General features: G+C 65.6%; 45 protein-coding genes and 1 pseudogene (1 of these 46 running past the window's edge). 27 read left to right on the forward strand and 19 right to left on the reverse strand.

The features are described from left to right. Together AC5Y3P_RS00005 and AC5Y3P_RS00010 are read left to right on the forward strand one after the other, a co-directional pair. A pseudogene (locus AC5Y3P_RS00005) lies at positions 1 to 8,949 on the forward strand (amino acid adenylation domain-containing protein); the annotation flags it as partial. Positions 8,950 to 9,075: 126 nt separating this feature from the next. After that, positions 9,076 to 10,422 carry a hypothetical protein gene (locus tag AC5Y3P_RS00010; RefSeq protein WP_500043841.1) on the forward strand — a complete coding sequence of 449 codons (1,347 nt, stop codon included), beginning with the start codon at positions 9,076 to 9,078 and terminating at the stop codon, positions 10,420 to 10,422. A 204-nt stretch (positions 10,423 to 10,626) separates the two neighbouring features. On the opposite strand, the gene AC5Y3P_RS00015 is transcribed toward AC5Y3P_RS00010, so the two are convergent. Then, a complete protein-coding gene (locus AC5Y3P_RS00015; protein ID WP_500043842.1) occupies positions 10,627 to 11,985 on the reverse strand; it encodes a condensation domain-containing protein in 1,359 nt (452 codons plus the stop codon). A 245-nt stretch (positions 11,986 to 12,230) separates the two neighbouring features. On the opposite strand from AC5Y3P_RS00015, the gene AC5Y3P_RS00020 reads away from it, so the two are divergent. Continuing rightward, positions 12,231 to 12,905, forward strand: a complete 675-nt coding sequence (locus tag AC5Y3P_RS00020) for a methyltransferase family protein (protein ID WP_500043843.1) — start codon at positions 12,231 to 12,233, stop codon at positions 12,903 to 12,905. A gap of 46 nt (positions 12,906 to 12,951) precedes the next feature. Here AC5Y3P_RS00020 and AC5Y3P_RS00025 read toward each other — a convergent pair whose 3' ends face one another. Further along, positions 12,952 to 13,923: a hypothetical protein gene (locus AC5Y3P_RS00025; RefSeq protein ID WP_500043844.1), complete on the reverse strand. Its 972-nt coding sequence runs from the start codon at positions 13,921 to 13,923 to the stop codon at positions 12,952 to 12,954. A gap of 234 nt (positions 13,924 to 14,157) precedes the next feature. Here AC5Y3P_RS00025 and AC5Y3P_RS00030 point away from each other — a divergent pair, with 234 nt between their 5' ends. Beyond that, positions 14,158 to 14,337: a hypothetical protein gene (locus AC5Y3P_RS00030; protein WP_500043845.1), complete on the forward strand. Its 180-nt coding sequence runs from the start codon at positions 14,158 to 14,160 to the stop codon at positions 14,335 to 14,337. Between the two features lie 19 nt (positions 14,338 to 14,356). On the opposite strand, the gene AC5Y3P_RS00035 is transcribed toward AC5Y3P_RS00030, so the two are convergent. Further along, positions 14,357 to 15,163 (reverse strand): GAP family protein, encoded by an 807-nt coding sequence (locus tag AC5Y3P_RS00035; protein WP_500043846.1) that lies wholly within the window; start codon positions 15,161 to 15,163, stop codon positions 14,357 to 14,359. Between the two features lie 559 nt (positions 15,164 to 15,722). Between AC5Y3P_RS00035 and AC5Y3P_RS00040 the strand changes: the two genes are divergently transcribed. From AC5Y3P_RS00040 to AC5Y3P_RS00055, 4 genes are read left to right on the forward strand one after another with little or no spacing between them, the layout of a single operon-like run. Continuing rightward, positions 15,723 to 16,133, forward strand: coding sequence for an MmpS family transport accessory protein (locus AC5Y3P_RS00040; protein ID WP_500044246.1), 411 nt, complete (start codon positions 15,723 to 15,725; stop codon positions 16,131 to 16,133). After that, complete coding sequence (locus tag AC5Y3P_RS00045; RefSeq protein ID WP_500043847.1) at positions 16,130 to 19,012, forward strand: MMPL/RND family transporter; 2,883 nt, start codon at positions 16,130 to 16,132, stop codon at positions 19,010 to 19,012. The genes AC5Y3P_RS00040 and AC5Y3P_RS00045 overlap by 4 nt, the downstream gene beginning before the upstream one ends. 28 nt (positions 19,013 to 19,040) lie before the next feature. Next, positions 19,041 to 21,890 (forward strand): MMPL/RND family transporter, encoded by a 2,850-nt coding sequence (locus AC5Y3P_RS00050; protein ID WP_500043848.1) that lies wholly within the window; start codon positions 19,041 to 19,043, stop codon positions 21,888 to 21,890. A 35-nt stretch (positions 21,891 to 21,925) separates the two neighbouring features. After that, positions 21,926 to 22,264 (forward strand): hemophore-related protein, encoded by a 339-nt coding sequence (locus tag AC5Y3P_RS00055; protein WP_500043849.1) that lies wholly within the window; start codon positions 21,926 to 21,928, stop codon positions 22,262 to 22,264. 10 nt (positions 22,265 to 22,274) lie between these two features. On the opposite strand, the gene AC5Y3P_RS00060 is transcribed toward AC5Y3P_RS00055, so the two are convergent. Beyond that, entirely contained in the window at positions 22,275 to 23,237 is a 963-nt protein-coding gene (locus AC5Y3P_RS00060; protein ID WP_500043850.1) for an IclR family transcriptional regulator, read from the reverse strand. Positions 23,238 to 23,358: 121 nt separating this feature from the next. Here AC5Y3P_RS00060 and AC5Y3P_RS00065 point away from each other — a divergent pair, with 121 nt between their 5' ends. The 3 genes from AC5Y3P_RS00065 to AC5Y3P_RS00075 are packed head-to-tail and all read left to right on the forward strand — an operon-like array spanning position 23,359 to position 26,419. After that, entirely contained in the window at positions 23,359 to 24,486 is a 1,128-nt protein-coding gene (locus tag AC5Y3P_RS00065) for a hypothetical protein (protein WP_500043851.1), read from the forward strand. A 2-nt stretch (positions 24,487 to 24,488) separates the two neighbouring features. Beyond that, the gene (locus AC5Y3P_RS00070; RefSeq protein ID WP_500043852.1) at positions 24,489 to 25,277 is read left to right on the forward strand and encodes an SDR family oxidoreductase; all 789 of its coding nucleotides are present in this window, start codon (positions 24,489 to 24,491) and stop codon (positions 25,275 to 25,277) included. Then, a complete protein-coding gene (locus tag AC5Y3P_RS00075; RefSeq protein ID WP_500043853.1) occupies positions 25,274 to 26,419 on the forward strand; it encodes a sulfotransferase family protein in 1,146 nt (381 codons plus the stop codon). The genes AC5Y3P_RS00070 and AC5Y3P_RS00075 overlap by 4 nt, the downstream gene beginning before the upstream one ends. Before the next feature lie 5 nt (positions 26,420 to 26,424). Here the strand turns inward: AC5Y3P_RS00075 and AC5Y3P_RS00080 are convergent, their stop codons facing one another. The 5 genes from AC5Y3P_RS00080 to AC5Y3P_RS00100 form a co-directional block, all read right to left on the reverse strand. Further along, positions 26,425 to 27,108: an MBL fold metallo-hydrolase gene (locus AC5Y3P_RS00080; RefSeq protein WP_500043854.1), complete on the reverse strand. Its 684-nt coding sequence runs from the start codon at positions 27,106 to 27,108 to the stop codon at positions 26,425 to 26,427. Between the two features lie 24 nt (positions 27,109 to 27,132). Beyond that, on the reverse strand, positions 27,133 to 27,600 hold the full coding sequence (locus AC5Y3P_RS00085) for a hypothetical protein (protein WP_500043855.1): 468 nt from the start codon (positions 27,598 to 27,600) through the stop codon (positions 27,133 to 27,135). Then, entirely contained in the window at positions 27,597 to 28,754 is a 1,158-nt protein-coding gene (locus tag AC5Y3P_RS00090; protein WP_500043856.1) for a 3-ketosteroid-9-alpha-monooxygenase, oxygenase component, read from the reverse strand. The genes AC5Y3P_RS00085 and AC5Y3P_RS00090 overlap by 4 nt, the downstream gene beginning before the upstream one ends. A 116-nt stretch (positions 28,755 to 28,870) precedes the next feature. Then, complete coding sequence (locus AC5Y3P_RS00095; protein WP_500043857.1) at positions 28,871 to 29,554, reverse strand: hypothetical protein; 684 nt, start codon at positions 29,552 to 29,554, stop codon at positions 28,871 to 28,873. A gap of 103 nt (positions 29,555 to 29,657) precedes the next feature. Continuing rightward, positions 29,658 to 30,680: a pirin family protein gene (locus AC5Y3P_RS00100; protein WP_500043858.1), complete on the reverse strand. Its 1,023-nt coding sequence runs from the start codon at positions 30,678 to 30,680 to the stop codon at positions 29,658 to 29,660. 78 nt (positions 30,681 to 30,758) lie between these two features. Here AC5Y3P_RS00100 and AC5Y3P_RS00105 point away from each other — a divergent pair, with 78 nt between their 5' ends. Next, positions 30,759 to 31,121, forward strand: coding sequence for a winged helix-turn-helix transcriptional regulator (locus AC5Y3P_RS00105; RefSeq protein WP_500043859.1), 363 nt, complete (start codon positions 30,759 to 30,761; stop codon positions 31,119 to 31,121). Positions 31,122 to 31,150: 29 nt separating this feature from the next. On the opposite strand, the gene AC5Y3P_RS00110 is transcribed toward AC5Y3P_RS00105, so the two are convergent. Genes AC5Y3P_RS00110 through AC5Y3P_RS00120 form a run of 3 tightly spaced genes read right to left on the reverse strand, consistent with a single transcriptional unit; the run spans position 31,151 to position 34,392 of the window. Continuing rightward, on the reverse strand, positions 31,151 to 32,329 hold the full coding sequence (locus AC5Y3P_RS00110) for a thiolase family protein (protein WP_500043860.1): 1,179 nt from the start codon (positions 32,327 to 32,329) through the stop codon (positions 31,151 to 31,153). Beyond that, positions 32,329 to 33,390, reverse strand: coding sequence for a thiolase family protein (locus AC5Y3P_RS00115; RefSeq protein WP_500043861.1), 1,062 nt, complete (start codon positions 33,388 to 33,390; stop codon positions 32,329 to 32,331). The genes AC5Y3P_RS00110 and AC5Y3P_RS00115 overlap by 1 nt, the downstream gene beginning before the upstream one ends. A 9-nt stretch (positions 33,391 to 33,399) precedes the next feature. Beyond that, positions 33,400 to 34,392 (reverse strand): Zn-ribbon domain-containing OB-fold protein, encoded by a 993-nt coding sequence (locus AC5Y3P_RS00120; protein WP_500043862.1) that lies wholly within the window; start codon positions 34,390 to 34,392, stop codon positions 33,400 to 33,402. A gap of 84 nt (positions 34,393 to 34,476) precedes the next feature. On the opposite strand from AC5Y3P_RS00120, the gene AC5Y3P_RS00125 reads away from it, so the two are divergent. From AC5Y3P_RS00125 to AC5Y3P_RS00135, 3 genes are read left to right on the forward strand one after another with little or no spacing between them, the layout of a single operon-like run. Then, on the forward strand, positions 34,477 to 35,517 hold the full coding sequence (locus tag AC5Y3P_RS00125) for an LLM class F420-dependent oxidoreductase (RefSeq protein ID WP_500043863.1): 1,041 nt from the start codon (positions 34,477 to 34,479) through the stop codon (positions 35,515 to 35,517). Positions 35,518 to 35,568: 51 nt separating this feature from the next. Further along, a complete protein-coding gene (locus AC5Y3P_RS00130; protein WP_500043864.1) occupies positions 35,569 to 36,300 on the forward strand; it encodes an acetoacetate decarboxylase family protein in 732 nt (243 codons plus the stop codon). Between the two features lie 18 nt (positions 36,301 to 36,318). Beyond that, positions 36,319 to 37,515, forward strand: coding sequence for a cytochrome P450 (locus tag AC5Y3P_RS00135; RefSeq protein ID WP_500043865.1), 1,197 nt, complete (start codon positions 36,319 to 36,321; stop codon positions 37,513 to 37,515). A gap of 92 nt (positions 37,516 to 37,607) precedes the next feature. Here AC5Y3P_RS00135 and AC5Y3P_RS00140 read toward each other — a convergent pair whose 3' ends face one another. Further along, positions 37,608 to 38,480 carry a putative endonuclease domain-containing protein gene (locus AC5Y3P_RS00140; protein ID WP_500043866.1) on the reverse strand — a complete coding sequence of 291 codons (873 nt, stop codon included), beginning with the start codon at positions 38,478 to 38,480 and terminating at the stop codon, positions 37,608 to 37,610. Between the two features lie 232 nt (positions 38,481 to 38,712). Continuing rightward, positions 38,713 to 39,444 carry a crotonase/enoyl-CoA hydratase family protein gene (locus AC5Y3P_RS00145; protein ID WP_500044247.1) on the reverse strand — a complete coding sequence of 244 codons (732 nt, stop codon included), beginning with the start codon at positions 39,442 to 39,444 and terminating at the stop codon, positions 38,713 to 38,715. 135 nt (positions 39,445 to 39,579) lie between these two features. Between AC5Y3P_RS00145 and AC5Y3P_RS00150 the strand changes: the two genes are divergently transcribed. Then, complete coding sequence (locus AC5Y3P_RS00150; protein WP_500043867.1) at positions 39,580 to 41,232, forward strand: acyl-CoA synthetase; 1,653 nt, start codon at positions 39,580 to 39,582, stop codon at positions 41,230 to 41,232. Between the two features lie 11 nt (positions 41,233 to 41,243). Next, the gene (locus AC5Y3P_RS00155; RefSeq protein ID WP_500043868.1) at positions 41,244 to 42,362 is read left to right on the forward strand and encodes an NAD(P)H-dependent flavin oxidoreductase; all 1,119 of its coding nucleotides are present in this window, start codon (positions 41,244 to 41,246) and stop codon (positions 42,360 to 42,362) included. 18 nt (positions 42,363 to 42,380) lie between these two features. Here the strand turns inward: AC5Y3P_RS00155 and AC5Y3P_RS00160 are convergent, their stop codons facing one another. Both AC5Y3P_RS00160 and AC5Y3P_RS00165 read right to left on the reverse strand, forming a co-directional pair. Further along, positions 42,381 to 43,271 (reverse strand): dihydrodipicolinate synthase family protein, encoded by an 891-nt coding sequence (locus tag AC5Y3P_RS00160; protein WP_500043869.1) that lies wholly within the window; start codon positions 43,269 to 43,271, stop codon positions 42,381 to 42,383. A 53-nt stretch (positions 43,272 to 43,324) separates the two neighbouring features. After that, positions 43,325 to 44,110 (reverse strand): aldolase, encoded by a 786-nt coding sequence (locus AC5Y3P_RS00165; protein ID WP_500043870.1) that lies wholly within the window; start codon positions 44,108 to 44,110, stop codon positions 43,325 to 43,327. A gap of 108 nt (positions 44,111 to 44,218) precedes the next feature. Between AC5Y3P_RS00165 and AC5Y3P_RS00170 the strand changes: the two genes are divergently transcribed. Together AC5Y3P_RS00170 and AC5Y3P_RS00175 are read left to right on the forward strand one after the other, a co-directional pair. Beyond that, positions 44,219 to 44,746: a helix-turn-helix domain-containing protein gene (locus AC5Y3P_RS00170; protein WP_500043871.1), complete on the forward strand. Its 528-nt coding sequence runs from the start codon at positions 44,219 to 44,221 to the stop codon at positions 44,744 to 44,746. Positions 44,747 to 44,841: 95 nt separating this feature from the next. Further along, complete coding sequence (locus AC5Y3P_RS00175; protein WP_500043872.1) at positions 44,842 to 46,404, forward strand: acetolactate synthase large subunit; 1,563 nt, start codon at positions 44,842 to 44,844, stop codon at positions 46,402 to 46,404. 7 nt (positions 46,405 to 46,411) lie between these two features. Here the strand turns inward: AC5Y3P_RS00175 and fadD17 are convergent, their stop codons facing one another. Genes fadD17 through AC5Y3P_RS00190 form a run of 3 tightly spaced genes read right to left on the reverse strand, consistent with a single transcriptional unit; the run spans position 46,412 to position 50,256 of the window. Next, complete coding sequence (gene fadD17 / locus AC5Y3P_RS00180) at positions 46,412 to 47,956, reverse strand: long-chain-fatty-acid--CoA ligase FadD17 (protein ID WP_500044248.1); 1,545 nt, start codon at positions 47,954 to 47,956, stop codon at positions 46,412 to 46,414. Then, complete coding sequence (locus tag AC5Y3P_RS00185) at positions 47,953 to 49,062, reverse strand: acyl-CoA dehydrogenase family protein (RefSeq protein WP_500043873.1); 1,110 nt, start codon at positions 49,060 to 49,062, stop codon at positions 47,953 to 47,955. Before AC5Y3P_RS00185 ends, fadD17 begins: the two co-directional genes overlap by 4 nt. 15 nt (positions 49,063 to 49,077) lie before the next feature. Further along, a complete protein-coding gene (locus tag AC5Y3P_RS00190) occupies positions 49,078 to 50,256 on the reverse strand; it encodes an acyl-CoA dehydrogenase family protein (protein ID WP_500043874.1) in 1,179 nt (392 codons plus the stop codon). Positions 50,257 to 50,435: 179 nt separating this feature from the next. Between AC5Y3P_RS00190 and AC5Y3P_RS00195 the strand changes: the two genes are divergently transcribed. The 8 genes from AC5Y3P_RS00195 to AC5Y3P_RS00230 form a co-directional block, all read left to right on the forward strand. Then, positions 50,436 to 50,627: a ferredoxin gene (locus AC5Y3P_RS00195; protein ID WP_500043875.1), complete on the forward strand. Its 192-nt coding sequence runs from the start codon at positions 50,436 to 50,438 to the stop codon at positions 50,625 to 50,627. A 12-nt stretch (positions 50,628 to 50,639) separates the two neighbouring features. After that, positions 50,640 to 51,563, forward strand: coding sequence for a 3-oxoacyl-ACP reductase (locus AC5Y3P_RS00200; protein WP_500043876.1), 924 nt, complete (start codon positions 50,640 to 50,642; stop codon positions 51,561 to 51,563). 280 nt (positions 51,564 to 51,843) lie between these two features. Then, entirely contained in the window at positions 51,844 to 52,608 is a 765-nt protein-coding gene (locus AC5Y3P_RS00205; protein ID WP_500043877.1) for an MlaE family ABC transporter permease, read from the forward strand. Positions 52,609 to 52,612: 4 nt separating this feature from the next. Next, the gene (locus AC5Y3P_RS00210) at positions 52,613 to 53,467 is read left to right on the forward strand and encodes an MlaE family ABC transporter permease (protein ID WP_500043878.1); all 855 of its coding nucleotides are present in this window, start codon (positions 52,613 to 52,615) and stop codon (positions 53,465 to 53,467) included. Positions 53,468 to 53,473: 6 nt separating this feature from the next. Continuing rightward, on the forward strand, positions 53,474 to 54,673 hold the full coding sequence (locus AC5Y3P_RS00215; protein ID WP_500043879.1) for an MCE family protein: 1,200 nt from the start codon (positions 53,474 to 53,476) through the stop codon (positions 54,671 to 54,673). Continuing rightward, positions 54,673 to 55,713, forward strand: coding sequence for an MCE family protein (locus AC5Y3P_RS00220; RefSeq protein ID WP_500043880.1), 1,041 nt, complete (start codon positions 54,673 to 54,675; stop codon positions 55,711 to 55,713). The genes AC5Y3P_RS00215 and AC5Y3P_RS00220 overlap by 1 nt, the downstream gene beginning before the upstream one ends. Further along, positions 55,709 to 56,758 carry an MCE family protein gene (locus tag AC5Y3P_RS00225; RefSeq protein ID WP_500044249.1) on the forward strand — a complete coding sequence of 350 codons (1,050 nt, stop codon included), beginning with the start codon at positions 55,709 to 55,711 and terminating at the stop codon, positions 56,756 to 56,758. The genes AC5Y3P_RS00220 and AC5Y3P_RS00225 overlap by 5 nt, the downstream gene beginning before the upstream one ends. Beyond that, positions 56,755 to 57,671, forward strand: partial view of an MCE family protein gene (locus tag AC5Y3P_RS00230; RefSeq protein ID WP_500043881.1) — the 5' portion only. The gene runs 499 nt beyond the window's last position; the window shows 917 of its 1,416 coding nt (coding positions 1-917); its start codon is at positions 56,755 to 56,757; its stop codon lies off the right edge, out of view. The genes AC5Y3P_RS00225 and AC5Y3P_RS00230 overlap by 4 nt, the downstream gene beginning before the upstream one ends.

A 57,671-nucleotide genomic window follows, 5' to 3' on the forward strand; every position in this document is an offset into this window, starting at 1 on the left:
GGCCGCAGCGATGCACCAAAGCGACACCGGCACACATCTCATCGCCTATGTCGGGTTGGAGCACACCAGCAACGCCGATCACGACGCCGAGGTCGTCGACCAATGGCAACAGATGTACGACGAGCTGTACGACGAGGATCTCGAAGTTGCCGACTTCGGCAGTGATTTCCGGGGCTGGAACAGCAGTTACACCGGCGAACCGATCCCGCTCGAGCAGATGCAGGAGTGGCGGGCAACCACTGTCGACCGGATTCTCGCCCTGCAGCCGCGACGGGTGCTCGAGATCGGTGTCGGTTCGGGACTGATGCTGTCCCAAGTTGCGCCACGATCCGACGAGTACTGGGGCACGGATTTCTCTGCTCCTACGATTGCGACCTTGCAGGCGGCGACCGCGGAGCGGCCGTGGGGGAGTTGGGTTCACCTGTCGACCCAGCCCGCCCATCTCACCGACGGGTTGCCACCGGCGTACTTCGACACCATCATCATCAACTCGGTAGTGCAGTACTTCCCGAATGCCGACTATCTGGCCGAGGTAATCGAGAAGGCCATGGGCTTGTTGGCTCCGGGCGGAGCGCTGTTCATCGGAGACGTGCGCAATCACAGCCTGCAGGACGCCTTCCAAACCGGTATCGCACAGGCCCGCGACACTTCCGGTGATACCGACGAGGTTCGGCAGCGAATCCAGCGTGCGGTACTCGGTGAGCCCGAATTGCTGTTGGCCCCGGAGTTCTTCACCACCTGGGCGGCCGAGCATGCCGCCGCGGCAGGCGCTGGAATCTACGTCAAACGCGGTGAGGCCGACAACGAACTCACCCGTTACCGCTACGACGTCGTCATCCACAAGGCGCCCGGCGCGGTCTCCTCGCTGGCCGATGTGTCGCGCTGGATGTGGGATCAGTGTGCGGGTCTGAGCGGGTTGCATACGGAGTTGGTCATCCAGCGGCCGGAGGTCGTGCGGGTCAGCGCCATCCCACGGGCAAGCGTGATCGTCGACGTCGCGGTCGAGCAGGCCCTGGCCGCTGGTGTATCCCTGGATCAGGCACAGGCCGATGCCGATGAGGTAGCGATCACCGGAACGGCCACGCCGGAACAGCTGTACCGCCTCGCCGAGGAGATCGGGTATCGGTGTGCGGTCACCTGGGGAGCCCAGGCCGGCACCATCGACGCGGTGTTCATCGCCCCCGGAAGTGACTGGGACCGACCGATACTGACGGATTTGTATCTGCCTGCCGGCGCGGTCCAGCAACGCAGCGCATATGCCAACGATCCCGACACCAATTCGAAGGTCAACGAGGTGCGCCAGTGGTTGGCCGCGCGGTTGCCCGAGTACATGGTGCCGACTCAGATCCTGGTGCTCGCGGAGTTCCCGTTGACTTCCTCGGGCAAGATCGATCGCAAGGCACTGCCGCAACCGGTGTTCACCGCGGCGGCCTTCCGGGCGCCGCAGACCCCGACCGAGAAGACCGTCGCCGAGGTGTTCGCCGAGGTACTGGGACTCGATCGGATCGGCCTGGACGACGACTTCTTCGCTCTCGGAGGGGATTCCTTGAGTGCGACGCGGGTTGCCGCGCGGTTGCAATCGGCCCTGGCCCGGGAAGTGCCGGTCCGGTACCTGTTCGACGTACCAACCACCGGGGCGCTCGCGGATTATCTCGACAGCAACGAGGCCGAGTCGACTCGTCCGCCCCTGAAGGCTCAATCCCGCCCGGACGTGTTGCCGTTGTCCTACGCGCAGCAACGGTTGTGGTTCCTCACTCAGTTGCACGGTGCGTCACCGGTCTACAACATGGCGGTCGGTTTACGGCTGACCGGGAGTTTGGACGCCGACGCGCTGGGCGCGGCGCTGACCGACGTGGTCGGCCGACACGAGAGCCTGCGCACCTTGTTCGATGCGCCTGGTGGGACCCCGCAACAGATCGTATTGCCGCCGGGTCAGGCTCGTCCGGGCTGGGACGTCGTCGACGCCGTTGGCTGGTCGGCGGATCGACTGGAGGAATCCGTCGGTGAAGTCGCCCGGCAACCGTTCGACCTGACAGCTGAAATCCCGCTGCGTGCACGCCTTTTCCGGATATCTCCAGATGAGCACGTGCTGGTTGCGGTGGTGCACCACATCGCTGCTGATGGCTGGTCGGTGACTCCCCTGGTAGCAGATCTGGGCGCGGCGTATGCCGCCCGCAGCAACGGCCAGAACCCCCAGTGGACGCCGTTGCCGGTGCAATACGCCGATTACGCGCTATGGCAGCGCGAGCATCTCGGTGACCTCGGCGACCCCGACAGCCGCATCTCGGCGCAGCTAGGTTACTGGCAGGAGGCCCTGGCAGGCCTGCCGGAGCGACTGCAACTGCCCACCGACCGGCCGTACCCGGCGGTTGCCGACTACCAAGGCGCCAGTATCGCCGTCGAGTGGCCGGCCGATCTGCAACATCGCATCCGCGCGCTGGCTGCCGAGCACAATGCGACCAGTTTCATGGTGGTGCAGGCCGCGTTGGCGGTGTTGTTGTCGAAGTTGAGTGGCAGTGCGGATGTGGCAGTGGGCATCACGATCGCCGGCCGCGGTGACCCCGCGCTCGATCACCTGGTGGGATTCTTCGTCAACACCTTGGTGCTACGGGTCGATTTGCACGGGGACCCCACCGTTGCAGAGCTCCTGGAGCAGGTGCGTCAGCGTGGGCTGGCTGCCTACGAGCATCAGGACGTGCCGTTCGAGGTGTTGGTGGATCGGCTCAAGCCCACTCGAAGCCTGAGCCACCATCCGTTGGTGCAAGTCCTGCTGGCGTGGCAGAACCTGCCCTGGCAACACACCAGTGATCCCGCGGCCGGACTGAAGTTGGGCGAAGCGCAAGTGACGCCAATCCCCGCGCACACCAATACCGCCCGGGTGGATCTGACTTTCGCGCTCGGCGAGAAGTTCGGTGCGAACGGCGACCCCGCAGGTATCACCGGGACGGTGGAGTTCCGTACCGACGTGTTCGAACCGAAGTCCGCCGAGCGGTTGGTGGAGCGCCTGCGGCGGGTCTTGGTGGCGCTGACTGCTGATGTGGAGGGGGGGTCATGACCGCTGATCTGACTCGGCGCCTGTCGTCGATGGATTTTCTGGATGATGACGAGCACGATCAATTGGATCAGTGGGGCCATCGGGGAGTGCTGTCCGAGCCGGTGTCGGGTGGGGCCTCGATTCCGGTGGTGTTTGCGGCGCAGGTCAACCGCACGCCGGATGCGGTGGCGGTGTCGTTCGACGGTCGGTCGTTGTCGTATCGGGAGTTGGATGAGGCTTCGGATCGGTTGGCGGGGGTGCTGGTTGGTCGTGGGGCGGGTCCGGGTTCGTGTGTGGCTGTGTTGTTGGAGCGGTCGGTTGATCCGGTTGTGGCGATTCTCGCGGTGTTGAAGTCGGGGGCGGCGTATTTGCCGATTGATCCGGCTCATCCGGATGCGCGGATTGAGTTCATGGTGGGTGATGCTGCTCCGGTGGTGGCGGTGTCGTCGGCGGGGTTGGCGGGGCGTTTGCCGCGGGGTTTGGGGGTTGTCGATGTCGATGATCTCGGTGCGGTTTCTGGGGTGGGGGTGGTGTCGTCGGTTCCGGGTGCTGATGATGTGGCGTATTTGATCTATACGTCGGGGACTACGGGTGTGCCGAAGGGGGTGGCGATCAGTCACCGGAATGTGGTTGGCCTGTTGGAGACTTTGGATGCTGATCTGGGGTTGGCGGGTCAGGTGTGGACGCAGTGTCATTCGTTGGCGTTCGACTATTCGGTGTGGGAGATCTGGGGGGCGTTGCTTTTTGGTGGTCGTGTGGTGGTGGTGCCGGAGTTGGTGACGCGGGCGCCGCGGGAGTTGTTGGCGTTGTTGGTGGCTGAGGGTGTGACGGTGCTCAGTCAGACGCCGTCGGCGTTTTATGCGTTGCAGTCTGCGGATGCTGCTGATGTTGAGTTGGGTCGGCAGTTGAAGCTCGAGACGGTGGTCTTTGGTGGGGAGGCGCTCGAGCCGCAGCGGTTGGGGTCGTGGTTGCAGTCTCATTCGGGGACTCCGCGGTTGATCAATATGTATGGGATTACCGAGACGACGGTGCATGCGTCGTTCCGGGAGATCGTGGTTGGTGATGTCGATAGCGGTGTGAGTCCGATTGGTGTGCCGTTGGGTCATCTTGGGTTCTTCGTGTTGGATCAGTTCTTGCAGCGGGCGCCGGTGGGTGTGGTTGGTGAGTTGTATGTGGTGGGCGCTGGTTTGGGGTATGGGTATTGGCGTCGGGGTGGGTTGAGTGCGTCGCGGTTCGTGGCGTGTCCGTTCGGTGGGTCCGGGGCGCGGATGTATCGGACTGGGGATTTGGCGTCGTGGGGTGCTGATGGGCAGTTGCGGTATGCGGGGCGTGCTGATGAGCAGGTCAAGATTCGTGGGTATCGGATCGAGTTGGGGGAGATTCAGGCTGTTTTGGCTGATGTGGCTGGGGTTGATCAGGCCGAGGTGATTGCCCGTGAGGATCGTCCGGGGGATAAGCGGCTGGTCGGGTATGTCACTGAGTCGTCTTCTGGCAGTGTTGATCCGGTTGCGGTTCGGGCGGTGTTGGGGCAGCGGTTGCCGGTTTACATGGTGCCTGCGGCGGTGGTGGTGCTCGAGGCGATGCCGTTGACGGTGAACGGCAAGTTGGACAAGCGGGCGTTGCCGGTGCCGGAGTATGCCGATCGGGATGGTTATCGTGCTCCGGGTAGTCCTGCTGAGGAGATCGTGGCCGGGGTTTATGGGCAGGTGTTGGGTTTGGGGCGGGTCGGGGTTGATGATTCGTTCTTCGATCTCGGTGGTGATTCGTTGTCGGCGACGCGGGCGGTCGCGGCGATCAATGTTGCTTTGGATGCTGATCTGACGGTGCGTACGTTGTTCGACGCTCCGACGGTGGCTGAGTTGGCGGGGCGGATCGGTACCGGTGGTGCTGGGTTGGCGCCGTTGGTCAAACAGCAGCGGCCGGCGGTGGTGCCGTTGTCGTACGCCCAACAACGCTTGTGGTTCTTGGACCAGTTGCATGGGCCCTCACCGATCTACAACATGCCGACGGCGTTTCGGATCAGTGGGGCGTTGGATACCGTTGCGTTGCGGGCCGCGTTGGCTGATGTCATCGACCGTCATGAAAGCCTGCGCACGGTGTTCCCCTCGGTCGAGGGGATACCCCGCCAACTGGTCAAACCCGCCGACCAAGCCGACTTCGGCTGGCAAGAAATCGACGCCAGTGGCTGGCCGACGGATCGCCTGGAGGAATCCGTCAATGCGGCGATCTGTTACAACTTCGACTTGGCAGCCGAAATTCCGGTGCATGCACAGCTTTTCCAGCTCGCACTGGACGAGCACGTGCTGGTGGTGGTGATACACCACATCGCCGGCGACGGCGCATCGATTGGCCCGTTGGTACGTGACCTCGGGGTCGCCTACGAAGCGCGTTGTTCGGGCACCCCGCCGCAGTGGTCGCCGTTGCCGGTGCAGTACGCCGACTACACGCTGTGGCAACGCGAACAATTGGGCGACCTCGCCGACGCGGACGCTCGGATATCCTCGCAGGCCGCGTACTGGGAGCAAGCTTTGGCGGGGTTGGCTGATCACCTCGAGTTGCCGACGGATCGGTCGTATCCGGTGGTGGCTGATTATCAGGGTGCGACGGTGGAGGTGGTGTGGCCTGCGCAGTTGCAGCAGGATGTGGCGCGGGTTGCCCGTGAGCACAATGCGACCAGTTTCATGGTGGTGCAGGCCGCGTTGGCGGTGTTGTTGTCGAAGTTGAGTGGCAGTGCGGATGTGGCGGTGGGGTTCCCGATCGCCGGGCGCAATGATCCGGCGTTGGATGAGTTGGTCGGGTTCTTCGTCAACACGTTGGTGTTGCGGGTGGATCTGGTCGGTGATCCGACGGTCGCCGAGTTGTTCGGGCAGGTGCGTCAGCGCAGCCTGGCTGCCTACGAGCATCAGGACGTGCCGTTCGAGGTCGTCGTCGATCGGCTCAATCCGACCCGCAGCCTGACCCACCACCCCCTGATCCAGGTCATGCTCGCCTGGCAAAACTCCACCGGGGGCGCCGTTGCGGGTGCGGCATCGGGTGATCTGCAGGCCGCGCCGTTGGTGACCGAAACCCACACAGCCCGGATGGATCTGGTATTCGGCCTGGGCGAGAAATTCGAAGCAGCGGGTGAGCCGGACGGGATCGTCGGTTCGGTGGAGTTCCGTACCGATGTGTTCGACCGGAGCACAGTCGAGACGCTGGTTGGACGGTTGCGGCGGGTGTTGGAGGCGTTGGTTGCCGATCCTGGGCAGCGGGTGTCCTCGGTGGAGGTGTTGGATGTCGCCGAGCGAGCGCGACTCGATCAGGTCGGCCACCGGGCGGCGTTGACCCGCCCTGCAGCACCGAGCGCCGCCTCGATTCCGGTGGTGTTCGCCGCGCAGGTCAACCGCACGCCGGATGCGGTAGCCGTGTCGTTCGCCGGCCGATCGATGTCGTATCGCGAACTCGATGAAGCCGCCAATCGGTTGGCGCACCTACTCGTCGACCGGGGCGCCGGCCCAGGTGAATGTGTTGCCCTGCTGCTCAATCGCTCGGCGCAGGCGATCGTGGCGATTCTCGCGGTGTTGAAGTCGGGAGCTGCGTATCTGCCGATCGACCCGGCCCATCCCGATGCCCGGATCGCGGTCGTCGTCGCGGATGCCGCGCCGGTCGCGGCGCTGAGCACCGGCGGTCTGGCGGCGCGGTTGTACGGCTGCGGAGTCGAGACCATCGATGTCGCGGACCCGCGCATCGACACCCAGCCGAACACCGCGTTGCCGGTGCCCACCGCAGGCGATATCGCCTACCTGATCTACACGTCCGGCACCACCGGGACGCCAAAGGGAGTAGCGGTACCGCACAGCAACGTCACCCAATTGCTCGGGTCGCTCGACGTCGGGTTACCACCTGCCGGGGTCTGGACCCAGTGGCATTCGTATGCGTTCGACGTGTCGGTGTGGGAAATCTTCGGTGCGCTATTGGGCGGCGGGCGACTCGTGGTGGTGCCGGACGCGGTGGCGGGCTCACCGGATGACCTGCACGCGTTGTTGATCGCCGAACACGTCACGGTCTTGAACCAGACGCCGTCAGCCGCGGCAGCACTCTCGCCCGGCGGTTTGGCGTCGACCGCACTGGTGGTGGCCGGTGAGGCCTGCCCCACCGAGTTGGTGGACCGGTGGGCGCCGGGCCGGGTGATGATCAACGGGTACGGCCCGACGGAGACCTGGTACACGTCATTCAGTGCGCCGCTGACGGCAGGATCGAGTGTGGTGCCGATCGGCACACCGGTGCCCGGCGCAGCATTCTTCGTGTTGGACCAGTGGTTGCGACCAGTGCCGGCCGGAGTCGTCGGGGAGTTGTATGTCGCGGGCGCCGGACTGGCCAGCGGGTACCTGCGTCGGGGCGGATTGACCGCGTCGCGATTCGTGGCGTGTCCGTTCGGAGCGCCGGCCGGACGCATGTACCGCACCGGCGACCTCGTCTCCTGGGCGGCCGACGGACAATTGCATTATCTGGGTCGGGCGGATGAGCAGGTCAAGATCCGCGGCTATCGGATCGAGCTGGGCGAGGTTCAGTCCGCCCTGGCCGATCTGGAGGGTGTCGACCAAGCGATCGTCATCGCCCGTGAAGATCGTCCGGGGGATAAGCGGCTCGTCGGGTATGTCACTGAATCGTCTTCTGGCAGTGTTGATCCGGTTGCGGTTCGGGCGGTGTTGGGGCAGCGGTTGCCGGTTTACATGGTGCCTGCGGCGGTGGTGGTGCTCGAGGCGATGCCGTTGACGGTCAACGGCAAGCTGGACAAGCGGGCGCTGCCGCAACCGGAATACGCATCGGACGGGCAGTACCGCGCGCCGGAAACGCCGAGCGAAAAGACCCTGGCCGATATCTACGCCCAGGTTCTGGGTTTGGAGCAGGTCGGGGTCGACGATTCGTTCTTCGACCTGGGTGGTGACTCCCTGTCTGCGATGCGGGTAATCGCCGCGGCCAACGCCAGCCTGGATACCGACCTGGCGGTGCGCGTCATGTTCGATGCACCGACGGTGCGGAGCCTGGCCAAGCAGGTGGGTAGAGCTGAAAGCTCGCAGGAAGTGGTGCCGATCGAGATCCTCAAACAGGGCAGCGGTGTTCCGCTCTGTTGTGTCCATGATGGTTTCGGGCTGAGCTGGTCATATCGGGCGTTGCACCAATATCTGGATGGCCCGATCATCGGAATCAATCAAGCGCCACGTCCGGGCGAGCGTGAAGTTCTGTCGATCCAGGCGATGGCGGCGAACTATGCCGACAGACTCCAGGAACTTTATCCGACCGGACCTTATCGGATCCTCGGATGGTCTTTCGGTGGCGTCGTGGCGCATGCGCTCGCTGTGGAGCTTCAGCGACGAGGATGTGAAGTCCAGCGCCTGCTATTGCTCGATGCCTTGTTGAATCCCAACAAATTCCGAAAAGGGGTCGCCAAGGTAATTGCGAGAAATCGGAGGGCCGTCGAGGGGTGGGTTCTGGAATACCTGCTCCGAATAAACAAGGCCAAGGTCCCGGTGCATTGGATGCCGCTGACCTACTCCCGGGTCGCGGATATCATCGAACGACGCGGTGCCACTCCGCCATCCACGAAATTGGTGGAATTCATGGTGCGAAGCGTGAGTGCGGGCCAACTGCTTCTGCTCGAGTATGTGCCAGAGGTGTTCGATGGCGATATCGCGATGTTCTCCGCCGCTCGCCACCGGTGCGACGGCGCTGGGAGTGCAGGGCTGAAATCGTGGTGGGTACACCGCGGCAATCAGAGTGCGGCCAGTTCGCTGCTGCAGACTTGGCGACCATACGCCTCTGGCGAGATTGCGGTGGTTCCGGTGGACTGCACACACTTCGAGATGTTCACCCCCGACTCTCTGAGTGAATACGTAACCCAGCTCAAGTCCCTGTTGGAAGCGACCGAAGAATAGGTGCCAGGGGGTGAGTTATTGCGGTTACATGACCAGATCTCGGCTCCGGTTGGCGAACTCGGAACCGGCGCGATAAACAACCACTAACAGAGGACAAGAGAATCCATGTCCGATACCGTTTCGACCATGAGCAACGTTCTCGATCCGCTCGACCAGACGATGTTCGACGTCGCGCGGGCGACCGGAGCGAGCAGTCAACTGCAGTGTGTCTGGATCTATGACCGCGCAATCGATATCGACGGTTTGCGGCAGTTCCACAAGCATCTTCAGCAGGGTCGATTATCGCGGCTCGTCGAACGATCACCATTACCGTTCGGCCGGCACCGCTGGGTAGCGGCCGAAAGTTCGTCGGACCTCGAGATCGTCGAATCACCGCTTCCGCGTGCGGAATTCGAAACTTGGCTCAACGAGAAACTGAGCATCCCGCTTGATGTCGAGCGCGGCCCCGGGTGGCGCCTTGCGGTTCTCCCGTTCACCGATGGCGGCACCGGTGTCACCCTGGTGCTTTCCCGCCTGCTCACCGACGGCATGGGCCTGTGCGAGGCGCTCGCCGAGGCGGCCTCGGGCCGCGACGACTCGGTCAGCTGGCCCGCGGCCCGATCGCGCGGGCGATGGCAAGCCCTCGGCGAAGACGCCCGCCAAACCGTGCGCGACATCCCGGCGGTCGGCCGCGCCGTCGCCGCCACGATCCGGATGGCCCGACGCAATCGCAGCGCTACCGGTGCCGCTGCGCCGGCCGCCGCGACCCAGCCGCTGGCCACCGTGCCGCCGGCCGGCTCCGATCACCTCGTATCACACGCGATGGCAACGGTCTTCGTCGATGCGAAGGAGTGGGACGCCCGCGCACACGCCCTCGGCGGCACCAGCAACACCCTGCTGGTCGGATTGGCCGCCCGACTCGCCGAGCGAGCGGGACGGGTCGGCCCCGACGGCACGGTCGTGGTGATGATGCCGGTCAACGAACGGGACGCCGGCGATACCCGCGCCAACGCGATCGGAGATGTCGGCGTCACGGTCGACCCGGCGCTCGCCAGCACGGACCTGCGGCCAATCCGGTCCGCCGTCAAGCAAACACTGACCCGCCACCAGCAAGAACCCAATGAGGCAATGACGGTAAACGCCCTCGTTCCGTTGCTGCCTCGGCGACTGCTGCTGGCCGGCCGAACTGCGGCCACCAACTTCTCGTCCAACCTCGTCGGTTCGTCCAACCTGCGCGAGGTCAACCCGGCCGTCGGCCGGCCGGACGGAACCGACGCCGCCTACTTTGCGTTGAAAATTCTGCACACCGGCGTGACCGAGGCGAGGATGCAGCGGTTCGGCGGACTGGAATCCGTGCTGTCCGGTATCGCGAACGGACATGTCTTCGTCTCCGCGATCTCGTATCGACCAGGCAGACCCAACTCCAACGACCGTTTACGAGAAGAGCTTTCGAACACGCTGAGTGACTTCTCGCTCATCTGCACGCATCTCTGAGCGCCGTTGCGGCCATCGCCGCCTGACCCGGTGATGCCGCTTTCCGCCGACCGCCGGTTGGCCGCGGTGTCGGTTCCGACCCGCACCAACCCCGGACTCGTCAACGCTCGTGCCGAGACCGCTCCGAGTGCGGTCACAGATGGCTCGTCAACCTCGCGCAGGTTCGGGGCATGCACACTCGTCGGCGCGGGGGCCCGAGAGCCCTCAAAGGTGCGTGCAGATGAGCGAGAAGTCACTCAGCGTGCCCGAAAGGTCCTGTTGCAAGCGTTCGTTGGAGTTGACACCGCCGAGCCGATACGAGAACGCCGAGACGAAGACGTGGCCGTTCGTCGTACCGGATATCAGTGATTCCGCTCCGCCCATTCGGTGCAGCATCGTTTCGGTCATGCCGTGATGGGGGAGGACCTTTACGGCGAAGTAGTCGGCCTCCGTCCCGTCTGGCCGGCCGGCGGCCGGGTTGATCACGCCGAGATTGGACGAGCCGACCCGGTTGGACGCACCGGCACGCGTGGTGGACTCGAGCAGCCATTGCGGTAGCAGCGGAATGAGGGCATTGACCGTCAGCTCTTCGGCGGGTTCTTCCTGGCGGCGTGACAGTGACTGTTTGACCGCGGCTCGGACTGGCTCCAGATCCGTCGGGGCAAGATCCGGGTCGACCCTGACGTCGACGTACCCGATCGCGTTGGCGCGAGTATCGCCGTCGACGCGCTCGTTGACCGGCATCGTCACGAGGACCGAACCGTCTGGCCCGACCCGACCTGCTCGCTCGGCGAGGCGGGCAGCCAATCCCACCAGCAATGTGTTGCTGGTGCCGCCCAGTGCGTGCGCGCGGGCCTCCCATTCGTTCGCATCGACGAACACCGTTGCCATTGGGATCCGGACGGGCTGATCGGTGCCCGCCGGCGGCGAGGTGACCGCGCGGGTGCTGCTGTCGATCGGGGTGGTGCTGCCGGCTGGGGTGCTGGCGTCGGCAGCATTGCGGCCGCGTCGGGCCATTCGGATCGTGGCGGCGATGGCGCGGCTGATGGTGGGAATGTCGCGCACGGTTTGGCGGGCGTCCTCGGTGACGGCTTGCCACCGGCCGCGGGATTTGGCGGTAGGCCAATTGATCGGGTCATCGTGGCCGAGTGCCGCCTCGGCGAGCGCTTCGCACAGACCCATGCCGTCGGTGAGGCAATGCGAGACGATCATGCTGACCCCGGTGCCGCCGTCGGTGAGCGGCAGGACCGCAAGGTGCCAGCCAGGGCCGCCCTCACAATCCAACGGGACCGCGCGTTGTTCGCTGAGCCAGGAGTCGAACTCTGCACGCGGACGGGCGGATGTGCCGATATCGATATCGGAGGCGCCGTCGGCTTTGATCCATCGGTGCCGGCCGAACGGTAGTGGTGATCGTTCGATGAGGCGCGACAACCGGCCCCGTTGCAGTTGATGGTGGAACCGCCGCAAACCGTCGATGTCGACCGGGCGGTCATAGATCCAGATGCACTGGAGCAGGCTGCGTGCTCCTATCGCACGACCGAGATCGAACGTTCGCTGGTCGAGCGCATCGAGAACGTTGCTCATCGTCGAACTTTATCTGTCCGGGTGCAGTTGTCATCGCGATTTCGGGCATGCGCAGTGCAGCGCTTCGCGCCCCTGGCTCTTCCGTTCCGGCCAAACCGAATCCTGCGCAGCGGATTAGCTGATGTCGTCGGTCGGGCCGCGCTACGCTCGGACGGGGGTCAACACGGTAGCCGGCATCGCGGCACCGCTCGCCGCGGTCGCCGACTGGATCTACCGTCGCCGAGACGCTGATCAGGGGGATGAAAATGAGCATCGATCTTCGGGCGGCGCTGCAAGCCGTCTTTGGCCTGGCCGCCGCGGGCCTGTTGCTGTTCTTGCCGGCCGGGACGTTCAACTACTGGCAGGCATGGGTTTTCCTGGCCATATATGCCGGGGTGACCGTTGTATCCACCGTGTACCTGCTGAGGAAGGACAAGGCGCTCGTCGAGCGACGCATGCGCCTCGGTCGGAAGTCTGAAACCAGGCCGGTGCAGAAGACAGTGGTTTACGTCATCGCAACCTTGTCCGTCGTGGCTCCGGTGTTCTTCGCCCTCGATCACCGGTTCGGTTGGTCGCCGGTGCCTCCCGCGGTATCCGTGATCGCTCTCATCACGTTCGCTGTGGGCCTCTGCATCACGGTGTTCACGATGATCCAGAACACTTACGCGGCAGCCAATATCACCGTGGAGTCCGATCAGGAGGTGGTTTCAACGGGTCTGTACGGACTCGTCCGCCACCCGATGTACTTCGGCGCACTGATCGCGGTCGGTTCGATGCCGCTCGCCCTCGGATCATGGTGGGGGCTGATCGTTCTCGTCCCGGTGCTGAGCTTGTACGCCGTGCGCATCCGCGATGAAGAGAAGCTGCTTCGAGAGGAACTCGCGGGGTATCACGAGTACACGCAGAAGGTGCGCTACCGGTTGGTGCCGGGACTCTGGTGAAGAGGACCGAGACTCCCGGCGAAACCCGTTGGCAGGAATTCGAAATTCACCCGGGTGTGCCGGTGAGTGAGAAATCACCCAAGGCAGCCGAGAGTTCTTTGCGTACATCGTCGTTGGAGTTCGGCTGGCTCGGCAGGTAGGAAGCCAACGACACGAAGGTCTGCCCGTCGAACGTGCCAGTGGTGATGGTTTGGATCCCACCGGATTTGTGCATCGCCGACGTGGCCACGTTGAGGTATCTGAGGCCCACGGACAGCGAGGCGGCAGGAGTGCCATCTGGTCGACCGGCAGCTGGATCGACCAATCCCACGTCGGAGACGCCCACCAGATTCGTCGGACCGCCACTGGCCATGCCGCCGAGGGCTCTGAGCGCCCGCTTGGGCAGCAGCGGAACCAGGACGTTCAGTATTCGTGCAATGTCGGGTTGTTCGTGATGCTGGATCATTGCTTGTTCGACTGCGGTCCGGATCTTGGTCAAGTCGGTCGTTGCAGCGTAGGGGTCGACCGTGACCCGCACGCCGCTGACCGCGTTGGTGCGGGTATCGTCCGCGGTCCGCTCGTCGATCGGTAACGTCACGACCACGGAACCGTCCGCCGCAACCCGTCCGGCCCGCTCGGCGAGCCGAGCCGCCAAGCCGGCCGCCAACGTATTGCTGGTCCCGCCGAGAGAATGCGCGCGGGCAGCCCATTCGCCGGCGTCCATCATGACGGTTGCCGTTGGGATCATGCGTGTTTCGTCCGCGTCGGCCGACGGCTCAGGTGGCGGGGTGGTGGGCGGTGCGGCATCCCCGGCGCTCTTGCGGCTACCTTGGACGTACCGAATTCCGGAGACGAAAGCACGGCCGATTGCCGGAAGGTCGCGCACGGTTTGGCTGGCGTCTGCACGGATGGCCTGCCATCGCCCGCGTGCTTCGGCCGCCGGCCAACTGATCGGGTCGGCGCGACCAAGCGCCGCGTCCGCGAGCGCCAGGCACAATCCGCCACCGTCGGCGAGGCAATGCGAGACGACCAGGCTCACCCCCGCACCACCGTCGGTGAACCGGACGACCGCCAGATGCCACCCGGGACCGCGCTCGCAATTCACCGGGACGTTGGCCCGCTCGTCCAGCCAGTCGGCGAATGTTGCACGCGGGCGGGCGGACTCGGTGATCTCGAGCGACGAACAGGTGGCCGGTAGCACCCAGCGGTGGCGGCCGAACGGCAAGGGTGACCGGGCGATGCAGCGAGACAACCGACCGCGCCCGAGGTGGCCGTGGAACTGCCGCAACCCGTCGATGTCGACCGGGCGGTCGTATACCCAGACGGCTTGCACCACGGTGTTCGCATCGGACGCTTGCTCGAAGTCGAACATGGTCTGGTCGAGCAGGTCGAGTACATCGCTCATCTTCGTACCGTCTGCCTTTCAGTCGTTGCAGACGGTCAGGATGCGTAGACCGCGACCCGCGTCGAGCTCACAGGCCACCGAAGCTCCGAAGTATCAACGAAACCCCAACCAGGGCCAAGATTGCCGCGGCGAACTTTATTCGGTGCGTACTCGCCCAGGCATGCAGACGGCGCAGCATTCCTTGCGTGGTGACCGGCGCAATCAGGTTGCTGGCGAGGATGATCTCCTCGATCAGCAGGACGCCGAAAATGTAGATGACGGCGACACTCATCTGCAGCCCGAGCGGAATCCCCGAGGTTACGATGATTGCCAGTGCCAAGAAGACTCCGTCGAGTGGCGGCACCACGATGATGCCGATGACGAACGAGATCCACGGATCCCCGTTACGCCACGCATTGCGAGCTCGGCTCAGCAGTCCACCGGTCGAAGACCCGTCCGCCGTGGTGTCCGGCGTCTCGTTCAGCAGTCGCGTGAGGATCGGCGGAGCGGTCGACTCGGGTCCGTCGACCGATGCCGCGCTTCCCCGATCCGGAACCCGCTGCCTGGCTTCGCCCGCCGGGACTCGGATGAACGAACGCGCCAACATAACTGCGGCTATCACGATCAGGACCGCGCCGACCGCGAGCATGCCGCGCTGGGTTCCTGGGTTGGCGGTCGGGTCCGCAAAATCCTCCAGAAAGGACGCGGATGCGGGAGCGGAGTGCAGCACGGCCAATGGGACGAGCAGCGAGAGAGCGCCGATGATCACGGCGCCGACCCAGTACGCGAAGAGATTTTGCATGGGTCGCGGCCGGGACAGCACCAGCAGGATGATGCCGAGGCGCACGGGATTGACCGTCGTCAAGAGTGCCAGCACCAGCAAGGGCCCCCACATGCCTGGGATGCTAATGTCCCTCGCCCCTTGCCGTTCAGAATTCTCCCGAACTTCAAGGCTGAATCCGCCGAGCTCGGCGCCGGCGAAAACGTAGTTGCCGGACAGCTTCTCGCCGGCACTCGAGGGCACCCCGATCCCCGAGGTGCGCCCGAACCGTGGCGGCGACGAATGTACTTCCGGTCGGGCCGTACCCAAACCCCAAGGCACGGATCGGAGCCGGTTCGCTCGAGCGCCGCCCTGCTCAGCAGATGCCCAGCTTTTTCGTACTGCCGTTCCACGTCGACACGCACGTGACATGCACTAACATCGCGTATCACCTTGATGTGAGCGGATGGGGAGGGTGCCTGCGATGGTGTACTCGTCGGGTCCGCATTACTCTCCAAGGGGCGCTGCGCGGTGACTGTCGTCGCTGCGCAGGCCCGGTCTGGCAGGCACCGCTCTGCATTCCGGGCGCGGTGCTCCAGGGGGGTGGGGTTGGCACCTGTTGCCTGTTGCAGCGCTCGGCCGCGACTCGGCTAGGCGCGGAGGAGGGGTAGTGGTTCTGGGGGTACTGAAGCGACTGTGGATTCCGCTGCTCATCCTCGTGGTGCTCGGCGCCGGTGGATTCACCGTGTCGAGGTTGCACGGAATCTTCGGATCCGAGGTGCGCCCCGCCTATGCCGACTCCGAAACCGAGGAGCGGCCCCCTTACAACCCCAAGCATCTGGTGTACGAAGTCTTCGGCCCGCCGGGGGCGGTGGCCAGCATCAGCTATTTCGATGTCGATGCGGAGCCACAGCACATCGAGAACGCCAGCCTGCCGTGGACATTGACGTTCCCGATGACCGAGGCGACGGCGATGGCAAACATCATCGCCCAGGGTGACAGCAGCAGCATCGGCTGTCGGATCACCGTCGACGACGAGGTCAAAGAGGAGCGGATCAGGCAAGGGGAAAGCGCCTTCACGTATTGCCTGCTGAGGGCCGCATGACCAGCCTGCAGCCGAGAAAGCCGCCATTGGCCGCCCGGCTGATCCGCCGGTTTGCCATCCCGATCAGCCTGATCTGGTTGGCCCTTGCCTACGTCGTGGGCGCCACCGTGCCACCGCTCGAACAGGTGGAACGCGAGCACGCGATTTCGATGATCCCCAGCGATGCGCCGTCGTTCCAGGCGGTGGAACGCATGGGGAAGAGCTTCGAGGAAGCTAATTCCAACAGCGTGGCGATGATCGTCTTGGAGGGGGAGCAACCCCTGGGCGACGACGCACACCGCTACTACGACGATGTGGTCGCTCAGTTGCGAGCCGACCCGGAGCACGTGCAATACCTGCAGGACTTCTGGGGCGACCCGCTGTTGGCCGGCGCCGCGCAAAGCGCCGACGGCAAGGCCGTGTACCTGCAGATTGCCCTCACCGGAGATCTCGGGCAGGCGTCTTCGAACGAGTCGTTGCAGGCGGTCCGCGACATCGTCGACGGGATTCCACCCCCCGCGGGCGTGACGGTCTATGTCACGGGGCCGGCGGCGTTGGTCGCAGATCTGAGCGAGAGCGGTAACCGGACCGTGCTGCTGGTCACCGGGCTGAGTTTGGCAGTGATCTTCACGATGCTGCTCTTCTTCTTCAGATCGGTCATCACGGCCTTCATCCTGCTGTTCTTGGTCGGCATGCAGCTGCAGGTGGCGCGCGGCGTGGTGGCGTTCCTCGGCGACCACGAACTCATCGGGCTTTCGACCTACGCCGTCAACCTGCTGGTGACCCTCGGGATCGCTGCCGGCACGGACTACGGCATCTTCTTCATGGGCCGCTACCAGGAGGCACGCCAGGCCGGCGAGGACCGGGAAACCGCCTTTTACACCACATATCGCAGCGTCGCCAAGGTGGTCATGGCCTCCGGGTTGACCATCGCGGGAGCGGTTTACTGCCTCAGCTTCACCAGGCTGCCCTACTTCCAAACCCTGGGCGTCCCCTGTGCGCTTGGCATGGTGGTGGCCGTCGCGGTGGCACTGACGATGATTCCGGCGGTGCTTGCGCTGGGTAGTCGCTTCGGGCTGTTCGAGCCCAAGCGGAAGATCATGGTCCGCCGCTGGCGGCGGTTGGGCACCGCGGTGGTTCGGTGGCCCGGGCCCATTCTGGTTGCAACGTGCGCAGTGTCGCTGATCGGACTCCTGGCGCTGCCGGCGTACGAACCTGGATACAACGACCAGGAATACATCCCCGAGGACATCCCGGCCAACGCGGGATATGCGGCAGCCGAACGTCATTTTCCACAGTCGCTGATGATGACTCCCGACATCTTGTTGGTCGAGACGGACCACGACATGCGCAATGCGGCGGACTTCCTGGTGCTGAACAAGTTGGCCAAAGCCGTTCTGGCGGTGCCCGGTATCGCGCGAGTGCAGGCACCCACTCGGCCCGAGGGAACACCACTCGAGCACACCACGATCCCGTTCATGATGAGTGCGTCGAGCGCCAGTCAACTCCAGCTCTTGCCGTTTCAGAAGGCGCGCATGGACGACATGCTCAAGCAGGCCGACGAAATGACGAAGACGATCGACGTGATGCAGCGGATGTACAGCATCATGCAACAGATCTCGACGACCACGGACAGTATGGTCGGCAAGACGCACGAGTTGGAGGATGTGACCAACGAGCTGCGGGACCACATTGCGAACTTCGATGATTTCTTCCGGCCGGTTCGCAACTATCTCTATTGGGAACCGCATTGTTTCAACATCCCGATTTGCTGGTCCTTCAAGTCGTTGTTCGAGGCGCTCGACGGAGTCGACATCGTCACCGTCACGATGCACAGCCTGATTGGCGACCTTGATCAGCTGAGTGCGCTCATGCCGCAGATGCTGGCCCAGTTCCCGTCGATGATCGAGTCGATGCGCAGCACCCGATCCATGATGCTGACCATGCACAGCACCATGTCGGGGGTCTTCGAGCAGATGGAGGACGCCGGCGACAACGCCACTGCGATGGGCAAGGCCTTCGATGCCGCGCAGAACGACGACTCGTTCTATCTGCCGCCGGAGATCTTCGAGAATGAAGACTTCAAGCGCGTCATGGATGTGTTCATCTCGCCGGACGGCAAGACGGTGCGGATGCTGATCTCGCAGCGCGGCGACCCTGCGACTCCGGAGGGGGTGTCGCGGGTCGACCCGATCAAGACCGCTGCCGAAGAAGCGCTCAAGGGAACGCCACTGGAGAGCGCCCAGATCTACCTCACGGGCACCTCGGCGATGGTGAAAGATCAGATCGACGGGTCCAGATACGACCTGTTGATTGCCGGCATCGCGGCGCTCTGTCTGATCTTCATCATCATGCTGATCATGATTCGCAGCCTGATCGCTGCTTTGGTGATCGTCGGCACGGTGGCCCTTTCGTTGGGTGCCGCGTTCGGTCTCTCGGTGCTGATCTGGCAGCACATCCTCGGTATCCAATTGAACTGGCTGGTGCTCGCGATCGCCCTCATCATTCTGTTGGCGGTCGGCTCGGACTACAACTTGCTGTTGGTATCGCGGATGAAAGAGGAAATTGGTGCCGGCATAAACACCGGCATCATTCGGGCAATGGGCGGAACCGGAAAGGTTGTGACCATCGCGGGAATGGTGTTCGCGTTCACCATGCTGGCAATGTTGGCCAGCGACGTGCTCACCATCGGCCAGGTGGGCTCCACCATCGGTATCGGTCTGTTGTTCGACACCTTGGTGGTACGCGCGTTCATGACGCCGTCGATCGCGGCCCTGCTCGGCCGCTGGTTCTGGTGGCCGCTGCGGGTGCACCCCCGTCCGGTGAGCGCCCAGCGCCGGGCGGGCGATCCGTTGCCGCTGATGCGCTCGTTGCTCAAGTCGGACGAGCGTGAACCCTGATGGGCCGGTTCGTCCTGTTGAAGGCCGTATGACCAGCGAACGTGCCACCCAGAGTCCGCAGTTCGTGGCACGCGTCATCCATAAGTTCGCGGTCCCGATCGTCTTGGGCTGGCTGGTGATCGTCGCCGTCATGACGTTCGTCGTCCCGTCGCTGGAGCAGGTGGGCCGCGAGTACTCGGTGTCGTTGGTGCCGCACGACGCGCCGTCGTTCCAAGCCATGCAGCGCATGGGGACGAACTTCGGTGAAAGCGACTCCGACAGTGTCGCGATGATCGTGTTGGAGGGCCAGGAAGCGCTGGGCGACGAGGCACATCGCTATTACGACGGCCTGATCGCCCGGTTGCAGGCCGACCCGCACGTACAGCACGTGCAGGACTACTGGGGCGACCCACTCACCGCGACTGGTGTGGAGAGTGCCGACGGCAAGGCCGTGTACGTCCAGCTGAATCTCGCCGGGAACCAGGGCGGGGCGATGGCGGACGAATCGATCGAAGCGGTTCGGCACATCGTGGGACAGGCGCCACCGCCACTTGGCGTCGAGGTGTTCGTAACGGGTCCCGCGCCCTTGGTGGCGGACATGAATCACGCCGGCGACCACTCCATCATCAAGATCACCGCCGTGACGCTCATCGTGATCCTCACGATGTTGCTGCTCGTCTACCGCTCGGTGGTAACCGCCGTGCTCCTGCTGCTGATGGTGGGAGTGCAGGTCCAGGCCGCCCGGGGTGTGGTCGCACTGCTCGGCGAACACCAGGTCATCGGGCTGTCGACGTTCGCGGTCAACCTGCTGGTCTCCCTCGGTATCGCAGTCGCTACCGACTACTGCATCTTCTTCATCGGTAGGTATCAGGAGGCGCGGCAGGCCGGCGAGGATCGCGACACTGCCTTCTACACGACCTATCGCAGCGTTGCGAAAGTGGTGCTGGGCTCCGGCCTGACCATTGCCGGGGCAATCTTCTGCCTGAGTTTCGCCCGATTGCCCTACTTCCAAACCATGGGTGTGCCCACCGCGGTGGCCATGGTGGTTGCGGTCACCGCTGCGGTGACGTTGATTCCCGCAGCCCTGGTGATCGGCGGTCGCGTCGGGCTCTTCGAACCCAAGCGGAAGATCATCGTGCGCCGGTGGCGGCGGTTGGGCACCGCCATCGTCCGGTGGCCCGCACCGATTCTCGTCACGGCGTGCGTGGTTGCGCTGATCGGCCTGTTGGCGTTGCCGGCGTACCAAGCCGCCTACAACGACCGGTTGTACGTGCCGCAGGACATCCCCGCCAATGTCGGATATGCCGCTGCGGAACGACACTTCCCGCAGTCCAGGATGATGCCCGACATCCTGATGCTCGAGGCCGACCATGACATGCGCAACCCAGCCGATTTCCTGGTGTTGAACAAGCTGGCAAAGGCGATCTTCGCGGTCCCGGGCATATCCCGTGTGCAGGGGATCACGCGGCCAGAAGGGGCGCCGATCGAACGCACGTCGATACCTTTTCTACTGAGTCTGCAAAGTGCGAACCAAAAGCAGGCCGTGCCATTCCAAAAAGACCGCATGGATGAATTGGTCGAGCAGGCAGATCGCATGACGACGATGATCCAGACAACTCAAAGGCTGAACGAACTAGCCCGAGAGATGGCCACGACCACTGACAGCATGTCCGGAAAGATGCACGAAATGCATGCTGCGATCGAAGAGGTGCGCGACCACCTCGCGGACTTCGATGATTTCTGGCGACCGGTACGGAACTATTTCTATTGGGAACCGCACTGCTTCAACATACCTTTTTGCTGGACCATGAGATCCGTCTACGAGACGATGGACGGCGTCGGCAAGATCAGTGATCAGATGGGGGGCCTCGTCGCGGACGTAGACCGACTGAATGTGCTCCTGCCGCAAATGGTTACACAGTTCCCGGCGATGATCACGACCATGCGGGTGATGCGAACCATGATGCTGACCATGCACAGCACCATGATGGGAACGTTCACCCTGATGGAGGACGCGACCGCCGATGCCACCGCCATGGGCCGGGTATTCGATGCTGCGCAGAATGACGACTCGTTCTACCTGCCGCCGGAAGTGTTCGAGAACAAAGACTTCCAAAAGGCCATGGAACTCTTCTTCTCACCCGACGGAAAATCGGTACGTTTCATCATTTCGCATCGAGGTGATCCGGCAACGCCGGAGGGCATCGCGCGCGTCGAAGCGGTGCGCAAGGCGGCCGAAGAGGCGCTCAAGACGACGCCCTTGAAGAATGCCCGCATCGACCTGGGCGGCACCGCGGCCACCTACAAGGACATGCGTGACGGGTCGACCTACGACCTGTTGATCGCGGGGGTCGCCGCATTGTGCTTGATCTTCGTCATCATGCTGGTCTTGATCCGCAGCCTGATCGCCGCAATGGTCATCGTGGGCACCGTGGCGATTTCATTGGGTGCGGCGTTCGGATTGTCGGTGCTGATTTGGCAGCATATTCTCGGCATCCACCTGCATTGGCTGGTGCTGGCGATGTCGGTGATCGTCCTCTTGGCTGTCGGTTCGGACTACAACCTGTTGTTGGTATCGCGGATGAAAGAGGAAATAGGGGCCGGGATAAATACCGGCATCATCCGAGCCATGGGTGGCAGCGGCAAAGTGGTGACCGCGGCCGGCCTCGTCTTCGCGTTCACCATGATGTCCATGGTGGTCAGTGATCTGCGCATCATCGGCCAGGTGGGGTCCACCATCGGCATCGGACTGCTGTTGGACACGCTGGTGGTGCGCGCGCTGATGACGCCCTCGATTGCCGCGCTCCTGGGCCGCTGGTTCTGGTGGCCGCTTCCGGTGCACCCTCGACCTCAGGCGCAATTGTGGAAAACCCGCAGTCAACTCGTGGCAGGCGAGTAGAGTCCGGCCACTAGGGCGGGGGAGGAGGTTTCACCATGGCGATTTCAGTTTTGACCAAACTGTCCGTTGCGGCCGCGGGTCTGGGATTGGCTTGCGTGGTCGGGGCGGGCGCCGCGTCGGCGAATCCGGATCTGGGGCCGGCGATCAACACCACCTGCAGCTACGAGCAAGTGGACCGGGCACTCGCGGCGCAGGACTCTGCCGCCGCGGCGCAGTTCCGCGATTCGCAGATGACCCAGGCCATGCTGAGCCAGTTCCTGGCCGCCGGGCCAGAACAGCGCCAACAAATTGCCAGTGCGCTCGCGAGTCAACCCGCGAACGCGGCCTACATCGGACTCCTGACTGCAGTCTTCAACACCTGCAACAGTTTCTGAGCAGGCCGCATCACCCGGTTGCCGTCGCACTCGACAGCCGGTCGGGCTTGATGCCGCCCAACTGCCCGGTCACGGTGTCGGCCATGTCCACCAGTGCCCGTGCATGTTCGGTGATCTCTCCGTCGGTCAACGCCGCGCCGATCTGCAGCGACGCGACCATCACCTGATGGCCGAAATGGTCGAACACCGGCGCCGAGATCACGTTGATGTCGCGTCGACCACCAGCGGTCTGGTCGCGCAGATAGACCCGCTCGCCGATGTCGGCCACCAACTCGCCCAGCAGCGCGCGCAGCTCATCGGGGATGTTCGCGGACAGGCCTGCCATCAGGGAGTAGAGCCGCCGACCGGCCGGCGTCAGCTGTTCCACCAGATAGCCGTCAGCCCAACAACTCTCGATCACCCGGCGCAGATGATCGGTGTCGGCGCGCATCGGGACGGTGGGCTCCTTGGCCAGCCAGTCCCGGAGTGCCTCGTCGTCCCACAACACGAACATCAAACCGACCGGTGGCGCGAAGGGATAACTCTGGCCTACCTGGACGGCGGCGCGGACGTTCGGCGGGGTCACCAGTTCGAGCACGGTGATCCGATCGTCGATCACCCCGGACAAGGCCACCGGCAGGCCGAAACGCGTTGACAGAGCGCATAGTTCGCTACGCGCTGCCGGGTTGACCCGCAGTGCCTCCTGGGCCTTGTGGCCCAAGGTGATCAGCGCGGGTCCGAGCCGGTAACTCTTGTCACCGGGATCACGCACGACGTAGCCGGACTCGCTCAACGTCGTCATGATCCCCAAACAGGTCGGCTTGCTCAGGCCAAGTCGGCGGGCCAACTCCGAGACCCCGAATCGTTCATCGAAGTGTTCGGCCAAGAAATCGAGAATCCGCACCACCCGTTCGGTGGGCGGGGAGGCCCTGCCCGACGCCGTCCTACCGGCGGACGAGTCGTCCGCCCGCGACTCTGCTCGATCTCGGTCCATGTGACGCGGCCTCACCCTACGGTTGCTTCAACAGTCGGCATCAGCGTAGACAATGCGGTCGATATATGGAACGCAGTGGTCGAGTATTGACTCTCATAAGAACGCGTTCTAGTTTCGATGCGTGTACTCCGAACCTCTGCGCGACGCCATCACCGAAGCCGAGCGGTTGGTCTCCGCCGCGCCGTTCATCGAGTCGGAAGCCGATCTGTTCGAAGGCCTGCAGTACCTCGCCGGGTGCATCTCCGGCTGTCTGCACCTCGCGTTCGACTACGAACGGGACCATCCGTTCCTGCAGTCCGGGACCGGTCCGTTCACCAAGATGGGTTTGGACAACCCGGACACCCTGTACTTCGGAACCCGGGTACAGGCCGGGCATGAATACGTGGTCACCGGCCGGCGAGGCAGCACCACCGACCTCAGCTTCCAGTTGCTCGGCGGTGAGTACACCGACGACAATGTGCCGGCCAGCCAGGCCGCGTTCGACGACCGTGAACTCGACGTCGCCGAGGACGGCAGCTTCGAATGGCGCGTCACCCCGAGTAGTCCGTCGCAATTGCTCATCCGCGAGGTCTACAACGACTGGTCGGCGCAGCGTGGCTTCGTCACCGTCGCGCGCACCGACACCGCCGGCACCGCGCCGGCGCCGTTGACCAAGGACCTGATCGAGAAGCGCTACGCCGTCGCCGGCAAGCAACTGGTGCAGCGGGTCAAGACTTGGCTGCAATTCCCGCAGTGGTTCTACGACACGCTGCCGGTCAACACCATGGTGGCGCCCCGGCTGACGCCCGGTGGATTGGCCACCCAGTATTCGTCGGTCGGGCACTTCGACCTGGCCGGCGACCAGGCCATGATCATCACGCTGCCGGTCAGCGACGCCCCCTACCTAGGTTTCCAGCTCGGCAGCCTGTGGTACATCTCGCTGGATTACATCAACCACCAGACGTCGCTGAACGGCACTCAGGCACAAGCGGATCCGGACGACAAGATCCGGATCGTGGTCTGCGACGCCAACCCGGGGGTGACCAACTGGTGTGAAACCCTGGGTCACGCCAAGGGCTACCTGCAGTTCCGCTGGCAGCGGCTGTCGCGCGCCCTGACCGAGGCCGACGGGCCCGTGGTCGAAGTCGTCCCGGTCGACCGGGTGCCCGACGTGCTGCCCTTCTACGACTCCAACAAGATCTCCGGACAGCAGTGGCAGCAGCGGATCGCGCTGCGGCAACAGCAGATCCAGCAACGGATGGTGGGTTGACCATGCTTGGCGAGGGAATGTTGCAGGACAAGGTCGTCGTCATCAGTGGGGTCGGCCCAGGACTGGGCAGCACCTTGGCGCGTCGCTGCGCACAAGCGGGCGCCGACGTGGTGTTGGCCGCGCGCAGCACCGAACGGCTCGAAGACGTCGCCGCGCAGGTGGGTCAGTTGGGCCGGCGCGCGGTCGCGGTCGGCGCCGACATCACCGATGACACTCAGGTCGATCGCCTGGTGCAGGAGTCGTTGGCGGCCTTCGGCAAGGTGGACGCGGTCATCAACAACGCGTTTCGGGTGCCTTCCATGAAGCCGTTCGCCGAGACCTCCTTCGAGCACATCCGCGACGCCGTCGAGCTGACGGTGTTCGGTGCGCTGCGGGTGGTCCAGGGCTTCACCGCGGCACTCGCCGAGTCCCACGGTGCGGTGGTGAACGTGAACTCGATGGTGCTGCGGCATTCCCAGGCCAAGTACGGCGCCTACAAGTTGGCCAAGTCTGCCCTGCTGTCGATGTCGCAGACCCTGGCCACCGAACTCGGTGACCGCGGAATCCGGGTGAATTCGGTGCTGCCGGGCTATATCTGGGGCAGCACCCTGGAGGGCTACTTCGCGCACCAGGCCAACAAGTACGGCAGCACGGTCGACGACATCTACGCCGCAGCTGCGGCTGCATCCGACCTGAAGCGCCTGCCCACCGAAGACGAGGTTGCCTCGGCGATTCTGTTCCTGGTCAGCGACCTGGCCAGCGGCATCACCGGGCAGTCGCTGGATGTGAACTGCGGGGAGTACAAGGCATGAGCGCACGAGTTGACGTCGGCACGGTCGATGATCTACACGCCTCGGCGACCAAGGCGTGCGGCTTGACCGATTTCGGTTCCGACGACGACAACTACCGCGAAGCCCTTGGCGTGCTGCTGGATTCGTATCAGCGCGAGGCCGATCTGACCGAGTTCGGCAGCAAGATGTCGCGGTTCTTCCTGCGCAACGCGCTGGTCGCCCGACTGGTCAGCGAGGCGGCCTGGAAGCAGTACCCGCAGCACGCCGACGTCGTCATCGAGAAGCCGATCTTTGTCACCGGCCTGCCCCGCACCGGCACCACCGCGCTGCACCGCTTACTCACCGCCGACCCGATGCATCAGGGCCTGGAGTTGTGGCTGGCCGAGTTCCCGCAGCCCCGGCCGCCGCGCGAAACCTGGGCCGACAACCCGGTCTTCCAGCAACTCGACGCGCAATTCGCCAACGCGCACAACGAGAATCCGGAGTACATGGGTCTGCACTTCATGACCGCCGACGAGGTCGAGGAGTGTTGGCAGCTGCTGCGGCAGTCGCTGCATTCGGTGTCCTACGAGACGCTGGCGCACATTCCCAGCTATGCCCGCTGGCTATCCGAACAAGACTGGACCGCACCGTATCAGCGGTATCGCAAGAATCTGCAGCTGATCGGTCTCAACGATATCGGCAAGCGCTGGGTGCTCAAGAACCCCAGTCATCTGTTCGCGCTCGATGCACTGATGGCCGCCTACCCGGACGCACTGGTGGTGCAGTGCCATCGGCCGGCCGAGACCCTGATCGCATCGATGTGCTCGCTGTCGGCGCACACCACCGCGGGCTGGTCGAACTCGTTCGTCGGCGCGCAAATCGGTGCCGACGCTCTCGATACCTGGGGCCGCGGCCTGGAATTGTTCAACGCCGAACGGGTCGAGCATGACCCGGCGCAGTTCTGCGACGTTGATTACCGCGACTTCGTCGCCGATCCGATCGGCACGGTCGCCGGCATCTACGGCCACTTCGGTCTCGAGTTGACCGACGCGGCGCGCCAAGCCATGACCGAGCTGCACACCGCGAGCCAGCAGGGCCCGCGCGCGCCCAAGCACCACTATTCGTTGGCCGACTACGGGTTGACCGAGGAGCAGGTCCGGGAACGTTTCGCCGGGCTGTGAGACAGTCAGGGCTGCAAGAACGGATTGCTGCGGCGCTCGTCGCCGATTGTGGTCCGCGGACCGTGCCCGGGCAGCACCAAGGTTCGGTCGTCGAGCACCAGCAGCTTCGAGATAATCGATCCCAGAAGGTGATTGCCGCTGCCACCGCCTAGGTCGGTGCGCCCGACGGTCCCGGCGAACAGGGTGTCACCGGTGAACACCACGCCGGGATGATCCCCGCCGGTGATCCGCAGTGAGATCGACCCCGGAGTGTGGCCGGGGGTGTGGTCGACCGCAACCGAGAGCCCAGACACCGTCAACTGCTCACCGCCGGCCAGTTCGATCACCTGATCGGGATCCGAGCACAGCACACTGACCAACCGCTGTGCCACCCGCGGGCCCACCCCGCGCAGCGGGTTACGCAGCATCGCACGGTCCTCATGGTGCACGTAGACCGGGATCTCATGCCGGTCGGCGAACCGTTGGGCGCTCCACACATGGTCCAGGTGACCGTGGGTCACCACCACTGCCCGCGGCGCCAGGCGGTGCTCGCGCAGCAGCCGGTCCAATCGCACCGAGGCGCCGTCGCCGGGATCGATCACCAGCGCCTCGCGGTCATCATGCCGGTACAGCAGATAGCAATTGGTGCGCACCACACCGGTTTCGAAGCTCAGGATCTCAAGTGGGCCCAGGCGCTGCTGGGTCGTCACGGCAACGTCCTCGAGCGACTTTGGTCAGCCATCACCGGGGGAAGGTGCACTCGACACTGCCTCCAGGCAGCCCTCGGCCACGGCGTGCTTGATGCTGTCGGACAGTCGCGGGCAGGACGGGCTGCGACTGCTGCTGCCGCCCTGTTCGCGCAGTTCGGCGAAATAGGCGCAGCGTTGCGAAGCCTCGGTGTTCCATTGCACGGCAGTGTATTCCGGACCGAGCTTCTTGACCGCGACCGTGGCGTGACAGAACCGGCAGTCCACCGGGGTCAGACCGGAATTCAGGTAGCGGTCCTTGTCGGCCTGGGTGGCCGCCCGCACGGCTGCGGCGCGCTCGGGATCGGAAGCGAAATCGGGTGCCTTACGCCAGGATCCGCCACCGGAACCGTCCACGCCGGGGTGCTGGTGATCGTCGTCGTCGTGACCGCCGTGCAGGAGCAGCATCGACCGGGCTACCCGGTCGATGTCCGGCGACTCCTTGCGGGCGGTCATGTCGCGGGCTGCTGTTCCTTCGACTCGGCCTGCTTGCGCAGGTTTTCCTCGACTTCGACATTCCACTTCTCGACCGCGGCCGTGGTGTCGACCTCGAGCTCGAAGCGGTCGGTCATCTCCGGCGTGACATCGGCGACGTCGACGTAGAACTGCTGGTACCACCGGCGCATCTGGTACACCGCGCCGTCCTCTTCGACCAACAGCGGATTGTCGATCCGGGTCTTGTGCTTCCAGATCTCGACGTCCTGCAGGAAGCCCTTGCTCACGCCGTCGGTGAACGCGTCGGCCAGCTTCTCGGTGGTGGCGTCGTCGAGGCCCTTGGGCTTCTCCACGATCACACCCCACTGCAGCATGAACGAATCCTGGGTGACCGGGTAGTGGCAGTTGATCAGGATCGATTCGGCCTTGAAGTCGCCGTACTTGTTGTGCAGCCAGTTGATCATGAAGGACGGGCCGAAGTAGCTGGCCTCGGAGTCCAGGCTGGCCTCGCCGTACGCGGTGCCCATGTCGTTGACGTCGGGTCGGCCCACGTTGTGCAGGTACTGGCTGGCGATGTGGCCCTCGAAGACGTTCTTGAAGTAGGTCGGCAGCCCGTAGTGGATGTAGAAGAAGTGCGCCATGTCGGTGACGTTGTCGATGATCTCGCGGCAGTTGCTGCCCTCGATCAACAGGCTGTTCCACTTCCAGTCGGTCCACTCGCCGCTGGACCACTCCGGGATCTCCGGGATCCGGACTTCTTCCTGGGGTGGGTTGCCCTCGTGGTCGTGCCAGACGAACAGCAGACCGCCGCGCACATCGGTATGCCAGGCGCGGGTGCGGGCCAGGCGCGGAGTGCGCTTGGCGTAGGGCACCAGCTTGCACTTGCCGTCACCGCCCCAGCGCCAATCATGGAACGGGCAGGCCACTTCGTCGCCCTTGATGGTGCCCTGGGACAGGTTGCCGCCCATGTGCCGGCAGTAGCCGTCCAGAATCTTCAGATCGCCGGCTGAATCGGCGAAGACCACCAGCTTGGTGCCGAAGATCTCGACGCCATGCGGCTTGCCATCCCGGAAGTTCTGCACGGGTCCCAGGCAGTGCCAACCACGTGCGTATCGATCCGGCAGGGCGCCGGTGTCGATTTCGCGAATGCCGCTGGGGGCTGAGTCAGTCGTCACTTCGCGCCTTTCGTCCAAGCTCTCTAACTAGAACACGTTACAGTTTTACCCGCTGGGGGCGCAACGCAAACCGGTTTACCTGCCCGGATGAGTGACTTAGGTCCTTCGCGGGTGCGCTACTGCGCGCCCAGCCCGACCCGCAGCGCGATCTCCTGCATCTTGGCCACACTGGTGACGAACTGTTCGGTGGCCGGATCCTCGGGCACGCTGTTGAACTCCAGCCGCGCCAGCGCCGGACCCTGGCTGAACAGCACCAACGTCACCGCCTTGCCGCCGTCCGGCGAGGTGCCCCGCAGCACGGTGCCGTCGGTGCCGACCGAAAGCGGTGCCGGCTCATCGGACGCGACCACCTTGTCGGACTTGGCGACGGCTTCGCGCAGCGTCGAAGCGGCGGTGGCCGCGTCCGGGTACACCGCGACGGTGGCCGAGATGGCCCGGGTGTCGTCGGCGTTGACGTAGAGCGTGCTGGCTCCCGGCACGCCGTTCGGATCGCTGGTCGAGGACATGGACACGAAGGTGTCCTGGTCGTCGCTGAGATCGGCGGCCTGCACCAGCAGTCGGGCGTAGTCGGCCTCGGCTGCCTCGCCGGTCGTGCTCGGCGCGGCGCCGGTCGCGGTGTCGCTGGTCTTGCTGGTGGTGGCCGCCGGCGAAGTCGTCGTGGCGCTCTGGCCGGCCGTTCCGGCGTCGCAGCCGCCGAGCGCGCCGGAGAGCGCGAACGCGGCGGCGACCACGACCCAGGGGTGCGGGCGGCGGCGTCGGGCACGGGTCGGAACGGGGGCCTTGGGCAACGGTATGGGCATTCTGCAGATCAGGTCGGGGACGGAGGGTGGCGCCGAGCGGCGTCCCGATCCAACCTACCCGCGCGGATCGCCGCGGCCCGCCGCGCAGACGGTGACCTTCGGCTCACTGTGGGCCGTTCGCAGCCTGCTCCGGAACCTCGATCCGGCCGTCCCCGTAGCGTGCGAACCGGGTGGTCGTACGCGGGTAGACCGGTGCGGGACTCGGCCACGGCCAGCCGCCGAACTGATCGCGACGGTAGTCGGCGTAGGCCTCGACGATCTCGGCTTCGGTGTTCATCACGAACGGTCCCTGCGCTGCGACGGGTTCGCCGATACCGACCCCCTGCAGCAGCAGGACCACGGTCGGGGCGTCCCCGGCCGTCACGTGCAGCGGGCCGTGGCCGGTCTGCAGGAACCCGGCGCCCTCGGCCACCTGGATCGCCCCGATGGTGACCGAGCCGTTCTCGCCGTGCACGTACAGCATCCGTTCGGTGGCCTCGGATCGCGCCGCGGGCAGTTCGATCGAGGCGTGCGGCTCGAGTTCGATCAACCACACCGCGACATCGGCGCCGGACTCGGCCGCCCACGACGCGGTCGGCGGTGCGGGTGCCGGGGTGCCCGCGAAGTCGCCGGCGATCACGGTGACCCGTGCGGTGCCGCCGGGGCTGTGCTGGGTGATCACCGGGATCTGCTCGCGCCACAGCATCGCGAACTGCGGGTCGGCGGCTTTGTTGCGCGCCGGCAGGTTCAGCCAGATCTGATACAGCTCGAAGGGATTGTCGGCGGTCTCGTCGAGAAGCGGGAACATCTCCGAGTGGCTGACGCCGCGGCCGGCGGTCACCCATTGCACGTCGCCGGCGCCGTAGCGGGCGCCCGCGCCGGTCGAGTCGGCGTGGTCGACGTAGCCGCGGCGGACGATCGTGATGGTCTCGAAGCCGCGGTGCGGGTGCGCGGGGAACCCGGGTACCTCACTGCCATGGTACATGCTCCAGCCGTCGGCGTCGGTGCTGGCCGGACCCATCGCGGGGTTGGCCCGCGGGTACGCGTCGACGTGGTGCGCGGTGAACAGGAACGGTCCGACGCCGCGCCAGGGCCGGCCGAGGGTGACCACGCGGCCGGTGCCGGAGGTGGTGTGTGCTGCTGTCATGCCGGGTGTAACGCCGACGCTATCACTCTTATTTCCAGAGTGTTTGTGCTCTGGTTCGAATAGTGCTACCGATGGGTGATGAGACCTGGACGGGCGCTCGCGGTCAAGGAGCTGTGCGACGGCGCGGGCACGATCCGCGAGGCACTGGAGACCGTGGGCAGCGTGTGGGCGATGGCGGTGCTGGCCGCACTGCGCGACGCGCCGCTGCGCTACAGCCAGATCAAGCGGGAGGTGGCCGACATCAACGACCGGATGCTGTCACTGACCCTGCAGCGCTTCGTCCGGGACGGCTTGGTCGAGCGCCGGGCGACGGGGTCGCGCGCCGAGTACGCGCTCACCGACATCGGCCGCCAGGTCTGCGAAGCCGTCGGCGAACTGGTGTACGTGGTGCTGAAACTGGCGCCCCAGGTGGCCGAAGCGCGGGCGCGCCACCAGGGCTGACCGCTTTCCTCGAAACGGCCGTCCACCCGCTACTGGGTGGCGTCCGGTTTGTCCGACGAAACCACCCACATCGAGAAGTACTGCGCGCCGCCGCCGTAGGCATGGCCGAGCGCCTTGCGGGCGCCCTCGACCTGGTGCTTGCCGGCCTTACCCATCACCTGGATGGCCGATTCGGCGAATCGGATCATCCCGGATGCGCCGATCGGGTTGGAGCTCAGCACGCCGCCGGATGGGTTGAACGGGATCTTGCCGTCGATCGCGGTCTCCCCGGCCTCGGTGAGCTTCCAGCCTTCACCTTCGGCGGCAAAGCCGAGGTTCTCCAGCCACATGGGTTCGAACCAGGAGAACGGCACGTACACCTCGGCGACGTCGATCTCCTCGATCGGGTTGGTGATCCCGGCGGCCCGCCACAGTGCGGCCGCGGCGTCCCGGCCGGCCTGCGGATTGACCTGGTCGCGACCGGCGTAGGCCAGCGGTTCGGTGCGCAGTGCGGTGGCCTGGATCCAGGCCACCGGATGTCCGTCGGCCACCCGGGCGTCGGCGGCTTGTTCGTCGCCGATCACCATCGCGGCGGCACCGTCCGAGGACGGGCAGGTCTCGTCGAAGCGGATCGGGTCCCACAGCATCTGGGAGGCCAGCACCTTCTCCAGGGTGATGTCGGCCTGCTGCAGGTGCGCCAACGGGTTGCGGGAGCCGTTGAGTCGGTCCTTGACCGCGACCATGGCACCGATGTGGTCGGGCGCACCCGAGCGCCGGATGTAGGCCCGCACGTGCGGCGCGAAGTAGCCACCGGCGCCGGCGCCCACCGGCTTGGTGAACGGCACCGGAATGCTCAACGCCCACATGGCATTCGACTCGGATTGCTTCTCCCAGGCCATGGTGAGCACGCGCCGGTACTTACCGGACTTCACCAGGCTGGCCGCCACGATCGCGGTCGAACCGCCCACCGAGCCCGCGGTGTGCACCCGGATCAGCGGCTTGTTGGTCGCGCCGGTGGCATCGGCCATGAACAACTCGGGCATCATCACGCCCTCGAAGAAGTCCGGTGCCTTGCCGACGACGACGGCGTCGATGTCGGCCATCGTCGAGCCGGAGTCCGCCAGCGCCCGGTCGATGGCCTCCCGGACCAGGCCGTTCATCGACACATCGTGGCGCTTGGCGACGTACTTGGTCTGCCCGGTACCCAGGACCGCAGCTTTGCTAGCCATTATTTGCCCTCCAAGACCGCGACCAGATTCTGTTGCAGCGCTGCGCCACTGGTGGCATGAGCCAGCACGCGGCCGGCCGAGCCGTTGAAAATGTGCTGGGCGGCGAAGCCGATGCGTTCCAACCCTGCCGAGAACATCGGATTGGCCGCCAGTGCGCCACCCGACGGGTTGACCTTGGTGCCCGAGCCCAAGCCGATCGCCTCGGTGAGGATCAGGTGCTGGTGGGTGAACGGGGCGTAGATCTCGGCCACCTCGATCGAGCTGACGTCACCACCGGTGGCGGCCTGCGCCGACGCCGCGGTCGACGTCGACACCGTGAGATCGCGCGCGCCCAGGATCGGAGTTTCGATGCGGTGCTCGAAACCGGTGATCCAGGCCGGGTTTTCGCGCAACTCGCGGGCTCGGTCGCCAGCCGCCAGCACGATCGCCGAGGCACCGTCGGCGATCGGCGCGATGTCGTGCCGGCGCAGCGGATCGGCGAAGAACGGTCGCTCCAGCAGGTCCGCGATCGATCCGGTGACTTCTTCCTTGTCCGTGCGCCCACCCGCGGCGTAGGAATCCAACGCCACCTGGGCCATCTGCTCGGCGGTCCACTTGCCGGCGTCGAGTCCGAAGCGGGCCTGAAGTCCGGCCAGCGACACCGCATCCGGCCACAACGGCGCGACGGTGTACGGGTCGGTCTGCAAGGCGAGCACCCGGCGCAGCACACCCGCCGAGGACTTGCCGAAGCCGTAGACCAGCGCGGTGTCCACCTCGCCGGTGAGGATTTTGATGTAGGCCTCGTAGAGCGCCCAGGCCGCGTCCATCTCCACGTGCGACTCGTTGATCGGCGGAATCGCACCGATCGAGTCGATCGCGGAGATGAACGAAAACGCGCGGCCGGCAAGGTAATCCGAAGACCCCGAGCACCAGAAACCGATGTCGGTCTGCTGCAGCCCGAGCTCGTCGTAAAGCTGGTGGAAGCACGGCATCAACATCTCGACACCGTTGGTGGTGCCGTCGGTGGTGCGCACATGGGGGGCATGCGCGAAACCGACCACGGCGACATCTGGAGAAGTCATCAGATCCCTTTACAGGTGGTGCTTGTAGCTGTCGTAGTCGGCGTCGGGCTCACCGGTCGGCCGGAAGTGCGAGATGTTGTCGATGCCCAGACCCCATTCCTCCTGGGGCTTCCACACCGCCTGCACCCGCATGCCCATCCGGACCTCGGCGGCGTCGATGTCGGTGACCAGATGCAGGAACGGAATGTCGGCGCCGTCGAGCAGCACATAGGCGGCCACATACGGCGGTTTGATGCGCTGACCGGCGAACGGGATGTTGATGATCGCGAAGGTGGTCACGGTGCCGGTGTCGGCCAACTCGACGAACTCGGTGAGCTCCAGACCGGTGGCCGGGTCGGCTTCCTTGGGCGGGAAGTACACCTTGCCGGCCTTCCCGGTCCGCGCCCCGATCAGCTTGCCGTCGCGCAGCGCGCGCAAGTACACGCTCTCCGGCTGCGAAGCCGAGTGCTGGATCTCGACCGAGGACGGACTGACCAGCATCGTCACCGGGTCGCGGTCGTCGTCGCCGGCGGCCGGGACGTCCTCGGGAGTCTCGCCCGGCACGAAGTAGGCGATGTCGGTGATCGCACCGACCGGCTCGTCGACCCAGTGCGCGTGCACCCGCGCCCCGCTGCTCAGCGAGCCTTCCGGCGCATCCACCGCGTGCAGCAGCGCGGTGTCCGCACCGTCCAACTTGATCAACGCCCAGGCGAAGGGCCGGTCCAGCGGCTGGCCTTCCAGCGGTTCAGGCTGCCAGGTCCAGGACAACACGGTCCCCACCGAGGCCACCGGGACCACCTCGGTCAACGGCTGGTAACTCACCGGGTCATACTCGGCGGGTGGCACATGCACGCGCCCGTCCGTCCCGCGCACGCCGACGATTCGCCGGTCGCGTAGGGCGGTGAAGAACTGACTGAGCAGCGGCCCTACTGAACGGGTGTAGTCAAAAGACAGTTTCAAAGGAGCTGAAAGCGGCGGCTCGCGGTGATCTATCGAGGCCGGGCGGCTTTGGCTGGCAGTCACACATCGAGTAGAACAGGTTCTAAGAATCGTGGCAACAACGGGTCGAGAGGTGAACCGGATGAATACCAGCGTGGGGTGCGGAGAATGAAGCTCGGTTTGCAGCTCGGATACTGGGCTGCGCAGCCGCCCAGCAACCACGCCGAACTCGTGGCAGCGGCCGAGAACGCCGGTTTCGACACCGTCTTCACCGCCGAGGCCTGGGGCTCGGATGCCTTCACGCCGCTGGCGTGGTGGGGTCGGGAGACCAGCCGGATGCGGTTGGGTACCTCGGTGGTGCAGCTCTCGGCGCGCACGCCGACCGCGTGCGCGATGGCCTCGCTGACCTTGGATCATCTCTCCGGTGGCCGGCACATCTTGGGCCTGGGAGTGTCGGGTCCACAGGTGGTCGAGGGTTGGTACGGCCAACGGTTCCCCAAACCGCTGGCTCGCACCCGCGAATACGTCGACATCATCCGTCAGGTCTGGGCCCGCGAAGCCCCGGTCACCAGCGCTGGGCCGCACTACCCGCTGCCGCTGGGCGGCGAAGGCACCACCGGGCTGGGCAAGGCGCTCAAACCGATCACCCATCCGCTGCGTGCCGACATCCCGATCATGCTGGGCGCCGAGGGGCCGAAGAACATCGCGTTGGCCGCCGAGATCTGCGATGGCTGGCTGCCGATCTTCTACAGCCCGCGGCTGGCACCGATGTACAACGAGTGGCTCGACGAGGGCTTTGCGCGGCCGGGGGCCCGCCGGTCCCGGGCGGACTTCGAGATCTGCGCGACGGCGCAGGTGGTCGTCACCGACGATCGTCGCGCCGCGCTGGACATGATCAAGCCGTTCCTGGCGCTCTACATGGGCGGCATGGGCGCTGAAGACACCAACTTCCACGCCGATGTCTACCGCCGGATGGGTTACGCCGAGGTGGTCGACGAGGTCACCGCGCTGTTCCGATCCGGCCGTGAAGACGGCAAGGAGCAAGCCGCCAAGGCGATTCCGGATGAACTGGTCGACGACGCCGCGATCGTCGGTGACATCGATTACGTGCGCAAGCAGATCGCGGCGTGGGAAGCCTCCGGGGTCACCATGATGGTGGTCGGCGCGCGTTCGGTCGAGCAGATCAAGGATCTCGCCGACTTGGTGTGACGGGCACTGAACACTTCTTGCCATCTGTCTAGAACCGGATAGATTGGTGTGATGGCCGACACTGTCAGCACACACACCGTCGCGGGCACCGTGCTGACCATGCCGGTCCGGGTCCGCACCGCGACCCAGCGCACCGCGATGTTCGCGGTCGACGCCGATGCCGCGCAGGCGATGATCGACTACAGCGGGCTCGAAGTGTGTCGGTTTCTGCCCGGCCGGGCCATGGTGGTGCTGATGTTGATGCACTACATCGATACCGATTTGGGCCAGTACTACGAGTACGGCACCAACGTGATGGTCAACCCGCCCGGGTCGACGGCGCACGGGCCGCGTGCGCTCGGTGCCGCGGCGGCCTTCGTGCATCACCTCCCGGTGGACCAGTCGTTCACCCTGGAGGCCGGCCGGCGGATCTGGGGTTATCCGAAGGTGATGGCAGACTTCACTATTCGCGACCATCGCACCTTCGGATTCAACGTCGCGGTCGACGGCAAGCGGATCATCGACATGGAATTCAAGCCGGGACTGGTGATTCCGTCGGCGCTGAGCGGCCGAGAGCAGATCTACCCGACCTTCTCCTACTCCGACGGCGTGCTGCGCAGGACCGAAGGCGTCACCCTGCTGCAGGGGGTGCGCTACCGGCCCGGCGGGGTGCGGGTGCAACTCGGCGACCATCCGTATGCCGACGAGTTGCGTGCGCTCGGCTTGCGGAAGCGGGCAATGGTTTCCAGTTCGGCGGCCAATGTCGATATGACTTTTGGTGACGCACAAGAGATTTCGCTCTAGACCCGGGAGGCCCCAGCGATGACCGCCACCGTACTTGATGTCGACCTGACCGACGGCACGTTCTACGCCGACGGAGGTGCCCGCGAGGCGTACAAGTGGATGCGGGCCCATCAGCCGGTGTTCCGGGACCGCAACGGATTGGCCGCGGCCACCAGCTATCAGGCGGTACTGGACGCCGAACGCAATCCCGAGGTGTTCTCGTCCACCGGTGGTATCCGGCCGGATCAGCCCGGCATGCCGTACATGATCGACATGGACGATCCGGCGCATGTGCTGCGTCGCAAGCTGGTCAACTCCGGCTTCACCCGCAAACGGGTGATGGACCGAGTGCCCGCGATCGAGCGACTGTGCGACACCTTGATCGACTCCGTAATCACTGATGGTGCATGTGATTACGTTCGCAGCATAGCCGCGCCGCTGCCGATGGCGGTGATCGGCGACATGCTCGGTGTGCTGCCCGAGGAACGCGACATGCTGCTCACCTGGTCGGACGAACTGGTGTGTGGTTTGAGCTCGCATTTCGACGAGTCGATGATCACCAAGATCATGGGCACCTTCGCGGCCTACACCGAATTCACCATGGGCGTGATCGCCGACCGGCGCGCCAACCCGACCGACGACCTGTTCTCGGTGCTGGTACACGCCGAGGTCGACGGCGCCAAGATGTCCGACGACGAGATCGTGATGGAGACCCTGCTGCTGCTGATCGGCGGCGACGAGACCACCCGGCACACACTGTCCGGCGGTACCGAACAATTGCTGCGGCACCGCGACCAGTGGGATGCGGCGGTGGCCGATCCGGGCTTGCTGCCCGCTGCCATCGAGGAGATGCTGCGCTGGACCTCGCCGGTGAAGAACATGTGCCGCACCTTGACCCAGGACATCGAATTCCACGGCACCCAGCTGAAGGCCGGCGAGAAGATCATGCTGATGTTCGAGTCGGCCAACTTCGACGAGTCGGTGTTCGAGGACCCGGATGAGTTCCGTATCGACCGGGAACCGAACAGTCACATGGCTTTTGGTTTCGGTACCCATTTCTGTTTGGGCAACCAGCTGGCCCGGCTGGAACTGCGGCTGATGCTGTCGCGGGTGCTCGAGCGGATGCCGGACCTGCGGCTGGCCGACGAGGCCCGGCTGCCGCTGCGGCCGGCGAACTTCGTCAGCGGTCTGGAAGAAATGCCGGTGCTGTTCACGCCCGGTCCGCGGGTGCTCTAGCGCGCCGCCCCGCGGCCCTCTACCTCGCGGCGCTGCGGTTTCATACGCAACACGCCGCGGTTGGCGTATGAAAACGCAGTGGGCGGATCCTCTCACCACGTCTTGGGACAACCGCGGGAGATCAAGGCGGCGCCTACTCGGTCGAAGAACGTCTCGGGCTCGTGGTGCAGCATGCCGCTGGTAACCCGAACGTCGATCCAGTTGAGTTCTGGTAATCGCGCATAGCGGTTGACGTCTCGGCTGTGTTGGCGCGGATCCGTCCAGTGCTGGGCACCGTCGAAGTCCACGCCCACGCCGTACTGGCGCCACCCCATGTCGAGTCGAGCGAAGACCACACCGAACTCGTCGCACACCTTGATCTGCGTCTCGGGTACCGGAAATCCCTTCTGCACCAGCATCAGTCGGGTCAGGGACTCGTACGGGGATTCCGCGCCGCCGTCGACGTGGGCCAACGTTTCTCGGAGCTGAGGCAGGCCACGGGCGCGGGGGTGATCGGTGATGATCCGCTCGACTTCGACGACCTTGGCTGCTGTCGCATTCATCAGTGCATCGATGCGTTTCACGCCCTCGGTCAGGTCCAATCGTCTTCCGAGGTCGAACATGGTCCGAGCTGCTGTGGTCGTCGTCATCCCGTCGATCACTTCAGATTCGCCGCTCAAGAGAATTACGTCGTGCACCTCGATGCCGGGTGGTGTCCGATGGTTGGCGTGGATCAACTCGGCGGGTTGGTGCGGTTCAATCCACTTGGCGCCGAGCAGCGCCGACGCCGACAGGCCGGCCACCACGCCCTGCCGCCGTGACCACAGCCAGGCCGCCTTCGCTCTTTGCGTGGCCGACAGCTCCACCCCGCGAGGTACCCAGACGCCGGGATAGGCCGCGGTATGGAAACGGCGCAGTTGCCGAAATGTCAGCAGGCCGGCTTCGATTGCCTCGGCGCCACGGAACGGCCAGTCGATCGGGTCCATATCCGGATGCTGACAGTTGTGCTGCGCGAAGGTTTTCCGCTATCCACAGGCCGCGGCTCGACGGTCCCCGGTCTGGCGACTGCGGTTTGATACGCGTGCTCCGGCGTGTCGCGTATGAAACCGCAGGCGACGCAGGAAAACAAGGGCGTCCCCGGTCTGGCGACTGCGGTTTGATACGCGTGTTGCGGCGTGTTGCGTATGAAACCGCAGGCACGCCGGGAAAACAAGGGCGCTACTTCATCTGGAAGTTCGGCTTGCGCTTCTCCAGGAACGCGCGCGGCCCTTCCTTGGAGTCCTCGGACAAGAAGACCGGGATGCCGTTCTGGGTGTCCGGCTTGAACGCGTCGTTCTCGTGCATGCCTTCGGTGTCCCGGATCGTCTTCAGGATGGCTTGCACGGCCAGCGGTCCGTTGGCGTTGATCACCTCGGCGATCTCGAGCGCCTTGTCCAGGGCCGATCCGTCCGGCACGACATAGCCGATCAGCCCGTACTGCAGCGCTTCGGCAGCGGTGATGTGCCGTCCGGTCAGCAGCAGATCGCAGGCGATGGTGTAGGGGATCTGGCGCACCAGCCGGACCGCCGAACCGCCCATCGGGTACAGCGACCACTTGGCCTCGGAGATGCCGAACTTGGCGCTCTCACCGGCCACCCGGATGTCAGTGCCCTGCAGGATCTCGGTCCCGCCGGCAATCGCGGCGCCCTCCACGGCGGCGATCAACGGCTTGGTCAGCCGCCGGCCCTTGAGCAGCCCGTCGATCCGGGTCGGGTCGTAGCCGGACTTGAAGGTGTCGCCGGGCGCTTGCTTGTTGGCGTTCTTCAGGTCCATACCCGCGCAGAACGCGCCGCCGGCGCCGGTCAGGATGCACGAGCGGATGTCGGGATCGTTGTCGACGCGGTCCCAGGCGTCGACCATGATCGAGAGCATCTCACCGGTGAGCGCGTTGCGTCGCTCGGGCCGGTTCATGGTCACGATGAGCGTGTGTCCGCGCTGCTCAACGAGGGCGTGCGGCTGCGAATCGGGCTCGCTCACGGGTGATCACCTTCCTGCGCAATTGCATGAAACTTGTCACGAAATGTAACACGTTCTAGTTTAGGTGCCATGGCCTTGAACATTGCCGATCTCGCTGAGCACGCCATCGACGCCGTACCCGACCGGGTCGCCCTGATTTGTGGCGACGAACAGCTCACCTACGCCCAACTCGAGGAGAAGGCCAACCGGCTGGCGCACTTCCTTCTGGACCGGGGGGTGCAGAAGGACGACAAGGTCGGGCTGTACTGCCGCAACCGCAACGAGATCGTGATCGGGATGCTCGCCATCGTCAAGGCCGGCGCGATCCTGGTCAACGTCAACTTCCGCTACGTCGAGGGCGAGTTGCGCTACCTGTTCGACAACTCCGACATGGTGGCGCTGATCCACGAACGCCAGTACGCCGACAAGGTGGCCAACGTGCTGCCGGACACCCCCAAGATCAAGACCGTCGTGGTGGTCGAGGACGGCTCCGACGGCGACTTCGCCCGCTACGGCGGCGTCGCGTTCGAAGATGCGCTCGCCGCGGGCTCGCCCGAGCGCGACTTCGGCCCGCGCAGCGAAGACGACATTTACCTGCTCTACACCGGCGGCACCACCGGCTTCCCCAAGGGCGTCATGTGGCGGCACGAGGACATCTACCGAGTGTTGTTCGGCGGCACCGACTTCGCCACCGGGCAGCCCCTGGAAGACGAGTACGACCTGGCCAGGCAGGCCGAGGCCAACCCGCCGATGGTGCGTTACCCGATCCCGCCGATGATCCACGGCGCCACCCAATCGGCCACCTGGATGGCCCTGTTCGCCGGCCAAACCACGGTGCTGGAACCGGAATTCGATCCGGACGCGGTGTGGCAAACGATCCACGACCACAAGGTCAACCTGCTGTTCTTCACCGGCGACGCGATGGGCCGGCCGCTGCTGGACTCGCTGCTGGCCGCCCAGGAAGCCGGCAAGGAATACGACCTGTCGAACCTGTTCCTGCTCGCCAGCACCGCGGCGCTGTTCTCCACCAGCAACAAGGAGAAGTTCCTCGAACTGCTGCCCAATCGGGTGATCACCGACTCGATCGGGTCCTCGGAGACCGGTTTCGGCGGCACCAGCATCGTGGCCAAGGGGGAGTCCCACACCGGCGGCCCGCGAGTGACGATCGACAAGAACACCGTGGTGCTCGACGACGACGGCAACGAAGTGCAGCCGGGTTCGGGCGTGCGCGGCATCATCGCCAAGCGCGGCCACATCCCGGTCGGCTACTACAAGGACGAGAAGAAGACCGCCGAGACCTTCCGCACCATCAACGGTGTGCGGTACGCGATCCCGGGTGACTACGCCCAGGTCGAAGCCGATGGCTCGGTGACGATGCTGGGCCGCGGTTCGGTGTCGATCAACTCCGGTGGCGAGAAGATCTACCCCGAAGAGGTCGAGGCAGCGCTCAAGGGCCACCCCGACGTGTTCGACGCCCTGGTGGTCGGTGTGCCCGACGAACGGTACGGCCAGCACGTGGCCGCGGTGGTCCAGCCCCGCGAAGGGGCCCGGCCGACGCTGGCCGATCTGGACACCTTCGTGCGTACCCAGATCGCCGGCTACAAGGTGCCGCGCAGCCTGTGGATCGTCGATGAGGTGAAGCGCTCGCCGGCCGGCAAGCCCGATTACCGGTGGGCCAAGGACCAGACCGAAGCGCGGCCGGCCGATGAGGTGCACGCCAACCATGCCGGCGCGAAAGCCTAGTGAGGGACGACATGAAAACTGACCTGTGTGAGCGGTTCGGGATCGAATACCCGATCTTCGTGTTCACCCCTTCGGAGAAGGTGGCGGCCGCGGTCAGCCGCGCCGGCGGCCTGGGTGTGCTGGGGTGCGTGCGGTTCAACGACCCAGACGACCTGGAGAACGTGCTGTGCTGGATGGACGAGAACACCGAGGGCAAGCCCTACGGTGTCGACGTCGTGATGCCGGCCAAGGTGCCCACCGAGGGCAGCGCGGTCGACATCAACAAACTGATCCCGCAGTCGCACCGCGACTTCGTCGCCAAGACCCTGTTGGATCTGGGCGTGCCGCCGCTGGCCGAGACCGGTGAGCGCAACGAAGGTGTGCTGGGCTGGTTGCACTCGGTGGCGCGCTCGCACGTCGACGTGGCGTTGAAGCACCCGATCAAACTGATCGCTAATGCGCTGGGCTCACCGCCCAAGGACGTCATCGACCAGGTGCACGCGGCCGGAGTGCCGGTGGCGGCGTTGGCCGGCAGCGCCAAGCATGCGCAGCGGCACATCGACAACGGCGTGGACATCATCGTCGCGCAAGGCCACGAAGCCGGTGGCCACACCGGGGAGATCGGGTCGATGGTGTTGTGGCCCGAGATCGTCGACGCCGCCGGCGACACGCCGGTACTGGCCGCCGGTGGCATCGGTACCGGCCGGCAGGTGGCAGCCGCCTTGGCGCTTGGCGCGCAGGGAGTTTGGATGGGTTCGGCGTTCCTGACCGCAGCCGAATACGACCTGGGTGTGCGCACCGAGGGCGGCACCTCGGTGATGCAGGACGCGCTGTTGACCGCCACCTCGGCCGACACCGTGCGCCGCCGGATCTACACCGGCAAGCCGGCCCGGCTGCTCAAGAGCCGCTGGACCGACGCGTGGGATGCCGAGGGCGCGCCCGAACCGCTGCCGATGCCACTGCAGAACATCTTGGTCAGCGAGGCTCACCAGCGGATGAGTGAGTCCACCGACCCGACCACGATCGCGATGCCGGTGGGTCAGATCGTAGGCCGAATGAACGAGATCCGGCCGGTGGCCGACATCATTGCCGAGTTGGTCAGCGGTTTCGAGGCCGCCTCCAAGCGCCTCGACACCATCCGGGACCGCTGAGCCTGAGCCCGCGCGCCGTCAGGCGGCGTCCAGGATCGCCTGCAGTTGCTCGCGGCCGGCGGCGTCCAACGGCAGCAACGGGCGGCGGGGATCGCCGACGTCGCGGCCGAGCAGTTGCAGCCCGGCCTTGACCGTGGTGGGCAGCCCGCCGGCCACGATGAAGCGGAGCAGTGGCGCCAAGGAGTCGTAAATGCGTTGCGCCTCAGCCAAGTTGCCCTGCCGCACGGCGGCGTACAGGTCCAGGCACAGCTGCGGGCGCAGGTTGGGCGCCGCGGTGCACCAACCCGCGGCGCCCTCGGTCAGGGCGTCGAGGACCAGTGGATTGCTGCCGTTGTAGAACGGCAACCGGCCGCCGGAAAGCTCCTTGATCCGTTTCATCCGGTTCAGGTCGCCGGTCGACTCCTTGACCATGGTGAAGTTGTCGATGTCGGTGAACATCTGCACCAGCAGCTCGGGGGTCATGTCGATGCCGCTGGTGGCCGGATTGTTGTAGGCCATGATCGGCAGATCTACCGCGGCGCCGATGCTGGCGTAGTGCTGGGCGATCTCCCGGTCGTTGAGCTTCCAGTAGGACACCGGCAGGATCATCAGCGCGTCCGCGCCGGCCTGCTGGGCGTGCTGGGCACGCCGAATGGTGTTGGCAGTGGTCAGATCCGATGCGCCGACGATCACCGGGACCCGCTTGTTCACCGCGGCCACCGTGGTGTCGACGACGGTGTCGAACTCGGTTTCGGTCAGGTAGGCCGACTCCCCGGTGCTGCCCAGCGGGGCGATCGCATGCGCTCCGGCGGACACCAGGAACTCGACCAGTTCGGTGAGCTTGGCGGTGTCCACCGCGGTGCCGTCGGCGGTGAACGGGGTGACCGGATAGGCGATGATGCCGTGGATCTCGGTGCGGGAATCGGTCATGGCGGTCGGGAAATCCTTTCCGGTGGTGCAGAAATGCGGGGAGCGGCGGCTGATCAGCCGGCCAGCACGTCGGGGTGGCGAGCCAGGGCCCGTCGGGCGTAGTAGGCGAAGTTGGCCTGACTGCGCTTGGGTGTCAGCGTCCAATCGTGGGCTTCCCGGGCCAGTTGCTCGGGCAGCGGCTTGACGGTGCCGGCGGCCATCGCGGTCAACTGCAACTTGGCGGCCCGCTCGATCAACATGGCCAGTGAGCAGGCCTCCTCGACCGAAGCGCCGGCAATCACGTGTCCGTGGTGAGCCAGCAGCACGGCCTTCTTGTCGCCGAGTGCGGCGGTGATGATCTCGCCTTCCTCGTTGCCCACCGGCACGCCCGGCCAGTTCGGCAGGAATGCGCAGTCGTCGTAGAGCGGTGTGACGTCCATATGCGAGACCACCAGCGGAACCTCGAGCATCGACAGTGCGGCCACGTGGAACGGGTGGGTGTGCACGATGCAGGTCACGTCGGGCCGGGCCCGGTAGATCCAGGAGTGAAACCGGTTGGCCGGGTTGGCCATCCCGTCGCCGTCGAGCACGTTGAGGTCCTCGTCGACCAGTAGCAGATTGGACTCGGTGATCTCGTCGAAGCCCAACCCGAGCCGCTGGGTGTAGTAGGTGCCGGGCTGCTCGGCGCGCGCGGTGATCTGGCCGGCCAGGCCGGAATCGTGACCGGCGTCGAACAGCGCCCGACAGGTCAGGGCCAGTTTCTGGCGCAGGGACAAGCCGGAATCCTCGACGTGCCGGGACAGTCCGTCGAGCGCGCGCTGCATCAGGTCGGATTTGCTGTCGCCGAGTGTGGTGCCCATTGCCTATCTCCCTGTCGCCGACGGATCCGCTCCCTCGACCGTAGGACACAAAGTGTCATCTAGTCAATCGGTTATCCTGATCGGCGTGCGGGGCGAACGGCAGGACCGATGACAGCGCTGGTGCGCGCGGTGCGAACGCGCCGCGCGCTGACCCTGGATGAGCTCGCCACGGCCACCGGATTGACCAAGAGTTATCTGTCGAAGGTCGAACGTGGGCACAGCACCCCGTCGATCGCGGCGGCCATGAAGATCGCCCGTGCACTCGAAGTGGATGTGGCTCAACTGTTCTCCGATGACCCGAGCACCAGTTCGCTGACCGTGGAACGCGCCACCGAGCGGCAGTCGGTCCGGCAACACCCGATCGGGGCCAACATGTTGGGCAAGGCGATGTCCCCGTTCATCCTGCGACCCGGTGCCAGATTCGACGCGCATGCGCATGACGGCCATCCAGGTCAGGAGTTCCTGTTCGTGCACAGCGGCGCTGTGGAACTGGACTACGACGGGCAGGTCATCGACTTGCAGACCGGTGATACCGCGTACTTCGACGCCCGTGCGCCGCACCGGCTGCGCCGCCACGGTGACATCGCGGCCGAAGTGGTGGTGGTGACTTACGACCACCCGAGCAGGCGCAGTTAAACCACCGGATGCCGCGAAGACACATCTGACCCGAAATTGTTGTCCATAGTCCAAGACATCGAACTTGCGCGCCCGGCACGCATAGATTGGCAGACGTGAACGGTGCCCAATCGCTGCTCGACACCCTGGTCGCCCACGGTGTCGAGGTCTGCTTCGCCAATCCCGGTACCTCTGAGATGCATTTCGTGGCCGCATTGGATCAGGTGCCGCAGATGCGCGGGGTGCTGGCGCTGTTCGAGGGGGTGGCCACCGGAGCCGCCGATGGCTACGCCCGGATCGCCGACAAGCCCGCCGCGGCACTGCTGCATCTGGGGCCCGGCTTGGGCAACGGTCTGGCCAACCTGCACAACGCGCGCCGGGCGCACACACCGATGCTGGTGGTGGTCGGCGACCACGCCACCGGACACAAACGCTATGACGCCCCGCTGGAATCCGACATCGACGCGGTGGCCGCGACGGTGTCCGGCTGGGTGCGGCGTGCCTCGAGCAGCGCCACGGTCGCCACCGATGTGTCCGCCGCGCTGGCCGCGAGTCAGGCCGGCCTGGTCTCGACGCTGATCGTGCCGGCCGACGTGTCCTGGGACGAGGTGCCGACGACGGCGGCCGCGCAGACCGTCGCTGCGCCGGCGCAACCGGAGCCGGATGGCGCGGCGCTGGCGGCCGCCGCGGCTGCACTGCGTTCGGGGGAGCCGACGGTGATCCTGATCGGCGGCGATGCCACCCGTAGCGCCGGTCTGTCGGCCGCGGCCCGGATCGGGGCGGCCACCGATGCCCGGATCCTGTGCGAAACCTTCCCGGCGCGCCTGGAACGCGGCGCCGGGCTCCCCGCGGTGGAGCGGCTGGGCTACTTCGCCGAAGCCGCGCAGGCCCAACTGGCCGGAACTCGGCACCTGATCCTGGCCGGCGCAGTGTCTCCGGTGTCCTTCTTCGCCTATCCGGGCAAGGTCAGCGACCTGGTCCCGGAGGGTTGTACGGTGCACACGTTGTCCGAATTCCGCGGCGCAGCAACTGCTTTGCAGGTGCTGGCCGATGACCTGGCCGCCGGTGTGGCGGCACCACTGGCGGCACTGCAGCGGCCGCAGCACCCGTTCGGTCCGCTTACCGCGGCGTCCACTGCTGCCGTCATCGGGGCCACCTTGCCGGAGCGCGCGATCATCGTCGACGAGTCGAACACTGCCGGGGTGGGGGTGGCCGCGGCGACCGCAGGCGCACCGGCCCACGACGTGCTGACCTTGACCGGGGGCGCGATCGGCTACGGCATGCCCGCGGCGATCGGGGCGGCGATCGCCGCCCCGGATCGACCGGTGCTCTCGCTGCAGGCCGACGGTGCGGCGATGTACACCATCTCGGCCCTGTGGACCCAATGCCGCGAGAACCTGAATGTCACCACGGTGATCTTCAGCAACGGCGCCTATGACATCCTGCGGATCGAACTTTCTCGGGTGGGCGCCCAGAACGCCGCCACGCCAGGACCGAAGGCGCTCGACCTGCTCGACCTGGGCCGCCCCGCAGTGGATTTCGTTCAGCTCGCGCGGGGCATGGGGGTGCCTGGCCGCCGCGTCGACACCGCCGAACAGCTGGCTGCCGCGCTGTCCGTGGCCTATGCGACCGAAGGGCCGTACCTGATCGAAGCGGTCGTGCCTTCCATGCTGGGTTGACGCTGGGTTAACGCCGTGCCGGCTTGGGGATCGGGTACACCGGATCCGGTCCCGACGTGGCCTCGGCCGAAAGTTGGCGCTTGAGCACCTTGAACGTCTCGGTGCGCGGTAGGGCGCTGCCCACCCGCACGTAAGCCGGCCACTGTTTGGGGCCGAGGTCGGATTGTTCGGTCAAGAACGAGCAGAACCGGTCGACGTCGAAGGCCACCCCTTCGGGCAGCACCAGCGCGGCCATCACCTGGTCACCGACCGCCGGGTCGGGAATCGGGTACACCGCGACCTCGGTGACCTCGGGATAGCGGGCCAGGATTCGCTCGATCGGAGCGGTGCCCAGGTTCTCCCCGTCGACCCGCATCCAATCCCCATGCCGGCCGGCGAAGTACGCAAAGCCGTGCTCGTCGCGGTAGGCGAGGTCGCCGCTGTGGTAGATACCGCCGGCCATCCGCTGCGCCTCGGCTTCGGGATCGTTGTAGTAGCCCCGGAACTGGCCGGGTCCGGTGGTGTTGACCAGTTCGCCCACCGCACCGGGCGGGCATTCCTCACCGGTTTCGACGTCGATGATCGTCACGCCGTCGGGTAGCGGACCCAGCGCCGCGGCCGGGGTGTCCGGGGTGCGGGCGATCGACACGCCGCCTTCGCTGGACCCGAATCCGTCGACCACCTGCACGTCGAAACGCCTGGCGAAACGCTCCAGATCCGGCGGCGCGCCCTCATTGCCGTAGGCGATCCGCAACGGGTTGTCGGCGTCGTCGGGTCGCGGTGGGGTGGCCAGGATGTAGGACAGCGGCTTGCCAACGTAGTTGGCGTAGCTGGCGTCGAAGCGCCGGACATCCGGAAAGAACTGGGAGGCAGAGAATTTACGCCGCAGAGCGATCGATGCGCCGGCGGCGACGGCCGGAGCCCAGCCGGCCATGATCGCATTGGAATGGAACAGCGGCATCGACAGATAGCAGGTGTCGGCCGGGCCGAGGCCGAACCGCTGCGCGAGCATCACACCCGGAAACGCCACCTTCTCGTGCGTGCACCGCACGGCCTTGGGGTCCCCGCTGGTGCCCGAGGTGAACAGCAGCATGAACAGATCGTCGGCGTCCGCCGTCGGGAAGTCCACCACGGCATCACGGTAGGAGTCGAGTTCGGTTGTGAACTCTTGGGATTCGCTGTCGATCACGCCGATCGGGCCCAGCTCGTCGAGGTCGTGCAACTGGTCACGGCCGGTGAGCACCAGCTGACAGTCTGCCTTGGTGGCGTCCCGGGCCAGCGCGGCGCCACGGCGGGTCGGGTTCAGCCCGACCGGCACGATCCCGGTGCACGCCGCGGCCACCAGCAAGGTGGCGAAGAACGGTGAGTTCCCGAGCAGCACGCCGACATGCGGGGGAGCGTCCGGATCGAGGCGTGCGCGCAGCGCCGCACCCAACCGAGCTCCGTCGGCGATGTGCCGGCGCCAGCTGGTGAACTGCACCTGCCCGTCGACGTCCGCCCACTTCACGCCGCGGTCGTCGACCTCGCTCAACGCCGCCAGCAGCGAGGTGACGGTGGGTTGAGTCACGGTCAGACCGGAGTGTCGGCCAGCTGGCTTCCGATTGCCAGCAGTTGGCCGGTGGCACCACCGAGCATGAACTCGGTCTGCTTGGCGGCCAGGAAGTACCGGTGCACCGGATGATCGACGTCGATTCCGACACCGCCGTGCACGTGCACCGCGGTGTGCGCCACCCGATGCCCGGCGTCGGCGGCCCAGAACGCGGCCGTGCGGGCGTCGATGTCGACCGGCAGGCCCTGCTCCAGCCGCCAGGCCGCCTGGGTCACGGTCAATCGCAGCGCCTTGACGTCGATGTAGCCGTCGGCCAACCGCTGGGCCACTGCCTGGAAGCTGCCGATCGGGCGGTCGAACTGTTCACGTTCGGCCGCGTATTCAGCCGTCATCTCCAGCGCCCGGCTCAGCACGCCGACCTGAAATGCACTCAGACCCAGGGCGTGCCGCGGGGTCAACCAGTCCAGCACCGCTTGCCCGGCACCGGTCTGGCCCACCACCCGGTCGGCGCCGACGGCGACGCCGGTCAGTTCCAGGTGCCCGACACTGCCCAGACCGGTGGTGCTCAGGCTGGTCATCGCCACCCCGGGGTCCTGTGCGCTCACCAGGAACACCGTGGTGCCCGAGTCGGTTTCCGCCGGCACCAGGAACGCATCGGCGACCGGACCGTAGCCGACCTGGGTGCGGGCACCGGTGAGCCGGTACCCGGCGCCGTCGGCCTGCGCGGCCACCGGACCCTGACCCATCTCACCGGCCAGCGCCACCGTGAGCAGCTTGCGGCCTGCGATCGCCGCGGTCGCCCAATCCTGCTGCTGGGCCTCGGATCCGAACTCGGCCAGCGCGCCGGCGGCCAGCACCGCCGACTCCAGATACGGCACCGCGGACAGCTGCCGGCCGAGCGCCTCGAACACCGCGGTCTGCTCCAGGATGCCGTAGCCGCCGCCGCCCACGGCTTCGGGCGCCGCCGTCGACACCACGTCGGCGTCGAGCAGTTTGGTCCAGAGGTCCCGGTCGAAACGCTGCTCGACGCCGTCGAGCTCGCGTTGCCGCTCCGGTGTGCACACCGCTTCGGTGATGGCGCGGACCAGGCCGGCAAGATCGGTGGCCGCTTCGGGTGCAGTGAAGTCCATGACAGTTCGCTTTCGTTACCGGTTGGCGCGGGGCAGGCCGAGCGCCACCATCCCGATGATGTCGCGCTGAATCTCGTTGGTGCCGCCGCCGAAGGTCAGGATCAGACAGGACCGGTGCATGCGTTCGATCCGGCCGCGCAGCACCGCTCCCGGGGAGTCCGGACGCAACGTGGCCGAGGTGCCCAGCACCTCCATCAACAGTCGGTAGGCCTCGGTGGCCAATTCGGTGCCGTACACCTTGGCCGCCGAGGCGTCGGCCGGCGACGGCGCGGACTCTGTGGATGCCAGCTCCCAGTTGATCAGCTTGAGCACCTCGGCCTTGGCGTGCACCCGGGCCAGGTTCAGCTGCACCCATTCGGAATCGATGATCCGGTTGCCGCGCACGTCCTTGGTGTTCTGGGCCCACTGCCGCACCCCGTCGAGCGCGACGAAGATCGGTTGCGCCGAGACCAGCGCCACCCGCTCGTGGTTGAGCTGGTTGGTCACCAGCTTCCAGCCCGCGTTCTCCTCGCCGACCAGGTTGGTCACCGGAACCCGGACGTCTTGGTAGTAGGTGGCACTGGTGTCCACACCCGACATGGTGTGCACCGGGGTCCAGGAGAAGCCCTCGGCGGTGGTCGGCACGATCAGCATCGAGATACCGCGATGCTTCTTGGCATTCGGATCGGTGCGCACGGCCAGCCACACGTAGTCGGCGTACGCGATCAGCGAGGTCCACATCTTCTGCCCGTTGATCAGGTAATCGTCGCCGTCACGGACCGCGCTGGTACGCAGTGATGCCAGGTCGGTGCCGGCCCCCGGCTCGGAGTATCCGATCGAGAAGTGCAGATCCCCCGAGGCGATCTTGGGCAGGAAGAACTTCTTCTGTTCCTCGGTGCCGAAGGCCATGATGGTCGGCGCCACGCTGTTGATGGTCAAGAACGGAACCGGGACGTTGGCGATCGCCGCTTCGTCGCTGAAGATCAGCCCGTCCATCGGGGGCCGGGCCTGACCGCCGTACTCGGTCGGCCAGGACAGCGTCAACCAGCCGTCCTTACCCATCTGGGCGACCGTCTCGCGGTACACATTGCCGCGTCCCATTTCGCCGTCGTTGGACGCGAGTGCCTCGGCCCGTTCCGGGGTCATGAGCTTGGTGAAGTAGGCGCGCAGTTCGCGGCGCAGTTCTTCCTGCTCGGGGGTGTAGCCGATTCGCATCGCACGTCCTTACGTCTTGGTGGCTGCGCGCCTGAGGTCACCCTGGGTGTCCTCCTGGTTGTAACACGTTCTAGTCTGGCGGTCCAGAAGGGTGCAAGACTGGCCTGGCGGCATATCCTGGTTATCGACTGGTCGGTGCGAACGCACCACCGCGAAACCGGAACCGGAAGGAGATCGTCATGCAGGTGGAAGTAGACCTGGATCGCTGTGAGGGTAACGCCATTTGCGTGGGAATCGCCCCGGATCTGTTCGAACTCGATGACGATGACTATTGCCACGTGCTGGTAGCGCCGATCCCGGCGGACCGGGAAGAGGCCGCCACCCGCGCGGTCGATGAGTGCCCGCGGGCCGCGCTGAGCAAGAAAGACTAGAGGTATTCGTAAGTGACATCGAATGCGGATGCTGCCGCCGACATCGACCTGACCGGGAAGGTCGCCGTCGTCACCGGTGCGGCGGCCGGTTTGGGCCGCGCCGAAGCCGTCGGACTGGCCCGGGCCGGAGCCACCGTCGTGGTCAACGACATCGCCAAGGCGCTGGACGCCTCCGACGTGATCGACGAGATCGTCGGCGCCGGCGCCAAGGCGGTGGCGGTGGCCGGCGACATCAGCGCGCGTTCGACCGCCGATGAATTGGTCAGCACCGCCGACGGCCTCGGCGGACTGCACATCGTGGTCAACAATGCCGGCATCACCCGGGACAAGATGCTGTTCAACATGTCCGACGAGGACTTCGACGCGGTGCTCGCGGTGCACTTGCGCGGGCACTTCCTGTTGACCCGCAACGCGGCGCAGTACTGGCGCGCGGCGGCCAAGGCCGGCGACGGCACGGTGTACGGCCGACTGATCAACACCTCATCGGAGGCCGGTTTGGGTGGTCCCCCCGGGCAGGCCAACTACGGGGCCGCCAAGGCGGGCATCACGGCGCTGACGGTGTCGGCCGCGCGCGGACTGTCCCGCTACGGCGTGCGGGCCAATGTGATCTGCCCGCGGGCCCGCACTCCGATGACCGCCGAGACCTTCGGTGCGGCACCCGAACTGGCCGAGGGCGAGGTCGACGCGCTGTCGCCCGACCACGTTGTGACCCTGGTGCGGTACTTGGCCTCACCGGCCGCCGAAGTGGTCAATGGTCAGGTGTTCGTGGTCTACGGACCGGCGGTGGGTCTGGTGGCCGCACCGGTGCTCGAGCACAAGTTCATCGCCGACGGCGACGCCTGGGCGCCCACCGACCTGAGTGCGACGCTGTCCGGCTTCTTTGCCGGGCGCGAGCCGGGCCGGATGTTCTCGGCCGTCGGCCTGATGGACGAATGACCGTTTCGAGGGAGCCCGCACCAGGCCGGCCGCGGTGTGAGAGGATACTAGAACACGTTCTAGAATGACCTTCGCCACACCGCCCCTGACCAGCGAAAACCTACTGGCAGATACCAGTATTGAGTCTTTGACACCCTGAACTTGTTCTAGTTACTATGATCCGTCTCACAGAGGTCGACGTCCGAAATCGGGACGGGGAAGGCGCCGGGCGGGAGGCCTATCCAGGCTTCGCCAAGACCCTCGCTGACCAGCCCCGCACACGACGAGAAGGGAACCGAGGTTGATCCAACAGCTCGCGGTTCCGGCTCGGGCCGTGGGCGGCTTCTTCGAGATGTCGATCGACACCTTCTCGGCGATGTTCCGGCGTCCGTTCCAATTTCGGGAGTTCCTCGAGCAGACCTGGATGATCGCGCGGGTCTCGCTGATCCCGACCCTGCTCGTCTCGATCCCGTTCACGGTGTTGGTGGCGTTCACTCTCAACATCTTGCTGCGCGAGATCGGTGCCGCCGACCTGTCCGGCGCGGGCACCGCCTTCGGCACCGTCACCCAGCTCGGTCCGGTGGTGACCGTGCTGGTGGTGGCCGGCGCCGGCGCCACCGCGATCTGCGCCGATCTCGGGGCGCGCACCATCCGCGAAGAGATCGACGCCATGCGGGTGCTGGGCATCGACCCGATCCAACGTCTGGTGGTGCCCCGGGTGCTGGCCTCGACGTTCGTGGCATTGCTGCTCAACGGTCTGGTGTGCGCCATCGGCATTGCCGGCGGCTACGTGTTCTCGGTGTTCCTGCAGGGAGTCAACCCGGGGGCGTTCATCAACGGCCTGACCATCCTGACCGGCCTGCCGGAGCTGCTGCTGGCCGAGGTCAAGGCGCTGCTGTTCGGTGTGGTCGCCGGCCTGGTGGGCTGCTACCGCGGCCTGACCGTGCAGGGCGGGCCCAAGGGTGTGGGCGTCGCGGTCAACGAGACCGTGGTCTACGCGTTCATCTGCCTGTTCGTGATCAACGTGATCATGACGGCCATCGGCGTCCGGGTGCTGGAGCGGTAACGGGATGACCGGATTGGCCAGCTATGACGCCACCGTGCGGTTCCGCCGGTTCGTGACCGGACTGCCCCGGGTCCTCGACAGCCTCGGCGAGCAGGCGCTGTTCTACGGCGAGTCGGTGCGTTACATCCCCAACGCGGTCACCCGCTACCGCCGCGAGACGATTCGGCTGATCGCCGAGATGACGATGGGCACCGGCGCGCTGGCGATCATCGGCGGCACGGTGGGCGTGGCGGCCTTCCTGACGTTGGCCTCCGGTGGCGTGATTGCGGTGCAGGGGTATTCGTCGCTGGGCAACATCGGCATCGAGGCACTGACCGGGTTCCTGTCGGCATTCCTCAACGTCCGGGTGGTCGCCCCGATCGTGGCCGGTATCGCATTGGCGGCCACCATCGGTGCCGGCACCACCGCCCAACTCGGGGCCATGCGGGTCGCCGAGGAGATCGACGCGGTCGAGTCGATGGCCGTGCACTCGGTGTCCTACCTGGTGTCCACCCGGCTGATGGCCGGCCTGATCGCGATCATCCCGCTGTACTCACTGTCGGTGCTGGCCGCGTTCTTCGCGGCGCGGTTCACCACGGTGTTCATCAACGGCCAGTCCGGCGGCCTGTACGACCACTACTTCAACACCTTCTTGGTCTCGAGTGACCTGCTGTGGTCGTTCCTGCAGGCGATCGTGATGTCGATAGGGGTGATGCTGGTGCACACCTATTACGGCTACAACGCTTCCGGCGGTCCGGTGGGCGTGGGCATCGCGGTCGGCAAGGCCGTGCGGACCTCGCTGATCGTGGTCGTTGTCATCACCCTGTTCATCTCGCTCGCCGTCTACGGCGGGTCCGGCAACTTCAACCTCGCCGGGTAGCGGCCGATGAGCAGCGAAACGGCAGCACGTCGACACGTCAGGATCGCAGCAGCGATCCTGCTCAGCCTGATCCTGGCGGCGGCGGTGGTCACCTATCTGGGCTACACCGCCGCCTTCACACCCACCGACACCGTGACCGTGACCGCGCCGCGGGCCGGTCTGGTGATGGAGCAGGACGCCAAGGTGAAGTACCGCGGCATCCAGATCGGCAAGGTCAAGAAGATCGAGCACACCGGCGCGGAAGCCAAACTGACGCTGGCCATCAACCGCTCCGAGATGAAGTACCTGCCCGCCAATGCCGGCGTGCAGATCGCCGGCAACACGGTGTTCGGCGCCAAGTCGGTCGAGTTCTTGATCCCGGACGACCCGCAAGGCTCGATGCAGGCCGGTGCGGTGGTGCACGCCTCCCAGGTGCAGCTCGAAGTCAACACGCTGTTCCAGACCTTGATGGACGTGCTGCAGAAGATCGATCCGGTCAACCTCAACGGCACCCTGTCGGCGCTGGGTGAGGGTTTGCGCGGCAACGGCGACGATCTCGGTGCCGCGCTGGCCGGGGTGAACAGCTATCTGGCGCAGCTGAACCCGAAGTTGCCGGCGTTGGAAGCCGACATCGCCCAGACCGCCGAGGTGGCCGACATCTACGCCGCGGCCGCACCCGATCTGGCCACCGTGCTGCGCAACGCGCCGCAGTTGGCGCGCACCATCGAGGATCAGCAGCACAACCTCAACCGCACCCTGCTGGCCGCAACCGGCCTGGCCAACAACGCCTATGAAACCCTGGCGCCGGCCGCCGAGGACTACGTCGCCGCGATCCAACGGGCCCGGGCCCCGTTGAAGGTGCTCGGCGACTACTCACCGGAGTTCGGTTGTCTGCTCGAGGCCATGGTGACCGCCGCCGACAAGTTCGGCCCGGTGATCGGCGGCACCCGGCCCGGCTTGTTCGTCGCTTCGGGCTTCTTGCCGGGTTCGCCGGCCTACACCTACCCGGAGAGCCTGCCCATCGTGAACGCCACCGGCGGCCCGAATTGCCGTGGGCTGCCCGACATTCCGAGCAAACAGTTCGGCGGTTCGTGGTATCGCGCCCCGTTCTTGGTCACCGACAACGCCTACGTGCCGTACCAGCCCAACACCGAGGTGCAGTTCGACGCGCCGTCCACGCTGCAGTTCCTGTTCAACGGTGCGTTCGCAGAACGGGATGACTTCTGATGAGCGAGAACCGGATCCTGATCAAGGTGGGTGCCTTCACGCTGGCCATGCTGCTGGTGGCGGCCGGCCTGATCGTGGTGTTCGGCGAGTTCCGGTTCGCTTCGGGCAGCACCTATCACGCCAACTTCGAGTCGGCGTCGCGGCTCAAGTCCGGGCAGGACGTGCGCATCGCCGGCGTTCCGGTCGGCACCGTCAAGAGCGTCAAGCTGGCGCCGGACAATTCGGTGGACGTCACCTTCGACGTCAACAAGCGCTACCAGCTCTACACCTCGACCCGCGCGGTGATCCGCTACGAAAACCTGGTCGGTGACCGCTATCTGGAGATCACCTCGGGCAAGGGTGACCTGGTCAAGCTGCCGCCGGGGGCCACCATCGGCCAGGAGAACACCGACCCGGCGCTCGATCTCGACGCACTGCTCGGTGGGCTGCGGCCGGTGCTCAAGGGGCTGGACGGCAACAAGCTCAACGAGGTCAGCAACGCGGTCATCGAACTGCTGCAAGGCCAAGGCGGCGCGCTGGCCGAACTGCTGTCCAACACCAATGCGTTCACCAACGACTTGGCTGCGCGGGACCAGCTGATCGGTGACGTGATCAGCAACCTCAACACCGTGCTCGGCACCATCGACGCCAAGGGTGCGCAATTCGACGCCAGCGTGGATCGGTTGCAGCAGTTGATCACCGGGCTGGCGCAGGGGCGCGACGAGATCGCCGGCGCGATCGGCCCGCTGGCTTCGGCCGAAGCCGACCTGACCGACATGTTGGTCAAGGGCCGCCGTCCGGTGCAGGGCGTGGTGGAGAACCTGCGGCCGTTGATGAGCGAGCTGGACAAGCGCAAAGAGGACGTGAACGCCACGCTGGATCCGCTCGCCGAAAACTACCTGCGGCTCAATGCACTCGGCGCCTACGGCTCGTTCTTCAACATCTTCTACTGCTCGGTCCGGTTGAAGATCAACGGACCAGCCGGCAGTGACATCCTGATTCCGTTCGGTGGACCGCCGGACCCGTCCAAGGGGAGGTGCACTCCTGACCCGGACAATTGACGGTTCCAATCCCGTCCGCACTGGAATCTTCGGCATCGTCGTGGTGGCCTGCCTGGTCTTGGTCTCGTTCGGCTACACCGGATTGCCGTTCTGGCCGCAAGGCAAGTCCTACGACGCGTTCTTCGCCGACGCTGCCGGCATCGCAGCCGGCGACGACGTCAACATCGCCGGCATCAAGGTCGGCCACGTCGAGTCGATCGAATTGGCCGGTACCGCCGCCAAGGTCAGCTTCACCGTCGACCGCAACGTCAACGTCGGCGACCAGTCGCTGGTGGCGATCAAGACCGAAACCGTGCTGGGTCAGAAGTCGCTCGAGGTCAAGCCGGCCGGCGGCGGCACCGACACCGTCATCCCGCTGGGCCGCACCACCACGCCCTACACCCTGGGTACCGCGCTGCAAGATCTCGGTTCCAACACCCAGGCCTTGGACAAGCCGAAATTCGAAGAGGCGCTGCAGGTCCTGACCGATGCGCTGCACGACGCCACCCCGCAACTGCGTGGCGCACTCGACGGGGTCACCAGCTTGTCGCGCGCGATCAACACCCGTGATCAGGCACTCGGCGAGTTGCTGAACCATGCGCGGTCGGTGACCACGACGCTCGGCGAGCGCGCCGAGCAGGTCAACCAGCTCATCGTCGACGGCAACCAGCTCTTCGCCGCACTGGACCAAAGGCGACAGTCGATCTCGACGTTGATCGCCGGCATCGACGAAGTGTCCGAACAACTTTCCGGCTTTGTCGCCGACAACCGCAAGGAGTTCGGACCGGCGTTCGAAAAACTCAACCTGGTACTGGACAACCTCACCAGCCGGCGCGAGCAGATCAGCGACGCGCTGGCCCGGCTGCCCGGATACGCCACCGCGCTCGGCGAAGTGGTGGGCTCGGCGCCCGGCTTCCAGATCAACCTGTACGGCCTGCCACCGGCCACCATCGCCGAGGTGTTGCTGGACACGGCTTTCCAGCCCGGGAAGCTGCCGGACAGCCTTGCTGACTACCTGAAGGGCCTGCTGGCCGAACGCGTGATCATGAGGCCGAAGTCGCCATGACCGAAACCAACGGCCGCAAACGCGGCGTCCTGATCGGGCTGGCGGTCGCGCTGGCTGTGGCCTTGGTGGCCGGGTTGGTGCTGCTCTGGCCCGGCCGCGGGACCTATCAGGTCCGTGGCCTGTTCACTTCCGCGGTGGGTATCTATCCCGGTGACGACGTTCGAGTGGTCGGCGTGCCGGTCGGCACCATTGACTCGATCGAGCCGCGCGCCGAGGACGTCTTGATCACCATGTCGATTCGCGACGACGTCAAGGTGCCCGCCGATGCGCAGGCCCTGATCGTGTCGCCGAACCTGGTGGCCGCGCGCTTCATTCAGCTCACCCCGGCGTTCGATGCCGGTGCGCCGGACGGTGGTGGCGAGGTGCTGACGCAGGGCGCCACCATTCCGGCCGAACGCACCGCCGTGCCGGTGGAATGGGATGAAGTCAAAGAGGAACTCACCGCACTTGCCCGCACCCTCGGCCCCGCCGAGGACGGGTTGCAGGGACCGCTGAGCAAGGTCGTCGACCAGGCCGCCAGCACCTTCGACGGCAACGGCGACTCGTTCCGCAACGCGCTGCGGGAACTGTCGGCAACCGCTGGGCGCCTTGGTGATTCGCGCACCGACCTGTTCGGCACCATCAAGAACCTGCAGATCCTGGTGAACGCGCTGTCATCGAGCAACGAACAGATCGTGCAGTTCTCCAACCACGTCGCCTCGGTGACCCAGGTGTTGGCCGAGAGCACCACCGGACTGGACGGCACGCTGGGCACCTTGAACCAGGCGCTCACCGACCTGCGGGGGTTCCTGGACGAGAACAACGACTCCCTGGTCGGCTCGGTGAACAAACTGACCGACCTGACCAACATCACGCGTGAGCAATCTGACGACCTGGAACAGGTCCTGCACGTGACACCCAATGGCCTGGCCAA

The organism is Mycobacterium sp. NGS45 (assembly GCF_059812645.1).

Bases quoted from the DNA above. Each gene is read 5' to 3' on its own strand.
- AC5Y3P_RS00170 (WP_500043871.1), top strand. From the start codon at position 44,219: ATGACAGCGCTGGTGCGCGCGGTGCGAACGCGCCGCGCGCTGACCCTG.
- AC5Y3P_RS00140 (WP_500043866.1), bottom strand. From the start codon at position 38,480: ATGGACCCGATCGACTGGCCGTTCCGTGGCGCCGAGGCAATCGAAGCC.
- AC5Y3P_RS00190 (WP_500043874.1), bottom strand. From the start codon at position 50,256: ATGCGAATCGGCTACACCCCCGAGCAGGAAGAACTGCGCCGCGAACTG.
- AC5Y3P_RS00060 (WP_500043850.1), bottom strand. From the start codon at position 23,237: ATGGACCGAGATCGAGCAGAGTCGCGGGCGGACGACTCGTCCGCCGGT.
- AC5Y3P_RS00135 (WP_500043865.1), top strand. From the start codon at position 36,319: ATGACCGCCACCGTACTTGATGTCGACCTGACCGACGGCACGTTCTAC.
- AC5Y3P_RS00050 (WP_500043848.1), top strand. From the start codon at position 19,041: ATGACCAGCGAACGTGCCACCCAGAGTCCGCAGTTCGTGGCACGCGTC.
- AC5Y3P_RS00055 (WP_500043849.1), top strand. From the start codon at position 21,926: ATGGCGATTTCAGTTTTGACCAAACTGTCCGTTGCGGCCGCGGGTCTG.
- AC5Y3P_RS00105 (WP_500043859.1), top strand. From the start codon at position 30,759: ATGAGACCTGGACGGGCGCTCGCGGTCAAGGAGCTGTGCGACGGCGCG.
- AC5Y3P_RS00195 (WP_500043875.1), top strand. From the start codon at position 50,436: ATGCAGGTGGAAGTAGACCTGGATCGCTGTGAGGGTAACGCCATTTGC.
- AC5Y3P_RS00010 (WP_500043841.1), top strand. From the start codon at position 9,076: ATGAGCAACGTTCTCGATCCGCTCGACCAGACGATGTTCGACGTCGCG.
- AC5Y3P_RS00145 (WP_500044247.1), bottom strand. From the start codon at position 39,444: ATGAACCGGCCCGAGCGACGCAACGCGCTCACCGGTGAGATGCTCTCG.
- AC5Y3P_RS00220 (WP_500043880.1), top strand. From the start codon at position 54,673: ATGAGCGAGAACCGGATCCTGATCAAGGTGGGTGCCTTCACGCTGGCC.
- AC5Y3P_RS00085 (WP_500043855.1), bottom strand. From the start codon at position 27,600: ATGACCGCCCGCAAGGAGTCGCCGGACATCGACCGGGTAGCCCGGTCG.
- AC5Y3P_RS00210 (WP_500043878.1), top strand. From the start codon at position 52,613: ATGACCGGATTGGCCAGCTATGACGCCACCGTGCGGTTCCGCCGGTTC.
- AC5Y3P_RS00185 (WP_500043873.1), bottom strand. From the start codon at position 49,062: ATGGACTTCACTGCACCCGAAGCGGCCACCGATCTTGCCGGCCTGGTC.
- AC5Y3P_RS00125 (WP_500043863.1), top strand. From the start codon at position 34,477: ATGAAGCTCGGTTTGCAGCTCGGATACTGGGCTGCGCAGCCGCCCAGC.
- AC5Y3P_RS00045 (WP_500043847.1), top strand. From the start codon at position 16,130: ATGACCAGCCTGCAGCCGAGAAAGCCGCCATTGGCCGCCCGGCTGATC.
- AC5Y3P_RS00115 (WP_500043861.1), bottom strand. From the start codon at position 33,390: ATGACTTCTCCAGATGTCGCCGTGGTCGGTTTCGCGCATGCCCCCCAT.
- AC5Y3P_RS00160 (WP_500043869.1), bottom strand. From the start codon at position 43,271: ATGACCGATTCCCGCACCGAGATCCACGGCATCATCGCCTATCCGGTC.
- AC5Y3P_RS00095 (WP_500043857.1), bottom strand. From the start codon at position 29,554: ATGCCCATACCGTTGCCCAAGGCCCCCGTTCCGACCCGTGCCCGACGC.
- AC5Y3P_RS00155 (WP_500043868.1), top strand. From the start codon at position 41,244: ATGAAAACTGACCTGTGTGAGCGGTTCGGGATCGAATACCCGATCTTC.
- AC5Y3P_RS00020 (WP_500043843.1), top strand. From the start codon at position 12,231: ATGAGCATCGATCTTCGGGCGGCGCTGCAAGCCGTCTTTGGCCTGGCC.
- AC5Y3P_RS00110 (WP_500043860.1), bottom strand. From the start codon at position 32,329: ATGGCTAGCAAAGCTGCGGTCCTGGGTACCGGGCAGACCAAGTACGTC.
- AC5Y3P_RS00015 (WP_500043842.1), bottom strand. From the start codon at position 11,985: ATGAGCAACGTTCTCGATGCGCTCGACCAGCGAACGTTCGATCTCGGT.
- AC5Y3P_RS00165 (WP_500043870.1), bottom strand. From the start codon at position 44,110: ATGGGCACCACACTCGGCGACAGCAAATCCGACCTGATGCAGCGCGCG.
- AC5Y3P_RS00150 (WP_500043867.1), top strand. From the start codon at position 39,580: ATGGCCTTGAACATTGCCGATCTCGCTGAGCACGCCATCGACGCCGTA.
- AC5Y3P_RS00215 (WP_500043879.1), top strand. From the start codon at position 53,474: ATGAGCAGCGAAACGGCAGCACGTCGACACGTCAGGATCGCAGCAGCG.
- AC5Y3P_RS00075 (WP_500043853.1), top strand. From the start codon at position 25,274: ATGAGCGCACGAGTTGACGTCGGCACGGTCGATGATCTACACGCCTCG.
- AC5Y3P_RS00070 (WP_500043852.1), top strand. From the start codon at position 24,489: ATGCTTGGCGAGGGAATGTTGCAGGACAAGGTCGTCGTCATCAGTGGG.
- AC5Y3P_RS00035 (WP_500043846.1), bottom strand. From the start codon at position 15,163: ATGTGGGGGCCCTTGCTGGTGCTGGCACTCTTGACGACGGTCAATCCC.
- AC5Y3P_RS00130 (WP_500043864.1), top strand. From the start codon at position 35,569: ATGGCCGACACTGTCAGCACACACACCGTCGCGGGCACCGTGCTGACC.
- AC5Y3P_RS00100 (WP_500043858.1), bottom strand. From the start codon at position 30,680: ATGACAGCAGCACACACCACCTCCGGCACCGGCCGCGTGGTCACCCTC.